We start from the raw sequence: 57,671 nt of genomic DNA, 5'->3' as shown, positions 1-57,671 counted from the left end.
TCGCACGTCGGTGCGATGTCGACGGGTGAGGCGATCCGCATCGCGCAGGACGCGAAGGATGCCGGCGTCGCCGCGGTCTCGATGATCCCGCCGCTGTACTACGGCTATTCGACGGACGACGTCGTGCGGCACTTCCGTGCGGTGATCGATGCGGTCGACGTGCCGTTCCTGCTCTACAACATCCCTCAGTTCACCGGGCGGGACATCTCCGATGGCGGCTTCGACGAGCTGCTCGCTCTGCCGCAGGTGATCGGGGTGAAGCACACCTCGCGCAACCTGTACGGCGCCGAGCGGATCCTGCACCGATACCCCCACCAGACTCTCGTGAACGGCTTCGACGAGTTCTACCTTCCGGCGCTGTCGATCGGAGCGAGCGGAGCGATCGGCACGACGGTGAGCCTGCAGATCGAGCTCTTCCAGTCGCTGCGCCGACGGTTCGAGCGCGGCGACCTCGTCGGCGCGCGAGCCGTGCAGGTGCGCATCAACGACACCGTCGAGTCGATGGTCGAGGTCGGCGTGTTCGCCGCGGCGAAGTACCTGGGAGGCAAGCTGTCGGTGCCGCTGGGTGAATGCCGTGCGCCGCTGCCGGGCCTCGATGAGGCGGGCAGGGTGCGGCTCGACGCGGTGTTCGCCCGCCTGCGGGAGTACGTGGCGCTGACCGCACGCGAAGACGCGGGGGCTGCGTGAACCGGAATCCGGCCGCGGCCGGCGGCTATCGTGTTGAGAAATCGGGCAGCAGGGGGCGTTCATGACCACGATCTACGATGTGGCCGAGCGGGCGGGGGTCTCTCCCGCCACCGTGTCGCGCGTCTTCAACGGCACGAGCGTCTCGGCCGACAAGGTCGCCGCCGTGCGCAAGGCCGCGGCGGAGCTGAACTTCACGCCCAACCGCGCCGCGCGGGCCCTGCGCACCCAGAGCTCCGAGGTGATCGCCCTCATCATCCCCGACATCGAGAACCCGTATTTCACCGAACTGGCACGGGGCGTCGAAGACGTGGCGTCCGAGGCGGGGTACTCCGTCGTGCTCTGCAACTCCGACTCCCAGACCGCGAAGGAGTCGACGTACCTGCAGATCGCGATCGCCGAGAACATGTCGGGCGTCATCATCGCCGCGGCATCCGAGGCGACCGATCTCGACGCCATGATCTCGACGGGCCGCCCGGTCGTCGCGGTCGACCGGGCGACCCGTTACGACCTCGACGGCGTCGTGATCGCCAACAAGGCCGCGGGCACCGCCGCAACCGAGGCGCTGATCGACGCCGGGTACCGCCGCATCGCCTACATCGGCGGGCCGGAGGACATCGACACCGCCGCCGACCGCGCGGCGGGATGGCGTGAGGCGCTCGCCGATCGCGCGTCGTCGGCGGAGCTCGATGCCCTGCAGCGGTTCGCCACCTTCCGCGTAGACGGCGCCAGGGCGGCGATGGAGGAGCTGCTGGCCCTGCCCGAACCGCCCGACGCCGTGGTCGCGGGCAACAACCTCATCGGCGTCGGCGCGATCCAGGTGCTCACCGAGAGAGGGCTCACGCCGCCGAAGTTCGGCGTGGCGGTGGTGGGCTCACTGCCCTTCACCACGCTCTCGCCGACGACGGTCACGATGGTGCGCCTGCCGGCTCGGCACATGGGCGTCACCGCGGCCCGGATGCTGCTCGAGCGGATCAACGGCGACCTGCAGCCAGCGCGCACGGTGGTGCTGCGCGGCGAGCTCCAGGCGGCAAGCGCCGTGCTGTCCTGAGCGGCCGCGACCGGTCGACCGGCACGGCGTCGTCCCATTCTGCACCCATCCCATGAAATCGATTTCGCCCCGAGTGGGCCCTGACCAGGAGGAACCCATGCGCTGCACCCTCGGCGTCGACGTGGGAACGTCGAGCACGAAGGGCGTGCTCGTCGACGACGGCGGACGCATCCTCGCCACTGAGACACGGTCGCACGAGGTCTCCCGGCCGCGCACCGGATGGGTCGAGATGGACGGCGACGTGTGGTGGCACGAGTTCGTCGAGATCGCGGCCGCGCTCGTGGCCGCACGGCCCGACGCCGAGATCGCCGCCGTCGGAGTGAGCGGCATGGGCCCATGCGTGCTGCTCGCCGATGGCGACGACCGCCCGGTGCGCCCCGCGATCCTCTACGGCGTCGACACGCGCGCCACGGCCCAGATCCAGCGCATGACGGCTGAGCTGGGCCTCGACGAGATCACGCGCGTCGGCGGCTCGGTGCTCACCTCGCAGGCCGGCGGCCCGAAGATCGCCTGGGTCGCCGACGAGGAACCCGGGGCCTTCGCCGGCGCGCGGCGCCTGTTCATGCCGGCCTCGTGGCTGGCGCGGCGCCTGACCGGGGCGTACGTGCTCGACCACCAGTCGGCCAGCCAGGTCTCGCCCTTGTACGACATCGACCGCGAGCGCTGGCACGATCCGTTCTGGCAGCGGTACGCGGCGGCGCTCGAACAGCCGACCCTGCTCTGGGCGGGTGACGTCGCGGGTCGCGTCACGGCGGCCGCGGCATCCGCCACCGGCATCCCCGAGGGCACGCCCGTGATCGCGGGCACGATCGACGCCTGGACCGAGGCGGTGAGCGTCGGCGCCCACGAGCCGGGCGACCTCATGCTCATGTACGGCACCACGATGTTCATGGTCTTCACGAACGATGTCGCCGCCGGCGGCGAGGCCCTGCGCACGCCGTCGATGTGGACGACCGCCGGCGCCTTCCCCGGCACCCGCAACCTCGCGGGCGGCCTGTCGACGTCGGGCGCGCTGACCGCCTGGCTCCGCGACCTGACGGATGCCGACTACCCGCAGCTGCTCGCCGATGCCGAGGCGTCTGGTCCCGGCGCGAAGGGCCTGCTCATGCTGCCGTACTTCGCCGGCGAGCGCACCCCGATCCAGGACCCCGACGCCCGCGGCGTCATCGCCGGCCTCACGCTGCAGCACACGCGCGGCGACCTCTACCGCGCCGCGCTCGAGGCCACGGCGCTCGGGGTGCGCCACAACGTCGAGACCATGCGTGACGCGGGGGCCGACATCCGCCGCATCGTCGCGGTCGGCGGCGGCACGCAGGGCCGGCTCTGGCTGCAGACCGTGTCCGACGTGACGGGGCTCGTGCAGGAGGTGCCGGCCACGACGATCGGCGCGAGCTACGGCGCGGCCTTCCTCGCCGCCGTGGCGGTCGCCGACGCCGGCTCGGCGCCGCGCATCGCCGACTGGAACCCCGTGACCGAGACGATCACCCCCGACCCCGCGCTGCGCGCGACCTACGACGCCCTCTTCGACCGGTACGTGCGGCTGTACGCCGGCACGAAAGACGTCGTCCACGAACTCGCCGCCGACCAGCGCGGCGCCGCCCACCCCACCACCGCATCGGAGGAAGCATGACCTACACCCTGCCGGCACCGGCATCCCGTCCGGCATCCGCGCCCAAGACCGCCTACCTGATCACCTCGGGCGACCTGCGCGAGTCCGCCAACGTCGCGGGCTGGCCCGTGCAGGCCGAGACCGAGGCAGCGGTCACCCGCGCCTTCGAAGAGCTCGGCTGGAGCGTCATCCGCCCCTTCGGCGTCGACCCGGTCACCGGTCACGGCTACATCTCCAGCCAGCGCATGGGCATGGAGGTCTTCAAGAACATCCCCGTCGACGCCCCGCTCATCGTCGCCACCGCGAACTGGCAGTACTCGCACCACGTGCTCGCCGGGCTCCGCACCCACCGGGGCCCGATCCTCACCACCGCGAACTTCGCCCCCGACTGGCCTGGCCTCGTCGGCCTGCTCGGGCTGAACGCGGGCCTGACGAAGATGCGCAAGCCGTACTCGACGATCTGGTCGGTGGACTTCACCGACCAGTGGTTCCGCGACGGCATCCGCGAGTGGATCGAGACCGGGACCATCACGCACGACCTCTCGCACGTGCGCCCGCTCCCCGAGCTCCCCGCGTCGCCCGAGAGGCAGCTCGGCGAGGCGCTCGCCGCTCAGCTGCTAGCAGACAAGGCCATCATCGGCGTGTTCGACGAGGGCTGCATGGGCATGTACAACGCCATCTTCGACGACGAGCTGCTCAACGCGACCGGCATCTACAAGGAGCGCCTCTCGCAGTCGGCCCTGTACGCAGAGATGCTCACCGTGACGGATGCCGAGGCGGATGCCGCCTACGACTGGCTCATCGACCACGGCATGACGTTCCGGTTCGGCGAGGACGCGGCCACCGAGCTCACCCGCGAGCAGGTGCAGTGGCAGCTGAAGATGTACATCGCGGCCCTCCGCATCGCCGACGACTTCGGGCTCGACGCGGTCGGCATCCAGTACCAGCAGGGGCTGAAGGATCTCGTGCCTGCGTCCGACCTCGCCGAAGGGCTGCTCAACACCACGGAGCGCCCGCCGGTCACCAGCCGCGACGGGTCTCGCGTGCTGCACGAGGGCCGCGCGTTCCCGCACTTCAACGAGGCCGACGAGGGGGTCGCGGTCGACGCGCTCGTCACCGACCGCGTGTGGCGCTCGATGGGCCTCGTGCCCGACAACACGCTGCACGACGTGCGCTGGGGCGAGGAGTACGACGGACAGTTCGTGTGGGTGTACGAGATCTCCGGCTCCGTGCCCGCCTCGCACCTCGGCGGATGGCAGAACGCCGAGGGATGGCGGCAGGGCCATGTGTTCTTCCCCGCGGGCGGCGCGACCATCAACGGCGTCTCGAAGCCCGGCGAGGTGGTGCTGAGCCGCGTGTTCATCGCCGACGGCATCCTGCAGGCCGACCTGTTCCGCGGGTCCGTCATCGAGCTGCCCGAAGAGGAGACGCGCCGCCGCAAGGAGGCGACCAACCCCGAGTGGCCCATCGCCCACGTCGTGCTCCACGGTCAGAGCCGCGATCAGTTCATGGCGCGCCACAAGGCCAACCACGCGCAGCTCGCATACGCGCCGGATGCCGAGACCGCCGACCGGGCGCTCGTGGCGAAGGCGGCCATGTTCGCGGGCATGGGCATCAAGGTCAACCTCACGGGCGACGTGAAGATCTGACGCGGCTGAAGACCTGGCGCGCGGCGGTCCGACGGGAGAACCGGGGCCGAGCAGCCCGAAGTCATCCACAGATCCGAGGAGCGGTACCCGCGGGGCACTCCGGCAGGGCATGCTGAGGATCAGGGGAAGAACGAGGGAGTGCTGTGTGATGGCGAGTCGGCGGGCGGAACGCTTGCGCCTCTTCGATTCGAAGGTGATGCACCGTGCGGACTTCGAGCTGCGCGACGGGAACGTCTGGATGCGCAACGAGGAGCTGGCGTCGTTCCTGCGGTTCTCGAACCTCCAGGTGGTCTCGGTCGACCCCGCACGTCCTCTGCGCGCCCGCTTCGCGCTGTTCCCGCATGAGTCGTTCGGGCACGTCTCGGCGCCGCGGACGACGGCGCTGTGGCCGCGCGACGAGAACTCCGTCGATCGCGTCCTGGCGCTGATCACGCGAGCCGGGTCGCTGGAGATCGAGACCGAGGGCGTCGTGTACCGCAGGCCCGGCGTGGCGCTGGTGTGCCCGGGAGACTCGTCCGTGACCATGTCGCTGACCGGCGACGACAACGAGGTGCTCTACATCAGCGCGTCGCCGGCTCTGCTCGACGGCGTCGTGCTGCCCTCGGCATCCGGATGGAACCCCGAACCTCCCCAGCCCGAGCTGCTCATGCCCTCGGTGCTCTTCATGGCGGGCCTCTGCCGCATCTCCACGAACACCCCGCACGACGCCGCGCCGCTGCGCATGGCGGCGCGCGAGGTCGCGCGATCGGTGGTGATGCAGATCGTCGGCGATGCCAGCGAGCACCACGGCCTGTTCTCGCGTGCCATGCAGGTGATCGTCGCCGACCACGCCGACCCCGAGCTCGCCGTGAAGACACTGGCCGCGCGGATGGGCGTCTCCACGCGTACGCTGCAACTGGCCTTCAGCAACGAGGGGACGACCGCGGGAGCGCAGCTGCGCGACGTGCGAGCCCGAGCGGCCCTGCGACTGCGGTCGAACAACCCCGCCATGACGCACTCGGCCGTCGCGCGAGCCGTCGGATTCGGCTCGGTCTCGGCGATGCACCGGGCCCTCGCGCGGGTCGACGAGACCGGGGTCTAGATGTAGCGCCCCGCGTGCGTGCCGTCCGGGGATCCGGGGTCTAGCGCGCTGGCGTCCGTGCCGTCCGGGGGTCCAGCGCGCCCCGCGTGCGTGCCGTCCGGGGATCCGGGGTCTAGCGCGCTGGCGTCCGTGCCGTCCGGGGATTCGCCGCACCGCCGAGAAGCACAGGTGCGACGGTGTGCGCAAGCCCCGAGACGAGCGGGATCGTGCGCCGTAGCCTCGGCCCATGTTCTGTTGGTCTGCGCGCGCCCTGCGCCGGAGGAGGCGGTTGCGGGGGGATGAAGCCGAGCCGCATGGTCACAGCCGTGTGGTGACGATCCACACTTCGACGGGAGACGCGTGATGAAAGAGACACGACACCCGACCCGATCGCCGATGCGGAAGCGGCCATGAGCGCGATCTCGACGCCTCCGGCCCCCGCGGCCCCAGCGGCCGCCACGGACACGGCGACGAAGACGCCGCGCCGTCGACGCGCTCGCCGCGCGAGGGACCACTACAACAGGCGCGAGGCGCTCGCCGGCTACCTCTTCATCACGCCGTGGATCATCGGCTTCCTCGTCTTCACCGCGGGCGCCATGATCTACAGCCTGTACATCTCGTTCAGCAGCTACAACCTCGCCACGAACACGGCACGGCCGATCGGCTTCGACAACTACGCGAACCTCTTCGACGACCCGCGAGTGGCCGTGTCGCTCGGCAACACGCTGTTCTACGCCGTGCTGGCCGTGCCGCTGGAGATCATCGTCGCGCTGGTGCTCGCCATGCTCCTCAACCGCGTCGGCCGCGGCGCCGGCGTGTTCCGCACGCTGTATTACCTGCCGAAGATGACGCCCGCTGTCGCCACGGCCTCGATGTTCTTCCTCCTGCTCAACGGCAACAACGGCGCCGTCAACCAGTTCCTCCGTCTCTTCGGCATCCAGGGTCCGCAGTGGCTGGTCGATCCGGCGTGGGTCAAGCCCAGCATCGTCATCATGACCCTGTGGACCGTCGCCGGGACCATGGTGATCTTCCTCGCTGCTCTCAAGAACGTGCCCGTCGAGCTGTACGAGGTCGCATCGCTCGACGGCGCCGGACCCGTGCGCAAGTTCTTCGCGATCACGCTGCCGATGATCTCGGGCGCGATGTTCTTCAACGTGATCGTGCTCTCGATCGCCGCGTTCCAGGTCTTCGACCAGGCCTACGTGCTGTTCTGGCGCGACCAGAGCAACTCCTCGCCCGAGGCCTCGCTGTTCTATGCGATCTACCTGTTCCAGCAGGCGTTCCGGCAATTCAACTTCGGGTTCGCGGCCGCGATGGCCTGGCTGCTCTTCGTCATCATCCTGATCATCACGGCGATCCAGGTGAAGTTCGGCAACAGGTTCGTCTACTACGAGGGGGATCACTGATGTCGGCGTCGCTGCAGCAGCTGCCCCGCCCGTCGCGCGTGGGGCGCGAGCTCGAGACCGAGGCCATCACGGTCCCGCGGCGCTCGCGCTGGCGCCGCAACGTCGCACAGCCGAAGAGCTTCGCGGCGCGCGTCGTGCTCGCGATCGTGCTCGTGGCGTTCGGACTCCTCTTCCTCTACCCGTTCGCGTGGCTGCTGGCGGCCAGCCTCAAGCCCCGCGGCGAGGTGTTCGACAACGCCCTCATCCCGAAGACCTTCGTTCCGGAGAACTACGCGGAGGTCTGGAACCAGCTGCCGCTGCTCAGCTGGATGGGCAACAGCATCGGCATCGCGCTCCTGGCCGCGACCGCCGTGGCCGTCTCCAGCTCGATCGTGGCGTTCGGCTTCGCGTACTTCCGGTTCCCCGGCCGCGGCCTGCTCTTCGGGCTCGTGCTGGCGACCATGATGCTTCCGGGAGCCGTCACGATGATCCCCATCTACCTGATCTGGAAGCAGACCGGGATGCTGGGCACCTGGGTTCCGCTGTGGGGCATGAACCTCTTCGGCTCGGCCTTCTACATCTTCCTCCAGCGCCAGTTCTACCTCGGCCTCCCGAAGGAACTGTTCGAGGCCGCGCGGCTCGACGGAGCGAGCTACTGGGGACTCTTCTGGCGCATCGCCATGCCGCTGTCGATCCCGTCGTTCGTCATCGTGTTCCTCTTCGAGTTCCAGGCGAGCTGGAACAACCTGCAGGCCGCGCTGATCTACCTGAACGCCGGTTCGGTCGACGACTTCACGGCGCCGCTCGGCATCGCCTACGCGATGACCAAGTACAGCCCCACGGCCGGCGGGCACGGCGACTACCAGTACGTCATGGTGGCGTCGCTCATCGTCACGCTGCCCATGCTCATCCTCTTCGCCTTCGGTCAGCGGTACTTCATCGAGGGGGTGGCGACGCAGGGCCGGAAGGGCTGATGCGCCGACGCAGGCGTCACCGGTTCGCACAGCACGATCACACAACAGGAATGAGGAACGAGATGCGCACACGCATTCTGGGAATGGCCGCGGTCGTCGCGGCATCCGCCGTCGTGCTCGCCGGGTGCGGCACGGGCGGCGGCGACGATCCGGCGGCCGGTGTCGACTTCGACGCGAAGCCGACCGGCACGCTCAAGGCGTGGGGATTCGAGAACGCCGACGACGTCGGGCAGTCGCGCCTCGACTACGCGGCGGAGCAGCTGAAGGACGTGAAGATCGACCTCGACGCGACGGCGTTCGACGCGCAGAAATTCACCACGCGCCTCGCCGGCGGCGACGTGCCGGACGTCGTGCAGATGGACCGCCGGTACGTCACCACCTATGCGGCGCAGAACCTCATCCTGCCGCTCGACCAGTGCTTCGACGCGCAGAGCGTGACGCCGCGTGACCACTGGTACCCGTTCGTGGTCGACGACGTGACCTACGACAAGGAGATCTGGGCGGTGCCGCAGTTCTACCAGCCGCCGGCCATCCTCGTGAACAAGAAGGTCCTCGCCGAGGCGGGGGTCAGCTCGGCCGACATCGACACCTCGAAGCCCGACGTGCTGCTCGCGGCGATCGCCAAGATGTACCAGGAGTCGGGCGGGGTGCCCACGCGGCTCGGGTTCGACCCCGTGGCGACGGGCCAGGGCGGGCTGTGGATCCTCGGCATGGGCGGTCAGCTGAACGACGACAAGGGCGCGCCGACTCTCGACGACCCGAAGAACGTCGCCGGCATCGAGCTGCTCAAGAAGATCACCGACGCGCAGGGGGGCTTCGCGGCGGTGAAGAGCTTCACCGACTCGTTCGACACCTTCGGAGACAACAACCAGTACGTCGCCGGTCAGGTGGGCGCCCAGGTCAACGCCCAGTGGTACCCCAACGTGCTGTCGCCCTATGTCGACCAGCTCCAGCTCGAAGCCGTGCCGTTCCGCAACGCCGACGGCGAGCCGTTCTCCGTCGCGTCCGGGACGGCCTTCGTGATCCCGGTCGGAGCCAAGAACCCCGCGGCCGCCTGCGCCTGGATGGTCGAGCTGACCAGCGACGAGGCGTGGAACGCGGCGGGTGAGGCCCGCGGCGAGACGCGCGCCAAGGAGGGCGGCATCAACACGGGCCTGTTCACCGGCTCGCCGTCGGCCGACAAGGCCATCCGCGACGAGTGGGTCAAGCCCAGCGGCAACGACGACTTCGACCAGGTCATCTCGACCTACTACGACGTCGTCGACTACGGGCAGTCGTTCGGCTCGTCGCCGGCGGGCCAGGAGATCCAGAACGAGCTGAACAACGCCATCACGGCGGCCCTGCTCGGCGACAAGACGCCGGAGCAGGCGCTCGCCGACGCGCAGAAGGCCGCGATGCGGGCCTACGAGAACGCCACGGCGGGCTGACACGCGGGAGGGCGGGGCGGGCACGGCTCCGCCTCGCCCCCCTGGCCCGCGCACCCACGTCGGTCTCGGAACGATCGCTACAGTGGTCGAGTGTCCAAAGCGAAGCGCGTGACCATCACGGACATCGCACGCCTTGCGGGCGTGTCTCCGGGTGCGGTGTCGTTCGCGCTCAACGGACGTCCGGGCGTGAGCGCCGAGACGCGGCAGCGCATCCTCGACATCGCCGAGCAGCATCAGTGGGAGCCGAGTTCGGCGGCGAGAGCGCTCGTCGGCGCGAGGGCCGGCGTGGTCGGCTTCGCCGTCAACCGCCCCGCCGACACCCTGGGGGCCGAGGCGTTCTTCACCGACCTCATCGCGGGGGCGCAGTCCGAGCTGTCGCGCCACCGCATCGCGATGCAGATGGTGCTCGTGTCGTCGATCGACGAGGAGGTCGCCACCTACCGGCGCTGGCGCAGCGCCAATCAGGTCGACGGCGTCATCGTGATCGACCCGCGCGACGACGACCCGCGGCTGACGCTGCTTCCCGAGCTCGGCCTCCCCGCCGTCGTGATCGGCAGCGGCGCATCGCAGGCCGGTCAGCCCGCCGCCATCTGGCTCGACGACGGCCAGGTCGCGCACTCCCTCTTCGACTACCTCTCGGCCCTCGGGCACCGCTCCATCACGTACGTCTCCGGTCCCGCCGAGTTCCAGCACACGCGACTGCGCACCGAGGTGCTCGCCTCCCTCTCCGAGCGGGGCGTGCACGGAGAGGTCGTCACCACCGACTACTCGCCCGCCGCGGCATCCGCCGCCATGCGGACGCTGCTCAGCCGGGCCGGCCGGCCGACCGCTGTCGTCTTCGACAACGACGTCATGGCCATCGCGGGTCTGCGCGTCGCCCAGGAGATGGGGCTGGCGGCACCGGCCGACGTCTCCCTCGCCTCGTTCGACGACTCGGTCGTCGCCGGCCTCGTGCACCCCTCGATCACCTGCATCACGCGCGACACGTTCGGTCTGGGGGCGGATGCCGCGGGCTTCCTGCTCGAGCAGATCGAGGCGCCGGAGGTGCTGGCCGACCGCGTGGGCTCGCTGCCGCAGCTCACCGTGCGCGAGAGCACAGGGGTGCCGGCGCGGCGCTGAGCACCCACGGCGCTGAGCCCCGTGCCGGTGCGGAATGCCGAAGCCGTCCGCGCCGCAGTGGTCGGCGCGGCGCGCGATCAGACGACGGTGTTCTGCGAGGAGTACGTCACGTGGTCGAGCTCGGGGCGCACGAGCTCGGTGATGCCGCGCGCCGCGAGCACCTCGGGCTTCGCGGCATCCGCCGAGGTGACGAACGCGGGATCGACGCCGGCCTCGCACGCGTCGACCCATGCCTGGAAGATCGCGCCGCCCGGGCTCATGGCATCGCGGCTCACCGGCGTCTCCTCGCCGTCGACCTCCACGACGATCCCCAGCGTGCGCGGCGGAGCCGCACGGCGCTCCCGCAGCTCGGGGATCAGCTCGGCGAACCGCCGCCCGATGGGCTTGGCGAGGCCGTCCTGGTCGACGAGCCCCAGCGTGTACTCCAGTTCGGGGAAGTCGGCCAGCGACCGGCTCACGTCGTGCGAGCACCACCACGTCACGCCCCACAGATCCTGCGTGCGCGCCACGGATCGCAGCGTCGCCTCGAGGAAGTCGGGCGTCTGCTCCGGTGTGAGGCAGTTCGAGGGCGCGCCGACCTCCTGCAGCCAGATCTGCCGCGCGGGGTCGGTCGCGAAGGCCCTCGCCAGCTCGATCAGGTACTCGGCGTGACGGTCGGATGCCGTCGAGCGCCCGCCGTACTTCTGCGCCGTGCCGTTGAAGATCCAGGAGTGCACGGTGGTGAGGTCGCCGAGGCGCGACGCGAGACGCGGCGTGAAGCCGTGCCCGTCCATGTACCACGCCGCGTCGTACTCGCTGTGCACGTGCGGAACGCCGGGTGCGGCCTCGCGCGCGGCGTCGAGCAGCGTCGTGATCCAGGTCGCGGCCTCCGCCTCGGTCACCGGCCACGGCGACGGGTGGTTGCGTGCCGAGAACTGGTTGGTCTCGTTGCCGAGCGTGAAGCCGAGGAAGTTCGGCTCGTCCCGCAGCGCCTCGCCCAGGCGGCGGACGAGCTCCGCCTGCCCGCTCAGGGCGTCGGGGTGGGTGAACATGTTCTTGTCGTGCCACGTGAACAGCCACGACGGCACGAAGTCGAAGCTCGACAGGTGACCCTGGATCACGTCGACACCGGCGTCGAGGCCGAGCTCGCCGGCCGCCTCCACCACGGAGCGCACGTCGTCGACCGCTTCGGCGCGGATGAGGGTGCGGTTGGGCTGCAGCACCGTCCACAGCGGGAAGATGCGCACGTGGTCGAGGCCGAGCTCGGCGAGCGCCTCGAAGTCGCGGCGCACCTCGTCGAGGTCGAGCGACATCCACGCGTGCATCCACTGGGAGCGGGGCGTGTAGTTGGCGCCGAAGCGCAGGGGGGCGATGGTGGGGCGCATCGCTGTCCTTTCGAGAATCGACGCTGACTCGAAGCATCCGCGGGGTGGACCCTTCGCACGACGATGTGGCATGCTATGGTCACTATACCGTTTTAGTTGAGGTCGCGACAGCGCCTCGCCCGAGACGCACCAGCCTCGTCACTTCGAAGGAGAAGTCCATGAAGCACCGTTCCACAGCAGTCGCAGGCATCGCGGTCGCGGCATCCCTCGTCCTCGCCGGCTGCACCGGCGGCGGAGGCGCTGCGGCAGGCGGCGGGGGAAACGGGGAGGTCTCCGGCGAGATCACGTTCCAGACCTGGTCGCTGAAGAACGAGAAGTTCACCCCCTACTTCGAGGACGTCATCGCGGCGTTCGAGAAGGAGCATCCAGGCGCGACCGTGAAATGGATCGACCAGCCGGCCGACGGTTACGAGGACAAGATCCTCCAGCAGGCCGAGTCGGGCGAGCTGCCCGACGTCGTCAACCTGCCGCCCGAGTACGCGTACTCCCTCGCCTCGGCCGATCAGCTGCTCGACCTCGGCGGCGCGTCCGACGTGATCGACGAGTACGTCCCCGGCGGTGTCGCCGCCTACGAGTACGACGGGCTCGACGGCTCGTTCGCGTTCCCCTGGTACCTCGGCACCGAGCTGAACTACTGGAACAAGGCGCTGCTCGCGAAGGGCGGCATCGCCGAACCGCCGAAGACCTTCGACGAGACGCTCGACGCGGCCGAGAAGCTCGCGGCCGCCGGCGTGCCGATGTTCTCGTCGGTGCCCAGCCCGAAGACGCTGCAGATCGTCGGGGCGGCGCCCGAGATCTACAAGGACGGCGAGTTCGTCTTCAACACCCCGGAGGCCGCCGCCATCATCGACCGGTACGCCGAGCTGTACAAGGCCGGGGCGATCACCGCCGAGGCGCTGCAGGGTGCAGGCACGGCCAACTCGAACATCAACATCTTCAACACGGGCGGCGTCGCGTGGACGACCGCCGGGCCGAACTACATCGACAAGGACGTCGCGGTCAACGCGCCGAACCTGCTGCCCGACGTCGATGTGACGAACGGCTTCGGCAACCCGCCGCTCTTCGTGCAGGGCATCAGCGTGTCGAAGAACTCGAAGAACTCCGCCACAGCCCTCGCCTTCGCCGAGTTCCTGACGAACACCGAGAACCAGATCGCCTTCGTCACCCTCGCGACCGGATTCTTCCCCGGCACGGTCGAGGCGAACGCCGATCCGTCCGCGTTCTCCGAGGCGCCCGTCAACGAGCTGCAGGCGACCGCGACGTCGCTGGCCGCCGAGCAGATGGCCGACGCGAAGCAGGCCGGTGCGCCGCAGTACACCGAGGACATGGAGACCTACGCCAAGCAGCAGATCGCGCTCGCGGTCACCGGAGAGATCACCGGGCAGGAGGCGCTGGACAAGGCCGTCGAGTACGCGCAGCAGAACGTGGTCGACTGACCACCCGCCGGGCGGAGAGAGGTGAGACCGTGAAGAGACAGAGCTGGTACACGCCGTACCTGCTGGTGCTGCCCGCCGTCGTCTGGGTGTTCGTGTTCGCCCTCTGGCCCTTCCTGAACACCGTGGTGCTCGCGTTCACGGATGCCCGCCCTCTCCGCCCCGCCGAGTTCGTCGGCCTGGCGAACTTCGCCAAGCTGTTCGAAGACGAGCGCTTCGGCTACGCGCTCACCACCTCGCTCGTGTACGTGGTGGTGTGCGTGCCGCTGCTCACCTTCCTCCCGTTGCTGCTCGCGCTGCTCGTGCACACCAAGATCCCGGCGATCGGCTTCTTCCGCACGACGTTCTACTTCCCCGTCATCGCCTCGGCGGTCGTCGTCGCCATCGTGTGGGAGTTCCTCTTCTCGGGCAGCGGCACCATCAACTCCGCGCTGAAGTTCTTCGGCGTCGTCGACCGGCCCATCGAGTTCCTGTCCGACCGCTGGCTGCTCATCGGCTGTGCGATCGGCCTGACCGTGTGGAAGGGCCTCGGCTACTACATGGTCGTGTACCTCGCCGCCCTCGGCAACGTCGGACGCGAGCTGCACGAGGCCGCTGCCATGGACGGCGCCGGCAGGCTTCGCCGTTTCTGGTCGGTCACGGTGCCCGGAGTCCGCGGGCCGATGATGCTCGTATCCGTGCTCGTGTGCGTCGGCGCGATGCGGGTGTTCACCGAGCTCTACGTGCTCTCCAACGGCTCGGGAGGACCCGGCGGCCGCGCCATGAGCATGGTCATGCTGATCCAGTCCATGGGCAAGGGTCTCAACGGCCAGGTGGGCTACGCATCCGCCATCTCGCTCGTGCTCTTCCTGCTCACGCTCGTGCCGCTCGCCGTCGTCGGCGTGATCAACAACAGCGACACCCTCAAGGACGCGCTGGCGGCCCGTCGCACCGCACGCGCAGCGCGCCTCGCCCGCCGAGCGCAGGGAGCGACCCGATGACGTCCGTGCAGACACCGGAGCAGACCCGTCGGCGGGCTCCTCGGCCCGAGCGCGCGTACCGGGCCAAGGGCTCGCAGACCCGTCGGCAGGCTCCTCGCCGTGAGCGTCCGTACCGGGCCCAGGGCTCGTCCGACATCATGAAGCCCTCGCTGGGCGGCCTCATCGGGCGCTACGCGCTGCTGCTGATCGTGCTCGCGATCATGGTGTTCCCCTTCCTCTGGCAGATGTCGACGTCGTTCAAGGGGGCGACCGAGAACATCTACGACTTCCCGCCGCAGCTGATCCCGCAGGCGCCGACCCTCGACAACTACGCGGAGGTCTTCCGCACCATCCCGGTGCTCGACTACGCATGGCACTCGCTGCTCGTCGGGGTGGGCACGGTCGTCACGAACGTCGTGTTCGCGACGATCGGCGGCTACGCGCTGGGCACCATGAAGTTCCGCGGCAAGTGGGTGGTGCTCGCCATCATCTTCTCGACCCTGCTGCTCCCCGGAGAGGTCACGCTCACGAGCCAATACCTCACCGTGAAGTCGCTCGGGCTCGCCAACACCCTGTGGGGCGTCTTCCTCCCCGGCGCGATCGCGGCGATCAACGTGCTGCTCATGATGGCCGCGTGCCGGATGATCCCGCCGGACACCCTCGATGCGGCGACCATCGACGGCGCCAACACGATGCAGCGCCTGCGGCACATCGTGTGGCCCAACGTCCGCGGCATGGTGTCGGTGGTCGCGCTGTTCGCGTTCATCGGCGCGTGGGACGACTTCCTGTGGCCACTCGTCGTGCTCTCCGACCCCGCCAACTACACCCTCACGGTCGGCATGCAGTACCTGAGCTCGAACTTCTCGGCGAACCCCCGCGTCATCGCGGCGGGCACCATGATCGCGCTCGTCCCGATCATCGTGCTCTTCGCCGCGCTGCAGCGTCAGTTCTTCAAGGGCGTCGAGGAGGGAAGCGTCAAGGGATGACGGCAGCGGGCGGATGCGGGACGGCGCGGGATGCAGAGCGTCGCGCGGCATCCTCCCTCTGAACCGGTTTAGTAAATTAGCCTGAGTAAACCTCGCCCTCCCCGTGGACCGGAGACATCCCCCTCATGCATGACGACACGTCCCTCACCGTCGGCCGCGTCACGCGGGTGCTCGACGAGCGCATCCGCCCCGCCATCCATTCCGCCTCCGTGCCGCTCACGGTCGAGGCCGTGCAGCTCCCCGGCGAGCCGATCCCTCCGGCGGAGGGGCTCGCGCTCGACTTCGCCCCCGTGGCGGTGCCCGCCCCGTGGGGACCGGCGTGGTCGACGACGTGGTTCCGCCTCACCGGTCGAGTCCCGGCCGGCTGGGCCGGCCGCCGCGTCGAGGCCGTGATCGACCTCGGGTTCGATATCAACATGCCGGGGTTCCAGTGCGAGGCCCTCGTCTACCGGCCGGACGGCTCACCGGTGAAGAGCATCAACCCGCGCAACCAGTGGCTGCCGATCGCCGACACGGCCGAGGGTGACGAGCCCGTCGAGCTGTACCTCGAAGCCGCCGCGAATCCCGTGCTGCTCGACTACCACCCCTTCCTCCCGACGCAGGAGGGCGACATCCTCACGTCGTCGCCCGAGCCGCTGTACCGCACGCGGCGCATCGATCTCGCGATCTTCGAGCCGGAGGTCTTCGAACTCTCGCTCGACCTCGAGGTGCTGTCGGAGCTGCAGGCCGAGCTGCCGGCCACGTCACCGCGGCGCATGCGCATCCTGCAGGCGCTCGACGACGCGCTCGACGTGCTCGACCTGCAGCGCATCGCCGAGACCGCGGCAGACGCGCGAGCACAGCTCGCCGACGTGCTGGCGGCCCCTGCCGAGGCGAGCGCGCACCGCATCTCGGCGATCGGGCACGCCCACATCGACTCCGCCTGGCTGTGGCCGGTGCGCGAGACCATCCGCAAGGTCGCCCGCACGACCTCGTCGATGACCGCGCTGCTCGACGAGCATCCGGAGTTCCAGTACGGCATGTCGAGCGCACAGCAGTACGCCTGGCTCAAGGAGCACCGCCCCGAGGTGTACGAGCGCGTCAAGGCGGCGGTCGCAGAAGGGCGCTTCCTCCCGCTCGGCGGCATGTGGGTCGAGTCCGACACGGTCATGCCGAGCGGCGAGTCGATGGTGCGCCAGTTCTCCTACGGACAGCGCTTCTTCGAGCGGGAGTTCGGCATCCGGTCGAAGGGCGTCTGGCTGCCCGACAGCTTCGGCTACTCACCGGCGCTGCCGCAGCTCATGCGCCGAGCGGGGTTCGAGTGGTTCTTCACGCAGAAGATCTCGTGGAACCAGCAGAACGTGTTCCCGCACCACACCTTCCTCTGGGAGGGCATCGACGGATCGCGCGTGTTCACGCACTTCCCGTCGATGGACACGTACAACTCGCAGCTCTCCGGCGCCGAGGTCGCGAAGGCGGCGCGCCAGTTCAAGGAGAACCGGCTGACCTCGCGCTCGATCGCCCCTGTGGGCTGGGGCGACGGCGGCGGAGGGACCACGCGCGAGATGACCGGAAAGGCCGCTCGCCTGCGCGACCTGGAGGGCAGCGCCAGGGTCGAGTGGGAGCATCCCGACGTCTTCTTCGAGGCGGCGAAGGCCGAGCTGCCGCACCCCGCCGTGTGGGTCGGCGAGCTCTACCTCGAGCTGCACCGCGGCACGCTCACGAGCCAGCACGCGACCAAGGCGCTGCACCGGTGGGCGGAGCACGCGCTCGTCGAGGCGGAGCTGTGGGCCGCGACGGATGCCGTGCGCACCGGCGCCGCGCACCCCCGGGCCGAGTTCGACCGGCTGTGGCAGACGCTGCTGCTGCACGAGTTCCACGACATCCTCCCCGGAACGTCGATCGCCTGGGTCCACCGCGAGGCCGTCGAGGTGCTCTCGGGCGTGCTCGACGATGCGCGCGCGCTGTCGGATGCCGCGCGCCGCTCGCTCGCCGGGGACGGCGACCGCGCGCTGGTGTTCGACCCGCTCGCCGGGGACGCGGTGGAGACCCGGTCGCCGGACGGCGACGGTGGCAGCGAGACCGCTGCCGTGTCGCTCACCGAGGAGTCCGGCGGCTACCGGCTGGAGAACGAGCTCGTGTCGGTGCTCATCTCGGCCGACGGGCTGATCACCTCGGCCGTCGACAAGGCCACGGGGCGGGAGGCCGTCGCCGCGGGGCGTGCCGCGAACCTCTTCCAGCTGCACCAGGACTTCCCCAACATGTGGGATGCGTGGGACATCGACCGCTACTACCGCAACAGCGTCACCGACCTCACCGACGCGGCCGAGGTCACGGCATCCGTCGAGGCGGGAACGGCCGTCGTGAGGGTCGTGCGTCGCTTCTCGGAGTCGACGATCGAGCAGACGATCGTGCTGCGCCCGGGATCGCGCACCGTGCTGCTGCGCAACGACGTCGACTGGCACGAGACCGAGAAGCTGCTCAAGCTCGCCTTCCCGCTCGACGTGCAGGCCACGCACACCGAGGCGGAGACGCAGTTCGGGTACCAGTCGCGCGTGACGCACACGAACACGAGCTGGGAGGCCGCGAAGTTCGAGACCTCGATGCACCGGTTCGTGCTCGTGCGCGAGCAGGACTTCGGCGTGGCCCTCGTGAACGACTCGATCTACGGCTACGACACCACACGCGACGCGGACGACGACGGGGTCACGACCACCGTGCGGCTGTCGCTGCTGCGCGCCCCGCGGTTCCCCGACCCCGACACCGACCACGGCCACCACGAGATCGAGGTCGGCTTCGTAATCGGCGCGGATGCCGCGATCGCGACAGCCGAGGGGCGGCGGCTGAACGCGCCGGCGACGGTCGTGCGAGGCGGACGCGAGGTCGAGCCGCTCGTGTCGGTCGACGGCGAGGGCATCGTCGTGTCGGCAGTGAAGCTCGCCGACGACGACTCCGGTGACGTGATCGTGCGCGTGTACGAGGCGCTCGGACGCCGCGCGGCCGGCGTGCTCGAGATCGGGTTCGAGCACCGCGAGGTGCGCGAGGTGAGCCTCATCGAAGACGAGCTGGAGTCCCCGCGACGCGGCGGCGAGCTGCAGCTGCGCCCGTTCGAGGTCCGCACGCTCCGCATCGCACGCTGAACGCGGCCCGGCGGGCGCGGGGTGCGCACGCGGGGGGTGCGCGCGCCCCGGTGCCGCCCACGCCCCGCCCCCGCGCGCGTCCCGTGTGCGCCCCGTGCCCCCGCGCGCGTCCCGGTGCCGCCCACGCCCCGCCCCCGCGCGCGTCCCGTGTGCGCCCCGTGCCCGCCTGCGTCCCATGCCCGCCCGAAAAGTCGGATTCGTGGGGCGGCGCGCCGTGCAGCGCGGGGTCCGGGCGGCGTGTCGCCACGGAACTCCGACTTTTCGCACGCCCTCGAGCCCGCACCAGCACCCGCGCGGAAGGGGAGTGGCGCCGGGTCAGCGCCAGACGGCGGCGTCGGGGTCGATGCCGTGGGCGCGCGCCGAGGCGTCGATGATCTGCCGGAACCACGAGGCGAGACCCGGGCGGATGCCGTCGTAGTACGCCGCGAACCCGGCATCCGCCTCGAACATCCGCCCGAGGCACACCTGCATCTCCCGGCTCAGCGGGAAGAAGTGCGAGAACACCTCGCGATGCCGCTCGACGAGCTCGTTCGCCTCGTCGCTCCCGGCCGCGACGCCGCGGGACAGCGCGTCGGCCAGACCGCTCTGCACGGCCGACATCGCGTCATGCAGAGCGCGCCACTCCTCGCGCCCGCGCGTGGCTGAGCGCTCGGCGAACTGGGCCCACTGCAGCGAGCCGCCCCATGCGATGCGCGCCTGCGACGTCTGCGACGGATCCCAGTCGGGGCCGAAGAGCTCGGCCTGCTCGGCCTCGTCGAGCAGGATGCCGCGCTCATGCGCCTGCATGAGGCGTTCCAGGCGCTGATCCAGACGCTCCAGCTCGCGCATGCGTTCGGCGAGCTGCGCCCGCTGCGCCCGCAGGGTCTCGCCGATCTCGGCCGTGGTGTCGTCGACGACCTCTCTGATCGCCTCGAGGCCGAGCCCGGCCGCGCGGTACGCGACGATGCGCTGCACACGGTGCAGATCGTCGTCGGTGTAGCTGCGATAGCCGGCGGGACTGCGCAACGACGGGCGGGCGAGCCCGATCTCGTCCCAGTGGTGCAGGGTGCGCACGGTGACCCCGGTCAGCTCGGCGGCGCGACCGACCGTCACACCGGTCCGCACCTCGCGATCAGCCACGATGACCATTGTCGCCCTCCTCGTCCGTGCCTGGTACCGGGATGCCCGCCGCGGCGAGGCTCTGCGCCTCGGCGCTCGACGGGTCGAACTCGCGCGGCGCCGTGCAGATCACCCGTGCGCCCTCCGGCGTGATGACCTCGACGTCGCGCGTGAGCCACGGCGTGTCCCGCGGCCCGGTCGTGCTGCCTGGCCTCAGTTCGGCGCAGGCCTCGGCGACGCCGTCGAGCTCGCTGAGCACGTACGAGAAGCTCACGCTCATCGCCGGAGGATGCTCGGGTCCGTCGGGCTCGCCTGGCACGAGCAGCACGTCCTGGAACGCCCACCGCCGCAGATGCACCACGCCCGGCATCCGGAACAGCTCGATGAAGCCGAGGCCGCGCAGCCAGAAGTCGACCGACGCGTCGAGGTCGTCGGTGGGGATCGTCACGAAAGCGGGCATCGCGTAGATGCCGCGGAAGATCTCCGGGGCGACGGCGCGCGCGCCGCGCTCGGAGGTCGGACCCATCTCGAAAGCAGGAAAGAAATCGTTCATGCGAGCGATGCTCCCCCCTGACGTTACGTGAGGGTCAAGCGGGCATCACGCCGGAGGCAGGCGCAGCACCTCGGGCGACTCACCGCCCGTGATCTCGTCGGCCACCCGGATGCTGCGCGCGAGGTCGTCGAGCGCGCCGATGACCGTGCCGAAGCGCTCGCGGTCGCTGCAGATCGCCGTGAGGGTGACGAGGTGCGTGCCGGTGTCCCACGTGTACGTCGCGAAGGGCGGCGCCGTCGGCGACTCCGGGATCGGCACGACGAGCTTCTCGCCGGCGCCGAGCCACCGGCTCGAGAACGACTCGGTGTCGTCGTAGTCCATCGGCATCGAGGCCCTGGCGATCCGCACCTCGGGGGTCAGCGCCTGCGCCGTCACCATGGCGACGACGAGCTCGGGGTCGGCCTTCCACGTCCACACCAGCACGCGTCCGTCCGCGCGCTTCATCAGCAGCGGTGCGGCCTGGCTCATCGCCCACGCGCCGAATCGTGACCCGGGCCGGGGAGTCGCCCCGAGGGCGGAGGTCGCCTGGCTCAGCAGCATCCTGATCGCGGCCTTGCGGTGCCGCCGTCCGCGGAATCCGAAGGAGTCGGTCACCGGGATCCAGAGCCGGGGGTCGGCATCCGCTGCGAGTCTCATGACTCCACGGTAGGGGCATGACGGCGAGAATCAGCCGAGAGTCCGCGTCAACGGATGCCGGTATGCCTGGGCGGACCGCGCAGTGCCCTCGGGTAGAGTGGCCTGCGCCCGACCAGGGCATTTCCGTGGCCGTTGTACCTTAAGGCAGCATCCGTGACCTCGACCGACGACCCGACCGAACCGTCGCGCACCCCCGACGCCGACTCCGCCGCCGCGGAGCCCGCGACAGGTCAGCGACCCCTGCGCATCCTCCTCGGATGCGACACGTTCTCTCCTGACATCAACGGCGCCGCACGCTTCGCCGAGCGCCTCGCCGCCGGCCTCGTGCAGCGCGGCCACGACGTGCACGTCACGGCGCCGAACACGGCCTACCGCCGCACGGCGCCGCGCACCGAGGTCATCGAGGGTGAGCCCATGACGCTGCACCGGCTGCCGTCGGTGCGCTGGGCCCCGCACGACTGGCTGCGCTTCGTATGGCCGTGGCGGTCGAAGCACTACGCGCGCAAGGTCCTCGACGCCGTGCAGCCCGACGTCGTGCACATCCAGTCGCACATCGTCATCGGCCGTGGACTGGCCCGCATCGCCCGCCAGCGCGGCATCCCGGTCATCGCGACCAACCATGTGATGGCCGAGAACATCCTCGACCACACCACCATGCCGAAGTTCATCGACGACCTCGTCCTGAAGTTCGCGTGGGCCGACGCGCGGCGCACCTTCGCGCTCACGCGCGCCATCACCACCCCGACGCGCCGCGCCGCGGACTTCCTGGAGCGCACGGTCGACGTGTCCGGCGTCATCCCGGTCAGCTGCGGCATCGACCGCAGCCAGTACACCCCGGTGATCGGTCCGCGCGAGAAGAACCGGATCGTCTTCGTCGGCCGGCTCACCGCCGAGAAGCAGGTGGAGGTCATCCTCAAGGCGATGACGAAGCTCGACCCGGGTCTGGACGCCTCGTTCGACATCGTCGGCGGGGGAGACCAGCGCAAGCAGCTCGAGCATCTCGCGGCGCAGCTGGGCCTCGCCGACCGCGTCACCTTCCACGGGCGCACGACCGACGAGGAGCTGCGCGCGCTGCTGTCGCGGGCATCCGTCTTCGCGATCGCCTCGATCGCCGAGCTGCAGTCCATCGCCACGATGGAGGCCATGGCGTCGGCTCTGCCGATCGTCGCCGCGGATGCCGTCGCGCTCCCGCACCTCGTGCACGACGGCGAGAACGGCTACCTGTTCGAGCCGGGCAACGCCGACGAGCTGGCCGCGCGCCTGACCGACGTGCTGACGGCGGAACCAGCCGAGTACGAGCGGATGCAGCGGGCGTCGCTCGACGGCGTCGTGATCCACGACATCAACCGCACGCTCGACACCTTCGAGGCGCTGTACCGCGACGAGCCGCTGCCCGAGTGACGATGCACGTCGTCTTCTTCGGCGATCAGCACCTCGACTCCCTCGGCGGCGCGCAGGTCTCGATGCGCCTGCAGCGCGCGTTCCTGGAACGCGCAGGGCACACCGTGACGGTCGTCGCGCCGCGCATGCACGGGCCGAGAGCCGCGACCGTGCCCGATCCGGCGAACGTCGACCTGCCGTCGGTCCCTCTCACCGTCGACCGCGAGTACTCGATGAGCTGGCCGGGCCGCGCGACCGACCGCCACCTCGACGAGGCCATGACGCGCCGGCTGCCCGTCGACCTCGTGCACGTGCAGGCGGACTTCTGGGGCGCCTTCATCGGACACCGCTTCGCGGCGAGGCACGGCATCCCCGTCGTGCACACGATGCACAACAGGGTGGACGTCGGCATCGCCGCCGTGACGCCGCTGCACCGCCCGGCGCTGGCGTTCCTCAACGCGTGGCGGCGCCGGGCGCTTCGCGGCATCGGCGAACCCGTCGCGGGCCGCGATGGATGGTCGTATCTGCGCGGACTCGCGGCCGGCGCATCGGCCGTCACGGCGCCGTCGACGCATTTCGCCCGACGGCTCGAGCAGAACGACGTGTTCCGTCCGGTCGACGTGGTGTGGAACGGCATCGATGACGACCTCCGCGACGCGACGCTCGCCGCGGCACCGGAGGAACGGATGCCGGGGCGGCCCCGCTTCGTCTGGCTGGGGAGGATGAGTCCGGAGAAGAGGCTGCTGCCTTTCCTCGAGGCCTTCGTCGCCGCGGGGATGGACGCGGAGCTGGAGATCATCGGCGGAGGGGCACAGCGCGCCGCGGCGGAGAGGATCGTGACTGGCATGCCGCACGTGCGCTTCGCCGGACGGCTCGACTACGCCGAGACGCTCGCACGCATCGCCGCCGCCGACGCGCTGGTGCAGACCTCGATCGGCTTCGAGACGCAGGGCATGACCCCGTTCGAGGCCGCGACCCTTGGCACTCCGTCGGTGATCAGCGACCCAGACATCGCCGCGGAGCTCGGCGGCGGCCTCTGGGCCGTGCCCGATCCGTCGGAGCCGGGGCAGAGCGCGCGGGAGCGCGAGGCGCGCAGGATCGCCGCGCTCGCCGAGACGCTTCGGACCGCGGCATCCGACATCGCATCCGGCCGGGCTCCCGTGCCGCTGCCGTCGGTCGCCGAGGCGTTCCGTCAATCGTCGCGCACGGCGGCGATGATCGAGATCTACGAGCGCGTCTTGGCCGGGTGACCCCAGGTCGGCGTCACGGTGCGGCCGGGGCGCGTGGGGCGCGCGGCGTGGGGCGCGCGGCGTGGGGCGCGTGGCGTGGGGCGCGTGGCGTGGCGCGTGGGGCGCGTTCCTCAGAACACGTACCAGAGCAGCGTCGAAGCCCAGCCGAGCAAGCGGATCACCACGCCCGCACCCGCGATGCCCACCGCGATGGCCGCGAGCAGTCGCGGCTCGGGCCGGCGGAGCGCGATGAGCCCAAGGACCAGAGCGGCGACCTCGCCCAGCAGAACGAGGATGTTGACCACCGTCGAGAGCGAGTCGGCCACGTCGTAGTTGCCGCTGGCGAACAGGAACGGCGTGATGAGGTTGACCAGCGCCCCGAGGGCGAACGCGATCACCGCGATGAGGAAGGCCACGCGGCCGAGCGGGTTGCCCGGCTGAGGCGCGGGAGCCGGGCTGCCGTAGGGCGAGGTGCCGGAGGGCTGAGGGTAGCCGGGTGCGTCCTGCCCGGGGGCGCCGGAGGGCTGAGGGTAGCCGGGGGTGCCCTGCCCGGGGGTGCCGGAGGGCTGAGCCGGAGGGAAGTGCGGTTCGCTCATGATGACTCCGTCGGTCAGAGGAGGGTGTGCAGGAGACTGGCGATCCAGGACAGCACGGTCCCGGCGATCTCCGATGCGGCGATGCCGATCGCGATGCCGGCCAGCACGCGCGGACCGGGACGCCGGATGGCGATGAGCCCCACGATGAGTGCGACGACCGAGATGGCGAGCGTGAGGAATCCGACGACTCCGGTCACGACCCCGATGAGCCCGAACGACGAGATGCCGTAGCCGCCGTAGAGCAGCGGCAGCGAGAACGTGCTGAGCGCGCTGATCACCAGCCCCACGATCGCGATGATGAAGGCGATGCGGCCGAGCGAACCGGCGGATGCCGCGGGCCGCGGACCCGCCGGGTACGGCTGCCCTGGGTAACCGCTCGCAGCGGGGTAGGGCTGGCCCTGCGGTGGTGCTCCGTAGGGCTGGCCCTGGGGCGGTGCTCCGTAGGGCTGGGCCTGGGGTGGGGTTCCGTAGGGCTGGCTCGGGTAACCGCCCGCTGCCGGGTGGGGTTGCGCCTGGGGTGGGGTTCCGTAGGGCTGGCCTGGCTGACCGGGCTGGCCTGGTTGACCGGGCTGGCCTGGTTGACCGGGCTGACCGGGTTGACCGGCCTGACCGGGCTGACCGGGCTGGCCTGGTTGACCGGGCTGGCCTGGTTGACCTGTCGGCGGAACGGGGGGCTGCTGAGGCTCGCTCATGAGACGAGCGTAGTGCGCGGACTCGCCGGAACGGGGGTGCTCAGCGGTGGATGCGCCCGATCTCGGCCGAGTCCAGCGCCTCACGCCCATGACGTTCGGCCGGCGCGACGCGCGTCCAATCGGTCGGGACGGCGCGGTATCCGTCGCGGCGCACCTCGATGATCGTGGCGACGATCGCCCACCCTGCCAGGACGAGGAGTGCGATGATGAGTATCATGGCAGAAACGCTACGTTCATCGTCGTTCCGCCACGAGTGGCAGGCATGACGCCGAACGTAGGAAAACTGCCAACATCGAATGCGCATGACGAAGTGGGAGTGCGCATGACGAAGCGGGAGTATGCATGAAGACGGTCGCCTGCATCATCCAAGACGGATTCGCCCCGTTCGAGTTCGGCGTGGCCTGCGAAGCCTTCGGGCTCGACCGCTCTGACGACGGCGTCCCGAACTTCGACTTCCGCGTCGTGGCGCCGCGTCCGGGAGTCGTGCAGTCCAAGATGGGCTTCTCGGTCAACGTCGAGAACGACCTCTCCTTCGCCTACGAGGCCGACCTCGTGGTGTTCTGCCCGATCCCGCGGCAGTACTGGGACAGCATCGATCCGCTGCTCCTCGACGTCGCGCGGCACGCGGTCGACCGCGGCGCCTGGGTCATCAGCGTCTGCAGCGGGTCGTTCATCCTCGCCGCAGCCGGAGTGCTCGACGGGCGCCGAGCCACGACCCACTGGATGTACGCGCACGACATGGCCGCCATGCATCCGTCGATCGACGTCGACCCCGACGTGCTGTTCGTGCAGGACGGACGCATCATCACGAGCGCGGGCACCGCTGCCGGGATCGACGCGTGCCTGCACCTGCTGCGCCAGGAGGTCGGCGCGGAGCTCACCAACCGCATCGCCCGCCGCATGGTCGTGCCTCCGCAGCGCGACGGGGGTCAGGCGCAGTTCATCGACCGCCCCATCCCCGTCGTGCCCAGCGACTCGCTCGCAGCCGTCGCGGATTGGGCCGTCGAACACCTCAGGGACGATCTCGGGGTCGATCAGCTGGCAGCCAAGGCCCTCATGTCGCCGCGCACCTTCGCCCGGCGGTTCAAGGCCGAGTATGGAGCGACGCCCGCGGCCTGGCTGGCGCGGCAGCGCATCATCCACGCACAGCGGATGCTGGAGCGCACCGACCTCCCGCTCGACCACATCGCCGAGGAGTGCGGATTCGGCTCGGCCGCGGTGCTGCGTCAGAACTTCTCGCGCGTGCTCGGCACCACGCCGACCGCGTATCGCGCGCGGTTCTCCTGCGCCGACGACGAGGCGCCGGCGGCGTAGGCGCGGATCGGCTCACGCGTGCGGGCGTGACGGCGCGGGCGCGGGGAGCGGGCGGATCTGTTCACGCGTGCGGGCGCGGGGAGCGCGCGGATCGGCTCACGCGTGCCAGCGCGCGGGTGCGGGGAGCGCGTGATAGTCGACGCTCACGCCGTCGGGCGCCACCGATGCCGTGCAGTAGAGCAGCGACTGCGTCGGGTAGCCGTGCGGCCGGTTGTCGCGGATGATGGCGCGGTCGTCCTCGGGGGAGAGGCGGGCGGATGCCGCGAGCAGCGCCGTCCATTCCTCCGCCCACTGCGGGCTGTCGGCTGTCGGCCCCAGCGCGCGGAACTCCGGGAGCCACGCGGCGATGCGCGGGGTCGCCTCATCGTCGAGGTCGTCGTGCGCGATCATGTGCGTGCCGGGGGTGATCGGCGCCTCCCGCAGCTCCGCGCCGTCCCAGCTCAGCACGCGGGCTCCCGTGGGGCCCACCTCGAGCAGGTTGAAGCCGTGCATGCGCAGCGGCGGCTGCGGCGAGCGACCCGAGACCGACTCGAGCACGAGAGAGCCGCGCGACATCGCGAGCTCGGTGGAGAGGTCGACGACATCGGCGCGGTTGAGCAGCACGGCAAGCCGGTGCTCGACCGGATCGACCGCGAGCCACGCGCCGCCCGCGCGGCGATCGCGGATGCCCGACACCCCGGGGTACTGCTCCGGCCACCAGGCGCCGAACTCGTCCCACTCCCGCAGCGGATCCTCATCCCGCACCGCCAGCAGCCGTGCCGTCTCGGCATCCGTCACATCGATCACGACCGTGCACACGCGCCCCAGTCTAGGCAGCCGGAATCGGTGCCGGCCCGGGTTTCGAGTCGCATGAATTGACCGCATTTCGCCGCGGAGGGGGCAATTCATGCGACTCGAAGGCGCCCTCGGTGGCCAGGGCGGGCAGAATCGGGAGGGTGAACATCGTCGTCGGAGTGTCGGGCGGCATCGCCGCATACAAGTCCGTGCAGCTGGTGCGCCTGCTCGTCAAGGCCGGTCACGACGTCACGGTCGTCCCCACCGACGACGCCCTGCGCTTCGTCGGCGCCCCGACCTGGGAGGCGATCAGCCGCAACCCGGTGACGACGAGCGTGCACGACGACGTCGCCCGCGTGCGTCACGTCGCCCTCGGTCAGGGCGCCGATCTCATCGTGGTCGCCCCGGCGACCGCCAACACCATCGCCCGCATGGCCGCCGGCATCGCCGACAACCTGCTCGGCACCACGCTGCTGGCGTCGGTCGCCCCCGTGCTGATCGCTCCGGCGATGCACACCGAGATGTGGCGGCATCCGGCGACCCAGGCGAACGTCGCGACGCTCCGGCAGCGCGGAGTGCACGTCATCGGCCCGGGCGAGGGGGAGCTGGCGGGCGGCGACAGCGGACCGGGACGGATGCTCGAACCCGAGGAGATCGCGGACGCCGCGCTGGCGCTGCTCGCTCCGCGTGACCTCGAAGGGCTCCGCGTCGTCGTGTCGGCCGGAGGGACGAGAGAGCCGCTCGACCCCGTGCGCTACCTCGGCAACCGTTCCAGCGGGCGGCAGGGCGTCGCCGTCGCCGCCGAGGCCGCGCTCCGCGGCGCCGACGTGACCCTGGTCGCCGCGAACGTCGCCGGCGACGTGCTGCAGGCCGCACGGCATCCGTCGCTGCGCGTGGTGCATGCGGGGTCTGCGGCGGAACTGGGCGCCGTGATGCGCACCGAGGCGCAGGGCGCCGACGTCGTGGTGATGGCCGCCGCCGTCGCCGATTACCGTCCGGCCACGGTGTCCGACCGCAAGCTGACCAAGGAGTCCGGGGGCGTCACCGCGATCGAGCTCGTCGAGAACGAGGACATCGTGGCGGGGCTCGCCCGGGACCGGGCACCGGGAACCACCGTGGTGGCCTTCGCCGCGGAGACGCCGCGCAGCGACGAGGAGCTCCTCGAGCGAGCGCGCCGCAAGCAGCAGCGCAAGGGCGTCGACCTGCTCGTCGTGAACGAGGTCGGCTGGGAGCGCGGCTTCGAGAGCGCGGAGAACGCCGTGCGGATCCTCGGCCGGGACGGTGCCGTCGTGGCGTCCGTCGACGGGTCGAAGCGCGCCGTCGCCGCGGCGTTGTGGGATGCGGTGGCGGATGCCGTCACGGCGGACGCTGAACACGACGCGCACTGAGTTCGCTGAGCGCACTGAGCGCACTGAGTCCACGGACCTCGTTCGTCGTCTGCGCTGATCGGCGGAGCCGTCGTCTGCGCTGATCGGCAGGAGTCGCTGGCGCGCGCGTGCCACCGGAGTATCTTTTTCGTAACGTAAAAATCAGATTCCACGAAACGGAAAGAACGATGAACGCTCCTCTGCCGCCCCGAACCTCGCGCGAGATCGCGCCGGAGCTCGCCCGCTCGTGGCTCCTTGTTGCGGCGACCCGTCCGGAGACCTTCGACGACGCAGCCGCATCGCCGGCCGACGCCGTCGTGCTCGACGTCGAGGACGCGGTCGACGCCAGCCGCAAGGACGAGGCGCGCCAGAGCGTGGTCGACTGGCTCAGCACCGGCGGCAGCGCGTGGGTGCGCATCAACGACGCGGCGAGCGAGCACTGGGCCGTCGACATCGAGGCCTTGCGCTCGGCACCGGGACTGCGCGGAGTCATGCTCGCGAAGACCGAGTCCGGCGGCCAGGTCATGGACACGTTCAACAGACTCGGCGCCACGGTCCCCGTCGTCGCGCTCGTGGAGTCGGCGATCGGCCTGGACAACGCCACGGAGATCGCGCGGGCCAAGGGCGCCTTCCGCCTCGCGTTCGGCAGCGGCGACTTCCGTCGGGACACAGGGATGTCGGCCGACCGCGAGGCGATGGCCTAACCTCGTGCTCGTCTGGTCATCTCCAGCCGGGCCGCCGGGCTCCCCGGACCGATCGACGGACCCACCGTCGGGACGAGCCACCCGGTGCTCCGCGAGCAGTCGGCGATCACCGTGTCGATGGGCATGACGGGCAAGCTCTCTGCGCTGCTCGCCGCGACCAACCCCGCCGTCGTCACCTACGACCCCGCCTACGGCTACGAGATCGGCCACATCATGCGCGCGGGACTCGAGCGCATGTACGGACCCGACTCCGACGACCGCGACGTGATCTACAACCTCATGGTCTACAACGAGCCGATCATGCAGCCCGCGGAGCCCGAGGGCGTCGACGTCGACGGGATCCTGGGCGGCATCCATCGCCTCTCGGCCGTCGACGGTCCGCAGACGCACCTGCTCGCGTCGGGCATCGGCGTGACCTGGGCGCTCGAAGCGCAGCAGCTGCTGCGCGACGACTGGGGCGTCGCCGCGGACGTGTGGTCGGTGACCTCGTGGACCGAGCTGCGGCGGGATGCCGTCGCCGCCGAGGATGCCGAGTTCCTCGGGCGCGGGGCGAGGACGCCGTTCCTCGTCTCGCAGCTCGCGGGGTCGACGGGCCCGATCGTCGCGGTGAGCGACTACGCCAAGGGCCTCCCAGACCAGGTGCGGCAGTTCGTGCCGAACGACTGGGCCACGCTCGGCGCCGACGGCTTCGGCTTCTCGGACACGCGCGCCGCTGCCCGGCGCTTCTTCAAGATCGACGGTCCGTCGATCACGGTGCGTGCGCTGCAGCTGCTCGCCCGGCGGGGGCAGATCGACGCCGCCGTGTCCGCGCAGGCTGCGGAGAGGTACCGGCTGCTCGACGTCAACGCCGGCACGAGCGGTTCCGACGCGGAGTAGCCCGAAGCGCCCGGCCCGTGAGCGTCGCCCGCTCGCGGGCCGGGCGCGGGCCTGGGGCACAGGGGTCCGCGCGCAGGGGTGGGGGCATAGGCGCATGCCTGGGGAACAGGGGCCCGGTCACAGGGCTCCGCGCAGGCGCAGAGTCAGCGGGGAGAGTCAGGGTGTCCGGTCGCTGAGCGAGGAGCGCAGCGACGAGACGAAGCGCGAACCGATCAGGAGGCGAGCTCGGCCGAGATCGCCTCAGCGGCGCGACGCAGCAGCGGGACGGCGCGCTCGCCGAACTGCTCGTCGACGCGCGAGACCGGCCCCGAGACCGACACGGCCGTCGGAGTCGGAGCACCCGGGATGGCCATCGAGAAGCAGCGCACGCCGATCTCCTGCTCCTGATCGTCGATCGCGTAGCCGCGCTCCCGGATGACCTCGAGCTCGGCGAGCAGCGCATGGACCGTCCCGATGCTGAACTCCGTGGGGGTCGGCATCCCGGCCCTGCTCACGATGCCGCGCACAGTCTCGTCCGGCAGCTGCGCGAGGATGGCCTTGCCGACGCCCGTGTCGTGCAGGTGCGCCCGACGCCCCACTTCGGTGAACATGCGCATGGAGTGCTGGGACGGCACCTGGGCGACGTAGACGACCATGTCCCCGTCGAGCACGGCCATGTTGGCGCTCTCGCCCAGCGCATCGACGAGGCCCTTGAGCTGCGGACGCGCGAGTGCGCCGAACTGCCGCGACGCGCCTTCGCCGATGCGGATGAGCCGCGGTCCGAGCGCGTACCTGCGGTTGGGCAGCTGCCGCGCATAGCCGAGCGACACGAGCGTGCGCAGCAGGCGGTGGATCGTGGGGAGGGGCAGGTCGGTGGATGCCGCGAGCTCGCTGAGGGTGACGTCGCCTCCGGCATCCGTCACCAGCTCCAAGAGCTCGAAGACGCGCTCGACGGATTGCACGCCGGAGCCGGCGCTCTTCGGGGTCCTGCTCTCAGCCATTGAAATCCTCCACGGTCGCGATCATTCCATCATGCGAGAGTCGGCTGTCGGAAATCGAGAGCGGGCTGTCGAAATTCTCAGCGCTCTCTCTCGGCTCTTGCGCCAAGTTTCCATAAAGTAGATAATAGACTCTACGATACGAAACATCGCCTGGCACGGAGATCGTCGGCCTCACTCCCGACTTCGGCGCAGAATCCTGCGAGGGCAACGTCGAGAGCTATCTCGCCGCGATCGCCGTGATGGACAAGGTCGTGCGCTACGAGGGCGAGTACGACGCCGTGATCCAGGCGGGCTACGGCGAGCACGGGCGGGAGGGGCTGCAGGAGCTGCTGGCGGTGCCGGTGATCGACATCACCGAGGCGGCGGCGTCGACCGCGATGTACCTCGGGCGGTCGTACTCGGTGGTCACCACGCTCGACCGCACGGTGCCGCTCATCGAAGACCGGCTGATCCTCGCCGGGCTGCACGACCGCTGCGCCTCCGTGCGGTCGTCGGGACTCGGCGTGCTCGAGCTCGAATCCGACCCCGAACGCGCGGTCGAGGCCATCGCCGCCGAAGCACAGCGCGCCGTCGAGGTCGACAGGGCGGAGGTCATCGTCCTCGGCTGCGGCGGCATGGCGGAGCTCAAGGACCGCGTGGTCGAGCTGTGCGGGGTTCCCGTCGTCGACGAGTTCCCTCCGCTCGACGCCGACGAGCTCGAGGAGGACATGCGCGAGCTCGCATCGTTCGACTCGGTCATGATCGTGCACGCGGAGGATTCCCGCGCGATCGACCGCGCCCCGCAGCCCGAGGGTGATGACTACGGCAAGTTCCTCGCATCGCGCCCCCGCGGTGCCGAGAACCTCGCGATCGCCGAGGTCATCGAGCGGGCGCGCTGGACCGGCGCCCGCGCGCACATCCTGCACCTGTCGTCGTCGGACGCACTGCCCATGCTGCGCACCGCCAAGCAGGACGGACTCAAGCTCACCGTCGAGACGTGCCCGCACTACCTCACGCTCACGGCCGAGGAGATCCCCCATGGCGCCACGCAGTTCAAGTGCTGCCCTCCCATCCGCGAGGCGGGCAACCGCGAGCTGTTGTGGCAGGGGCTCGAAGACGGAACGATCGACTTCATCGTCTCGGACCACTCGCCGTCGACGCTCGACCTCAAGGACCTCGAGAACGGCGACTTCGCGGTGGCGTGGGGCGGCGTGGCGTCGCTGCAGCTCGGCCTTTCGCTCATCTGGACCGAGGCGCGACAGCGCGGACTCTCGCTCGAGACGGTGGTCGGATGGATGAGCGAGCGGCCGGCGCAGTTCGCCGGGCTCACCGGCAAGGGGCGCATCGCACCGGGCTACGACGCCGACTTCTCGGTGTTCGCGGCCGACGACGCCTACGTGGTCGACGTCGCCAAGCTGCACCACAAGAACCCGCTCACGCCGTATCACGGCAAGGCGCTCGCCGGGGTGGTCCGGAAGACCTGGCTGCACGGCGAGGTCGTCGACTTCGAGACTCCGCGGGGCCGGCTGCTGCGCCGGGGGATGACGGAGTAGGAGCACGCCGCAGCAGTCGCGGTATCCGTTCTCGGGGCGGGTCGGGCATCGCGCCGGCCCGCCCTTCGCGTGCCGCCGGAAGGGGGGTGCCTTCGCGTGCCCGCGGGAACGGGCCTGCGTTGACGGCGGAAGCGTGTCCGGAGTAAACTTGAGTCAAGACCACTCAAGTTTTACCCCGGTCGCTCTCGGCGGCCGGCATCCGGCCAGAAGGAGTCTCCTCAGGAGGACGCATGACGACCCCACAGACCAGTCCGCAGAGCGAAGAACAGCAGTCCGCGCTCGAGCAGTTCGGGATCAACCTCACCGACCGTGCCCGCCAGGGCAAGCTCGACCCCGTGATCGGGCGGGACAGCGAGATCCGGCGCGTGAGCCAGGTGCTCACCCGCCGCACGAAGAACAACCCCGTGCTCATCGGTGAGCCCGGCGTCGGCAAGACGGCCGTCGTCGAGGGCCTCGCGCAGCGCATCGTCGCGGGCGACGTGGCCGAGTCGCTCAAGGACAAGGAACTGGTCTCGCTCGACATCTCGGCACTCGTCGCCGGCGCCATGTACCGCGGCCAGTTCGAGGAGCGGCTGAAGAGCGTGCTCAAGGAGATCACCGAGTCCGACGGGCGCATCATCACGTTCATCGACGAGCTGCACGTGCTGATGGGCGCTGGCGGCGGCGAGGGATCGGTCGCGGCATCCAACATGCTCAAGCCGATGCTCGCGCGCGGTGAGCTGCGCCTCATCGGCGCGACCACGCTCAACGAGTACCGCGAGTTCATCGAGAAGGATGCCGCGCTCGAGCGCCGCTTCCAGCAGGTCTACGTCGGCGAGCCCTCGGTGGAGGACACGATCGCGATCCTTCGCGGGCTCAAGGGCCGCTACGAGGCGCACCACGGTGTCACGATCTCCGACAGCGCGCTCGTCGCCGCGGCCGCGCTCTCGAACCGGTACCTTCCGGCGCGTCAGCTGCCCGACAAGGCGATCGACCTCGTCGATGAATCGATGTCGCGGTTGAAGATGGAGATCGACTCGTCTCCCGTCGAGATCGACCAGCTCAAGCGCCAGGTCGACCGCATGAAGCTCGAGGAGCTCGCGCTCAAGAAGGAGAAGGACGACGCGTCGAAGGAGCGCCTCAGCACCCTGCGCGAACAGCTCGTCGTGCAGGAGAAGGAGCTCGCCGAGCTCGAAGCGCGCTGGGCGAGAGAGCGTCAGGGGCTCAACCGGGTCGGTGAGCTGAAGAAGCAGCTCGACGACGCCATCACGCAGCGCGACCTCGCCATGCGCAACGCCGACTACACGACTGCGTCGAAGCTCGAGTACGAGACCATCAAACGCCTGGAGCGCGACATCGCCGAGGCGGAGCAGGCCGAGGCTGCCGCCTCGACGGAAGGGCGCATGGTCAACGAGCAGGTCACCGAGGAGGACATCGCCGCAGTGATCGCGGCGTGGACCGGCATCCCGGTCGGCCGTCTGCTGCAGGGCGAGAGCGAGAAGCTGCTGCATCTCGAGAGCGAGCTCGGCAAGCGCCTGATCGGTCAGAAGGAGGCCGTGAAGGCGGTGTCGGATGCCGTGCGGCGCTCGCGCGCCGGCATCAGCGACCCCGGGCGCCCGACCGGATCGTTCCTGTTCCTCGGCCCGACCGGTGTCGGGAAGACCGAGCTGGCGAAGGCGCTTGCCGAGTTCCTCTTCGACGACGAGCGCGCCATGGTGCGCATCGACATGTCGGAGTACGGCGAGAAGCACTCCGTCTCGCGGCTCGTCGGTGCCCCTCCGGGGTACATCGGCTACGAGCAGGGCGGGCAGCTCACCGAGGCCGTGCGGCGTCGCCCCTACAGCGTCGTGCTGCTCGACGAGGTCGAGAAGGCGCACCCCGAGGTGTTCGACGTCCTGCTGCAGGTGCTCGACGACGGGCGACTCACCGACGGGCAGGGGCGCACGGTCGACTTCTCGAACGTCATCCTGGTGCTCACCTCGAACATCGGCTCGCCGATCCTCATCGACCCGGTGCTGTCGCCCGACGAGAAGCGCGAGCAGGTCATGGCGCTCGTGCGTCAGGCGTTCCGGCCGGAGTTCTTGAACCGTCTCGACGACATCGTGATGTTCCAGGCGCTCAGCGAAGACGACCTCGCGCAGATCGTGGAGCTGTCGATCGATCAGCTGCAGAAGCGGCTGCACGAGCGCCGGCTCACGCTCGGTGTGACCCCGGATGCTCGGTCGTGGCTCGCCGAGCGCGGCTACGATCCGGTGTTCGGTGCTCGCCCGCTGCGTCGGCTCATCCAGACCGAGGTGCAGAACCGCCTCGCCACGGCGCTGCTGTCGGGCGGGGTGCGCGACGGCGACACCGTGCGCGTCGACGTGGCAGCAGACGGCACCGGCCTCGTGCTCACCAGCGAGGGGCCGGCCCCGCAGCTCGACGACGACGTGATCGAGGCCGAGCTCCTCGACGACTGATCCCGGTGCGCTCGCGCGCGGGGGCGGATGCTGCACGGCATCCGCCCCCCGCGCCTGTCTTGCGCTGATCCTGTGTCCTGTCTTGCGCTGGGTCTTGCGCTGATTCTGTGTCCTGTCTTGCGCTGATCCCGCGCTCCCCGCTTGCGCTCCGTCCTGCGCTGACCCTGTGTCCTACCGTCGACCCGGTACCCGATGCGCGCGGTTTGGACACCGGGTGGATGCGAGCATACCGGGTTGGTGCGAGCGCGGCAGGAGCACGGGCGGGGGGACGTGAGTGCACCGGGTTGGTGCGAGTGCACCGGGTTGGTGCGAGCGTGGGCGGAAGCACGGGCAGGAGTGCACAGGGTGGGCAGGAGCACACCGGGCGGGCGGGAGCGCACAGGGTGCACGGGCGAAGCGCTGCCGGAGCGGCGGCGGCAACGGCGGCGGCAACGGCGGCGGCGTGGTGGCGGGATCAGGGGGCGGTCAACCACGCGGCGAGCCTGGCTCTCAGGCCCTGGCGTGGACGTGCCGCGACGCTGCGCTTCACCTCGTCCTTCCACCACGTGAAGAGGCGAGCAGCCTGCTCGTCGATGGCGGTCTTCCCACGGTTGGTCGCGTATGCCGAGATGACGCGATAAGGCCAGAGGCGCGTCGTGATGCGCGGCAGCAACAGGACCACGGCCGTGAGGAGACCCAGGATGATGAACGCGAAACCTGCCGGCGGGATCGCGAGCAGCGGGAGACCGAACAGCACACCGATCGCGCCCCCGATCAGCACGATGAACCCGCCGAGTCGGCGATACGCGGTGCTCTGAGTCCTATCTGCACGGATGAGCCATCCGAGATGGGCCACGTACCCGGAGTAGGAGAGCAGGAGCATGGCCGGCTGCAGCGGCCAGAGCGATCCCAGCATGAGCGCGACGAGCCCGCAAGCGGCGTAGGTGACGACGACGGGGATGACGCAGATCGCGACGACCGCGAGGACGAGTTCCGGCCTCGTCGGCGCCGCGGGCAGAGGGTCCCGCTCGAGCAGACGCAGAGCTCGAACGTGCCTCGCCCGCGCGAAGATCATGCGTCGCCGCAGCGGTGCGATCTCGGAGACGCCGAGCCCGAACAGCATCACCGCCCAGCAGCACATCCACAGCAGCACCGCGGTGGATGCCGTCGCCGGGGAGTGGACCACAGCGAGCGGTGTCAGAGCTCCCATCGCGCCGATGGTGACGGTGCACACGCCGGCAAGGGGACGGATGAAGCGCCGTGCTCGCGGAGGTACGGACTGCCAGTCTCCGGCGAGGCCGGTGAACGCGGCAACAGCCACGAGAACCATGCCGACGGTCTGAATGGCGCTGAACCCATTCGTGAACGCGGGGGACAGCCACCCTCCGAGCCCTGCGACGGTGGACCAGTAATCGGAGATCACCGGCTGACGCCCCGTGCTGAGAACCAGCACGACAACGAACGGGAGGCTGCCGAACGTGAGTGTCAGGACCGGCCATAGCATCCAGACGGAAACCATGGCGGGAACGGACGCATACCGTGGGGATCGAGTGATTGTGCTCACCGGACGACGGTACGACCCGTGCGAAGAGGTCGAACGTCTCGACGAACGAGCGGTAGTGGCCGCATACCGGAATGACGCTTTCCCCGCCTGAACGCGGGCGTCCGCGGTCAGTTCGACGTCGGCCACGAGGCCGGGCCCAGGGACCCGGCCGCGTATTCCTCCAGCGGCACCTCGCCCTTCGCCCACGCATCCCGCACCGGCTGGATGATGCGCCAGCATTCCTCCGCCTCATCGGCGCGCACCGACAGTGCGACCTCGCCATCGAGCAGCTCGTCGAGCGCCTCCTCGTAGGAGCGGCGCTGGCCCTCGCCGAGGTCCGCCGTGAGGTCTTCGTCGCGCAGCGCGAACGGATCGTCGCCGCCCGTCACGTGCAGCCCGAGCACCATGGTGTCCGGCCCGAGCGAGAACGTGAGGCGACCGCCGTCGGCCGGCTGGCCCGCGAGGCCACGGGGCAGATGCCGCACCTGACGGAAGGTCACCACGACCTCCGAGTGCTTCGCCCGCAGGGCCTTGCCCGAGCGGAGCACGAACGGCACGCCCTCCCACCGGTCGTTCGACACCTCGAAGGTCACCTCCGCCAGGGTCTCCGTGTTCCGCGCGGCGTCGACGCCCTCCTCGTCCACGTACGCAGGGAGCTCGCGATCGCCGACGCGCCCCGCCGTGTACCGCGCACGCCGCGACGACGCGGCGGGATCGTCGCCGCGTACGTGCGTCGCCCGCAGCACGGCCGCCTTGGCATCGCGCAGATCGCGCTCATCGAGGCTCGCCGGCGGATCCATCGCCAGCAGCGCCAGCACCTGCAGCAGGTGGCTCTGGATCATGTCGATCATCGCGCCCGCCTTGTCGTAGTAACGGGCCCTGCCTTCGAGGGCCAGGCTCTCGTCGAACCGGATGAACACCGACTCGATGTGCTCAGCCGACCACACGGGCTCCCAGATGCGGTGCGGGAGCCGCACGCCGAGCAGGTTCAGCAGCGTCGACCTGCCGAGGAAATGGTCCACGCGGAACACCTGCTGCTCCGGCACGAGTGCGAGCAGGCGCTCGTTGAGCTCGCGCGCCGACGCCTCGTCGTCGCCGAACGGCTTCTCCATCGCCAGCAGGGTGCCCTCGGGCAGCGTCAATCCCTGCATCGCCTCGATGGCAGCTCTCGTGACCGCCGGCGGCAGGGCGAAGTACAGCACGGTGCCCGGAGCAAGGGACTCGACCAGCGACGCCACCGCCGTGCGGTCGGTCACGTCGGCCGCCACGTAGTCCTCGATGTGCACCCGATCGAGCGCATCCGGAGCATCCGTGAAGGCGTCGGACACAACCGACCGCCAGGTGCTCGCGTCCCACGCCTCGGTACCTGCCCCGCGCACTGCGATGCGCCGCTGGGGCTGGCGCTGCAGCAGCGCCGCGAGCGACGGCAGCAGCAGCCGAGAGGTGAGGTCGCCCGAGGCGCCGAGGATGAACAGAGTCGTCGGAGTGCTCGTCATGGCCGCGAGGGTACTCGCCGATGCCGTGCGGATGCCAGACCCTGGCGTCGGCGTGCGGGCCATGCCAGACTCCGAGGCGTGGCTGCGCGCATCGAGGACTACGCACTCCTGAGCAACTGCCGCACCGCGGCGCTCGTGTCGACGACAGGGAGCATCGACTGGCTGTGCCTGCCCAGACTCGACTCGCCCTCGGTGTTCGGCGCCCTCCTCGGAGACGAAGCGCACGGGCGCTGGCAGCTGCGGCCAGCCGACCCGGATGCCATCTGCACGCGCCGGTACGACGGAGACACCTTCGTGCTCATCACCCGGTGGGAGAGCGCGGATGCCGTCGCCGAGGTGCACGACTTCATGCCCATCGGGCTCGACCCCGACGTCGCCATCCGCCGCACGGACCTCGTGCGGCGCATCATCGGCGTGCAGGGCGAGATGCGGTTCGCGCAGCGGCTCAGCATCCGCTTCGACTACTCCCGCGGCATGCCATGGGTGCGGCAGACGGGCACGGAGAGCCATCCGTGCCTCGTCGCGATGGGCGGGCCGGATGCCGTCGCCGTGCGCGGCGCGCGGCTCACGGCGGCCGATCACCGCCACGAGGGCGAGCTCACCGTCAGGGCGGGCGAGGTGCGCAACCTGCACCTGACCTGGTTCCCGTCGCACCGGGACGTGCCGCCCGAACTCGACACCGACGACGAGCTCGAGCAGACGAAGAGCTGGTGGCAGGAGTGGGCCGACCGCATCTCGCACGACGGCCCCCGCCGCGGCGACGTCGTGCGCTCGCTGCTCATCCTGCGCGCCCTCACGAACCACGAGACGGGCGGCATCGCTGCCGCGGCCACCATGGCGCTCCCCGAGGAGATCGGCGGAGAGCGCAACTGGGACTACCGCTACGTCTGGCTGCGCGACGCGGCCCTCACGCTGGAGGCGCTGCTCGACCACGGGTTCCTCGTCGTCGCCGACCGCTGGCGCGAGTGGCTGCTGCGCGCGGTCGCGGGCGATCCGGGAGACCTGCAGATCATGTACGGGTTGGCGGGCGAACGCGATCTCCTCGAGCGGGAGCTGCCGGCCTTCCCCGGGTATGAGGGATCGAGGCCCGTGCGCATCGGCAACGGAGCCGCCGCCCAGTACCAAGCGGATGTCGTGGGGGAGGTGCTCGTCACGCTCTCGGCTGCGCGGTCGGCGGGGCTCGACGAGTCGGAGTTCTCGTGGCCGCTGGAGCGGCAGCTCGTGCGCTTCGCCTCGGAGCAGATCGAGCGGCCCGATCAGGGGCTGTGGGAGATCCGCGGCGAGCCGCACCACTTCACGCACTCGCGGGTGATGATGTGGGCGGCGTTCGACAGGGCGGTGCGGGGCGTCGAGGAGTTCGGCCTCGAGGGGCCCGTCGATCGCTGGCGGGGTCTGCGTGATCGGATGCGGGAGGAGATCGACACCCGCGGCGTCGTCGACGGGCACTTCGTGCAGTACTACGGCACGAACGAGGTCGACGCCTCACTGCTGCTGCTCCCGCAGGTGGGGTACTGCGAGCCAGGGGATCCGCGGATGCTCGCGACGGTCGACCGCATCGAGCAGACCCTCATGCGCGACGGGCTCGTCCGGCGGTACCGCACCGGAACAGGGGTCGACGGGCTCTCCGGAACCGAGGGCGCGTTCCTCGCGTGTTCGTTCTGGCTCGTGGAGCAGTACGCCCTGACCGGGCGCCGCGAGGAGGCGCACGCGCTCATGGACCGGCTCTGCGGTCTCGCGAACGACGTGGGGATGCTGTCGGAGGAGTACGACACGGTCGCTGGGCGGCAGCTGGGCAACACGCCGCAGGCGTTCTCGCATCTCGCGCTCGTGCGCGCGGCCGACGCGTTGACCCGCACGGCACATCGGCCTCGCTGACCTGGACCCCGCTCGGCTACGAGAAAACCCCCTGTGAATCACGGGGATCACAGGGGGTTCCGGCGGCCGGCACGGGTCTCAGCGCGAGCGGCCGGGTTTCGGCGGCCGGCACGGGTCTCAGCGCGAGTGGCCGGGGACTCGACGAGATCCGGCGCAGGGTCAGGCGCTGAGGATCACGGTCTCCGAGATCGGGCGGCGCACGCGCGGGGCGACCTCGCGCTCCTTGAGCACATCGGGCAGCGCCTCGACATCGCCGAAGTCGCCGACGGCGATCACGGTCACGGCGGAGAAGCGGGGGTCGAGGTCGGCGAACTCGCGGACGACCTCGGGGTCGAAGCCGCTCATCTGGTGCACGTACAGTCCGTCGTTGTGCGCCTGCACCGAGAAGTGCGCGACCGCCTGGCCGAGGTCGTAGACGGCGTGCGTGAGGGGCGTGCCGTCCTCCGTCGCGGTCTCGGCGACGGCGACGACCAGGGCAGCCGCGTTGCCGGCCCACTGCTGGTTGAAGCCCATGAGCGACTCGACGATCTGCGCGTGCAGGGCGGTGCCGCGGCGCGCGACGATGAAACGCCACGGCTGCGTGTTGTTGGCGGACGGCGTCCAGCGGGCCGCCTCGAGGGCAGCGGCGAGCTTGGCCTCGTCGATGGGGGTCTCGGCGTCGAAGGCGCGCGGGCTCCAGCGTCCGGCGAGGACGTCGAGGACGGGATGCTCGGTCGGCGCAGTGCGGTCGATGACGGGAGTGCTCACAGGAGTGTCCTTTCAGAAGGAGCGGGCGGGTCGGACTCCTTCGTCCGGGTACACGAGGCCGAACGCATGTATGTGCATGCATATTCCCGGATGCCGGATGCCGGATGCCGGATGCCGGATGCCGGATGCCGGATGCCGGATTCCGGATGCCGGATTCCGGATGCCGGATGCCGGATGCCGGATGGCTCAGGGGACTTCGGGCGGTTTCCCGAGGCTTCCTGCAGGAACGGAACCGGCAGGGGACGCGGCATCCGCGAGCGCCCGCCGCACCGCCCTGATCGCCGGAGACGCCGCCGACACCCGCCGCGCGGCCGAGAAGATCTCGCGCCGCGGCGCGCCGGGGAGGGGCACGAGGTCGAGGGTCGGCGCGTCGCCGGCCCAGACGAGTCCTGGCAGCAGGCCGACCGCGAGCCCTGCACGGATCAGGCGGATGTGCGTCGTGAGGTCGGCCACCTCGAAGTGTACGTCGGGCTCGAATCCCGCGGACCGGCACAGCTGCTCGGCCCAGGCACGCGACGCCGTGCCCTGAGGCTCGAGCACCCACGGCTCGTCGCTCGTGGATCTCAGCGCGGCGAGCGGATCGACCTCGCGCGGCACCCCGGGCGGCAGGGCGAGCGCGATCGCGTCGTGCGCGAGCATCACCCGGTCGAGGTCGGGGGTGATCGGACGGGAGTGGCCGGGATACTGCTCCGCCAGCATGAGGTCGAAGTCGCGCCCGGCGACGCCGACGAGACCCGTCTCCGGATCGCACTCGGTCACGTCGACGCGGAGCGACGGATGCTGCGCCTGCAGCGCGAGCAGCGCCGGAGGAAGCAGCGCGTGCGCTGCGGTCTGGAACACGGCGACGCGCACGGTGCCGGTGACCTCGGCGAGCGACTCGGCGACGGCCACGCGGGCGTGCTCGAGCCGGTCGAGAACTCCGACGGCCTCGGCGACGAGCACATCGCCCTGGGGGGTGAGCTGCACCCCGCGGCCGACGCGGCGCAGCAGCGGCACGCCCACCTCCCGCTCGAGCGCCGCGAGCTGCTGCGACACGGTCGCCTTGCTGTACGACAGGGCGTCGGCGACCGCGGAGAGCGTGCCGCGTCGCGACAGCTCGACGAGCATCCGCAGGCGGTTCACGTCGAGCATCCGGGCTCCGATCGTTCACTCTGACTGAACAGAAACGGCGAAAATCGATTGATAGACGTAGCCTACCGGCGGGCTTCACAATGATCGTGCGCACACGACCCGGATGTGCGATCGCCTGGAAGGTCCCCCGCCAATGACTGTCGTCGACGCCGCATCCGACGCCGCCCGCCGCCCCCGCACCGACGAGGTCGCAGCCCTCGTGCAGCGCTGGCTCGCCGAGAGCGAGACGCACCCCGTCGAGCCCGCGGCGCAGCGCCTCTCCGAGGTCCTGAAGGACCCGAACGGCCTCGCGTTCACCGTCGGCTTCGTCGACGGCGTGATGCGCCCCGAAGATCTCAAGGTCGCCGCGCGCAAGCTCGCCGACCTGTCGGACATCACCCCCGCACTGCTGCCCGGTTACCTGCGCCTCGCCATCAAGGCGGGCGGTTTCTGGGCACCGGTGCTGCCCGGCGTCGTCGTGCCGATCGCCCGCCGCGTGCTGCGCGCGATGGTCGGACACCTCGTGCTCGACGCCACCCCCTCCAAGCTCGGTCCGGCCATCGCGAAACTGCGCAAGAGCGGCAACCGCCTCAACCTCAATCTGCTCGGCGAGGCCGTGCTCGGCGAGCGCGAAGCCGGGCGCCGCCTGAAGGGCACCTACGACTTCCTCGCCCGCGACGACGTCGACTACGTCTCGATCAAGGTGTCGAGCGTGGTCAGCCAGTTGTCGATGTGGTCGTTCGACGAGGCCGTCGCAGACGTCGTCGAGAAGCTCACGCCGCTCTACGAGCTCGCCGCCGCCGCCGAGGCGAAGGGCAAGGCCAAGTTCATCAACCTCGACATGGAGGAGTACCGCGACCTCGACCTCACGATCGCGGCGTTCACCAGCATCCTCGATCAGCCGGCCCTGAAGGACCTCGAGGCCGGCATCGTGCTGCAGGCCTACCTGCCCGACGCCCTCGGCGCCATGCAGCGCCTGCAGGAGTGGGCTGCGGCCCGCCGCGCCAAGGGCGGGGCGCCCATCAAGGTGCGCGTCGTCAAGGGCGCGAACCTCGCCATGGAAGAGGTCGACGCGAAGATCCACGGCTGGCCGCTCGCCACTTACGGCACGAAGCAGGACTCCGACACGAACTACAAGCGCGTGCTCGACTGGGCCATGACGCCCGAGCGCCTGCATGCCGTGCGCATCGGCGTCGCCGGCCACAACCTCTTCGACATCGCGTACACCTGGCTGCTCGCGAAGGCGCGCGGCGTGACGGATGCCGTGGAGTTCGAGATGCTGCTCGGCATGGCGACAGGGCAAGCGGAGGCCGTGCGCAAGGACGTCGGCAACCTGCTCCTCTACACGCCGGTCGTGAACCCCGCCGAGTTCGACGTCGCGATCGCCTACCTCGTGCGCCGCCTCGAGGAGAACGCGAGCCCGGAGAACTTCATGTCGGCGGTGTTCGAGCTGTCGTCGAACCCCGAGCTGCTGCAGCGCGAGCGTCAGCGCTTCGAGCGATCGCTCGCCGCGCTGGAGGCGGAGGTCGTGGCGCCCGCCCCGAATCGCACGCAGGACCGGAGCACCCTTCGGCTCGCCGCGGACGCCAAGGAGCAGGGTAACGCGAAGCGGACCTTGAACGAGGAGCGCGGCCACGAGACGACGGATGCCATGACCGGATTCGCGAACGAGCCGGACACCGACCCCGCACTCGCCGCGAACCGCGCGTGGGGCCGCGACATCCTCCGGCGCTCGACGTCGTCGACGCTGGGTCAGGGGGCCATCGCCGCCGCCCGCATCGAGACGGCGGAGCAGCTCGACGCGGTGTTCTCCGCGGCATCCGCGGCGGCGGAGAAGTGGGCGGCACTGCCGGCATCCGATCGTGCCGCCGTGCTGCACCGTGCGGGGCGCGAGCTCGCAGCGCGCCGCGGCGAGCTCATCGAGATCATGGCGCACGAAGCCGGCAAGACCATCGCCGAAGCCGACCCGGAGGTCTCCGAGGCGATCGACTTCGCGCACTACTACGCCGAGCGCGCGCTCGACCTCGAGCGCATCGAGGGCGCGGAGTTCGTGCCATCGCGCATCACGGTCGTCACGCCGCCGTGGAACTTCCCCGTGGCGATCCCCGCAGGCGGCGTGCTCGCGGCGCTCGCGTCCGGATCGAGCGCGGTCATCAAGCCGGCGAAGCTCACGCAGCGCTGCGGCGCCGTGATGGTCGAGGCCCTGTGGGCCGCCGGCGTGCCGCGCGACCTGCTCGCCCTCGTCGACCTCGGCTCGCGCGAACTGGGGACCCGTCTCGTCTCGAGCCCCGAGGTCGACCGGGTCATCCTCACCGGCGCCTACGAGACCGCGAAGCTGTTCCGCTCGTTCCGCTCCGACCTGCCCCTGCTCGGCGAGACCAGCGGCAAGAACGCCATCATCGTCACACCGTCGGCCGACCTCGACCTCGCCGCCGCCGACGTCGCCCGCAGCGCGTTCGGCCACGCGGGCCAGAAGTGCTCGGCCGCGTCGCTCGCGATCCTCGTCGGCTCGGTCGCCGACTCGAAGAGGTTCGAGCGTCAACTCGTCGACGCCGTGCGGTCGATGCGCGTCGGGCTGCCCGACGACCCGGCCACGCAGATGGGCCCGATCATCGAGCCGGCGAACGGCAAGCTGCTGAAGGCGCTCACCACCCTCGACCGCGGGGAGCGGTGGCTCGTCGAGCCGCGCAAGCTGGATGCCGAGGGCAAGCAGTGGACCCCCGGCGTCAAGATCGGCGTCGCCCCCGGCTCGACCACGCACCTCACCGAGTTCTTCGGCCCGGTGCTGGGCATCATGCGCGCCAAGGACCTCGACGAGGCCATCCGCCTGCAGAACGCCGTCGACTACGGCCTCACCGCCGGCCTGCACTCGCTGAACTCCGAGGAGGTCGCGACCTGGCTCGAGCGGGTCGAGGCGGGCAACCTCTACGTGAACCGCGGCATCACCGGCGCCATCGTGCAGCGTCAGCCCTTCGGCGGCTGGAAGCGCTCCGCCGTGGGCGCGGGTGCGAAAGCCGGTGGCCCGAACTACCTCTTCGGGCTCGGCGAGTGGAAGCCCGCAGAGCTGCCGGCGACGGCCTCCGACGCCGCGGTCACCTCGGATGTGGCGGCGCTGCTCGCCGCGGCATCCGATCTCGACGCGACAGAGCGCGAATGGCTGCAGCGGGCAGCGGCATCCGACGAACGGGCGTGGACGACCGAGTTCGGCATCGTCACCGACAAGTCGGGCCTGGGAGTCGAGCGCAACCTGTTCCGCTACCGCCCGGTCGCGGTCGACGTGCGCATCGCCGAGGACGCGCCGCTCGTCGACGGCATCCGGGTGATCGCCGCCGCGCTGCGCAGCGGCAGCCCGTTCACGGTGTCGGCGCCCGCCCTTCCGGCGAAGGTCGAGAAGGCGCTGCGCTCGCGCGGCGTGACGGTGGAGCACGAGAAGGATGCCGCCTGGGTACGGCGCTTCGCGAAGTCCGTCGCCAAGGGCGAGAACAGCTGGCAGCGCGTGCGGCTCGTCGGCGGTGAGGCGTCGACGCTCTTCGCCGCGATCGACGGTCTGCCGGATGTCGCGGTGTGGTCGCACGCCGTGACCGGCGCCGGACGCGTGGAGCTGCTGCCCTTCCTGCACGAGCAGGCCGTGTCGATCACGAACCACCGGTTCGGCAACCCCACCGCGCTGTCCGACGGCGTGATCTGAGCGAGGGATCGTCCCGCCCTGTGCGGGCGCCCCGCTCTGTGCGGCGATCGCCCCGCCCTGTGCGGCGATCGCCCCGCCCTGTGCGGGCGCCCCGCCCCCGTGTGCAGGGCGGGGCGGGCGGCTCAGCCGCGCAGCGCCTCCGCGAGCTTGAGCTTCTTGCCCATGCGCAGCAGCGAGTTCTCGTAGATCTTCGCGCCCACCGCGATCGCCCCGACGCACGAGGCGAGCAGGATCACGAGAGAGACGAGCGGCTCCCACCACTGCGCCTCTCCCACGAACAGCCGCATCGGCATCCCCACCGGCGCCGAGAACGGCACGTACGACATGATCGTCAGCACCAGCGGGTTGTCGTTGAAGATGATCACGAGGATGTACGGCGCCATCACGAGCATCATGATCGGGGTGGTCGTCGAGCCGATGTCCTCCATGCGCGACACCATCGACGCCGCGGCGGCGTAGAGAGCGGCCAGCAGAACGAATCCGAACAGGAAGAACACGGCGAACCAGATGATCGGCGCGCCGAGGCCGGCGAGCACCTCCCTCTGACCGGTGACGATCAGCCCGATGGTGGCGATCGCGGCGAGCGCGAGGATCTGCGCCATCGCGAGGACGGTGTTGCCGATGACCTTGCCGGCCAGGAGGGTGCGCGCCGGGATCGCCGACAGCAGCACCTCGACCACGCGGGTCTGCTTCTCCTCCACGACGCTCTGCGCGATCGTCGCGCCGAACGTCGACGCGGCCATGAAGAACACGAGCCCGAAGCCGATCGCGATGAAGTACCGCAGCAGGGGGTTCGTCGTCGCCGGTTCCAGTATCTCGACCGCCGGCGACACGGAGAGCCCCGACACGATCGACCCCGGTGCGTCCTTCAGCGCCACGACCGTGTAGCCGAGCTCGTCGTCGCTGGGCAGCACGGCAGCCTCGACGTCCTCCGCGCGCAGGAGCTTCTCGGCCTCGGCGCGGTCGGCGACCTCGGTGACCTTCACGTTCGGCAGGGCCTCGACGACGGATGCCGTCTCGCCCGTCACGGCGACGGAGGTCGCCTCGGGGTTCTTGCTCGTGAACCCGCCGATGAGGATGCCGGCGAGCGCGATGAGCAGCAGGATGCCGGTCGAGATGAGGAACGTCTTGCTGCGCAGCTTCGAGGTGATCTCGCGCTCCGCGACGAGCCAGGTGAGCGAGGTCTGAGGGGCGGGGGCGTTCACTGGATGACCTCCTTGAAGATCTGGGCGAGAGACGGATGCGCGGGTTGGAAGCTCGCCACGTCTCCGCGCGCGACCGCCTCGCGCAGCACCCGCTGAGCGGTCTCCGGCCCGTCGGCGTCGAACAGCGCGTAGCCGCCCTCGAAGTCGAGCACGGTCACGCCTGGTTCGGCACGCAGCCATCCCGCATCGCCGGCGGAGACGAGCTCGTACCGGTTGCCCGCATGCTCGGCGCGCAGGGCGTCGCGCGAGCCGGCGGCGCGGATGGTGCCTCCCGCGAGGATCACGAGGTCGTCGCACAGGCGCTCCACCACGTCGAGCTGGTGCGAGGAGAACAGGATCGACGCGCCCTTGAGAGCGCTCGCCTGCAGCACGCCGGCGACGACGTCGACCGCAAGCGGGTCGAGCCCGGAGAACGGCTCGTCGAGGATGAGCACCTCGGGGTCGTGCACGAGCGCCGCCGCGACCTGCGCGCGCTGCTGGTTGCCCAGCGACAGCGACTCGATCGTGTCGTTCAGGCGCTCCTCGAGCCCGAGCTCGCCGAGCAGCGCGGTGGCGCGGGCCTCGGCATCCGCCTTTCCGAACCCGTGCAGCCGGGCGAGGTAGACGATCTGCTCGAGCACCTTCATCTTGGGGTACAGCCCGCGCTCCTCCGGCATGTAGCCGAAGCGGCGGCGGTCTGCCGTGGTGACTTCACGGCCGTCGAGCGTGACCTGGCCGCCGTCGGCGGAGAGGAGTCCGAGCACGATGCGCATGGTGGTGGTCTTGCCGGCGCCGTTGCCGCCGACGAAGCCGGTGAGGCGTCCTGGGGCGACGTCGAAGGAGACGTCGTCGAGCACGCGGCGATCGCCGTACCTCTTGGTGATGCCGCTCAGGTGGAGCTGTCCTGTGGTCATGGCTCCACGCTAGGGAGCGGTGCGTCGGCGGGGCATCCCCCGCGCGGCGGATAGCGGACGATCAGCCGTGGGGATGACGGCCGACGGCGCACGGGTGAGGCGTCTGACCGCCTCAACGCCCCGCGTGCAACGCCGTGCGCACGACGAGCCCGCCGACGAGAGCCCAGAACGCGGCGCTGACGCCCAGCAGCGAGATGCCGGATGCCGCGATGAGGAACGTCACGACGGCGGGGATGCGTTCGCCCGGGTCGTCGATCGCCTGCTGCACCGACGAGCCGAAAGCCGCGAGAAGGGCGAGGCCGGCGACGGCGGGGATCACGGCATCCGGTGCGAGGAGGACGAGCGCGGCGAACGCGGCGGAGAACCCGCCGAGCAGGAGATACGACGCACCCGTCGACACCCCGGCGATCCAGCGCCGCCGCTGGTCGGGGTCGGCGTCGGGCGAGGCCGCGAGGGCGGCGCTGATGGCGGCGAGGTTGATGGCGTGACCGCCGGCCGGCGCTCCGATGGCGGTGCCCAGTCCGGTCACGAGCATCGCCGGACGCCACGGCACCTCGTAGCCGAAGCTGCGCATGATCGCGACGCCCGGCACGTTCTGCGACGCCATGGTCACGATGAAGAGCGGCAGGGCGATGCCGACCGCGGCGCCGAGCGTGAACGTCGGCACGGTCAGCTCGACGCGGGGGAGCAGCAGGGCAGGATCGATCGCGTCGCCGGCCGTCACCAGCGACACCGCCACGACGACGGATGCCGCGACGAACGCGAGCGGCACCGCCCATCGGGGTGCGAGACGTGCGAACACGAGCCACGTGAGCACGACGGGGACCACGCCCCACGGGTTCGCGACGATGCCGGTGATCGGCGCGAGGCACAGCGGCAGGAGCACGCCGGCGAGCATCGCCTGGGCGATCGACGGCGGGATGCGGGCGATCAGGGAGCCCAGTGCGGGCCACAGCGCCGTGAGCAGGATGAGCGCCGCCGTCAGCAGGAACGCGCCGACGGCTGCGGACCATCCGCCGTCGACCGCGCCGGTCGCTGCGAGGAGGGCGGCTCCCGGCGTCGACCAGGCGACGGTGATCGGCATCCGGTAGCGCCAGGCGAGGAGGATGCATGCGATGCCCATCGTGAGGCTCACTGCGAGCAGGCCGCTGGCCGCCTGTGCGGCGTCGGCGCCGACGGCGGAGAGGCCGGTCAGCACGACGGCGAACGAGCTGGTGAACCCGACGAGCGCCGTGACGACGCCCGCCATGATCGGGCGGCTGAGCGGTGCGGCCTCGGGCATGACTCCGAGGCTATCGCGAGGTGACGGCCGGACGTCGTGCGGAGGCAGGGGTGGGCGGACAGCGGCAGGTCTGGCCGGGGGAGGGGAGGGTGGGGTCAGGTCCTGCCGGACAGCACAGGTCAGGTCAGCCCGGGGCACGGGCACCTCTGGCCGGGGGAGGGGAGGGTGGGGTCAGGTCCTGCCGGACAGCACAGGTCAGGTCAGCCCGGGGCACGGGCACCTCTGGCCGGGGGGAGGGGAGGGCAGGGTCAGGTCCGGCCGGACAGCACAGGTCAGGTCAGCCCGGGGCACGGGCACCTCTGGCCGGGGGGAGGGGAGGTCAGGGTCCGGTCCTGCCGGACAGCGCAGGTCACGTCAGCCCGGGGCACGGGCACGTCTGGCCGGGGGAGGTCAGGTCAGGCCCATCCTGTGCGCGAGAACCACCGCGTGAACGCGGTCGCGCGCGCCGAGCTTCTGGAGGATCCGCGACACGTGCGTCTTGACCGTCGCCTCGCCGATGAAGAGGGCCGCGGCGATCTCGGCGTTGCTCCGCGCATCGGCCAGCAGGGTCAGCACCTCGGCCTCGCGGTCGGTGAGCGGTTCGGCGAGCACCGCGGTCTGCGCGCGAACGGGTGTGCCCTGTGTCCCGGAATCCCGGTGCACTCCGGGTGTCGTCGTGAGCTGTGCTCGGGGATCCCGGGCGGCTCCGGGTGTCGTCGCGCCCTGTGTTCCGGGTCGCACCGTGTCGTTTGCTCCCGGTGCCGCCGCGCCCTGACCTCCGGGCGCCGCGAACCGCGCGAGCACGCGGCGGGTGACCTCGGGCGACAGCATCCCGTCGCCGGCGGCGAGAGCTCGTACGGCCGCGATGAGGTCTTCGGGTCCGGCGTTCTTCAACAGGAACCCGCTCGCCCCCGCCTCGAGCGCCTGGTAAAGGTAGTCATCTCGATCGAAGGTCGTCACGATCGCGATCGCCGCGCCGACGGCGGGGTCGGCGACGATGCGCCGCGTCGCCTCGATGCCGTCCATGTCGGGCATCTGCACGTCCATCGTGATGACGTCGGGGCGCAGGGCGGATGCCTGTGCCACGGCATCCGCACCGGTCGCGGCCTCGCCGACCACGGTGATGTCGGGCTGGCTGTCGAGAATCGTCCGGAACCCCGCGCGGAGCATCGCGTGGTCGTCGACGAGGAGCACGCGGATCACGACGCGACCCCCGCCGAGGCACGGGACGGCGCGGTGGCCGACAGCGGGACGCGTGCCCGCACGCGGAGTCCGCCGCCGCTCCGCGGCGTCACCTCGAGCGTGCCGCCGGACGCCGCAGCCCTCTCCCGCATCCCCAGCTGGCCGAGGCCCGGTCGCAGCTGCGACACGGTGCGCCCGGTGTTGACGATCTCGACCTCGACGCCGTCGTCGTCGTACCGCACCCGCACGTCGGCCGTGGCGCCTGCGCCGGCGTGACGGCGGGCATTGGTCAGCGACTCCTGGGCGATGCGGTACAGGTTCACGGCCACGAGCGACGGCACCGGCACCGGTTCGCCGACCACCGTGTAATCCGTCGGCAGACCCGCCTCATCGGACGCCTCGGCCAGCTCGCGGATGTCGTCGAGCGTCACGGTGGACGCGGCATCGGTCGTCTCCCCGCCGGGCGTGCGCAGCGTCTCGAGCAGCTGGCGCAGCTCGCTGATCGCGTCGCGCGCCGACGCCTCGATGCCGGACAGGATCTGCGCGGACTGCGCGGGGTCGCTGTCGAGCACGAGCCGTGCGGCACCCGCCTGCACGCCCATGACCGACACGTGATGCGCGACGACGTCGTGCAGTTCGCGTGCGATGCGCACCCTGTCGAGCGCGACGGCCTGGGCGGCCGTCACCTCGCGCTCGCGCTCCAGCTCGGCCGTGCGCTCCTCGAGCACGGCGCGCTGCGACGCGGCCAGCCATGAGCGCTCGCCGAAGTAGTAGGCGCCGCCGAAATAGAGCGCGTTGAGCAGGAGCTGGATGAGCATGAGCGCCACATAGGGCGAGAAGAGGCCCGCCGCGATATCGGCCTTGTCGGCCTCGGTGATCGCGTCGCGGTACATCGTGATGATCAGCCAGACGAACATGCCGACGATGATCGAGACCCGCACGATGAGCGCTTTGCGCCGGTCGTTCATCCATGCGCCCACCGTGTACAGGGCGACGAACATCGCGATGTTGCCCACGTAGATCTCGGGGATCCGCAGCGTCACCGCGGTGAAGTATGCGAGCGCGACGACGACCGCGACCACGCCGGGCAGGCGGCGGCGCACGGCGAGCGGTGCCGAGACGACCACGGCGTAGACGAGGGCGGTCCACAGCTCCTGCGCTTCGTCGCCGTACACCTCGGCGATGGACGACAGGGCGGCGCTCAGCACCGCGCCGACGAACAGGACGGCGGCGAGCACCACGTCTCCGCGCAGCTCGCGCTCGGTGGGGGTGCGGGTGAAGGGCATCCCTCCACGGTACGGCGGAGCGGGACGCCGCAGCATCCCCCTCACGGCGGATGGATGTCGCGACCCGCGCGGCACGACGGTCGCATGGTACGGCAGCCGTGCGGGTCGCGGTGCGGCGGTGGTGTGGGACGCCGACGGCGCGGCGGTGGCGGGGATCGGGCCCCCGACCAGACGCCGAACCGGATGCGCTCGAACGGCCCCCTCAGGCCGCGATGTCGTAGCGCGCCCGGCCGCCGAGCCGAGGTGTCCGGGTGGGGTCGACCGCCGGCGGCGGGATGAACCACACCCGACCGCGCGTGCCCGTTCCGTCGATCCGGATCTCCCAGCCGTTGTCATGGATTCGATGGTGACAGCTCTCGCACAGCAGCACGCCGTTCGTGAGATCGGTCGGCCCCGAATCTCGAAGCCACCACCGCAGGTGATGCGCCTTCGTCATCTGCGGCGGGAGGCCGCACATCGCGCATCCGCCGTCGCGTTCGACGAGCGCGAGCCGCTGTGCCCGGGTGAAGAGGCGCTTCTCGCGCCCCCAATCGAGGATCTCGCTCTCGGACCCGAGCACCGCCGGAATCACTGCGCCTCCCGCGGCCATCCGGCGGCAGGTCGCGACGCTGACGGGAGTGTCGACGCCGTCGATCTCCGCCAGGCCGGTGCCCTTGTCGAGGTCGTCGAGAGACACGCGCACGACCACGGTCGCACCGGTCGCGGGCAGCCCACCGTTGTCGCACCCGATGGCGTGCTCGCAGATGTTCGCGAGAGCGTCGGCCTGGATCATCGCGACCGTGCGGTGGTCGGCATCCGGAGCATCACGGTCGGGCGCACCTGCTCGAGCCTGGAAGCTCGCGGTCACGAACGACTGGATCGCCGCGCGGATGGGTGCGCCTGACGCGGCGTCGGTCTGCAGATTCAGGTGGAACGAACCGTCTCGTTCGAACATCGTCAACGAGCGGCGGCTGCGGGAGTCTTCTTCGCGCGCCGCGACCGCCTCGGGAACGAGCCAGCCCTCGGCGCGTGCGATGAGCTTGCGCACTTCGTCGAGCGACAGCCCCTCCGCGCGCTCGACGAGGAGCCGTTCCGCCTGAGCGATGCGGTCTGCTGGGGCGCGCAGGCGCGTGCGGTCGAGCAGTGCGACGATGTGCGCCGCCGCGGCCGCGCCCAGAGAACCCTGAGAGAGCGCGGCCTGCACGAACGGGTACTTCGCCGGGAGCGGCTCGCCGAGCAGGTTCGCGCGCGGCGCCGTGGCTTCGCCCACCGTGACCAGCCGGGCGGCGTCTCCGGTCGATGCGCCCGTGGTCGCGGCGATCATCACCGCGGGGCTGCGGAACCCCTGCTCTTTCGCGAGGCTGCCGGCGCCGAGCTCGGGCCGGGACTCGTGGGCGATGCCAGCGGCGACCTCAGCGTGGACGCCGTCGAGGCGGCGGCGCAGGACTCCTACGGCTGCGTTGACCTCGAGGAGTTGAGGACGCGTCAAGTGGGCGGCCGACTCCGCATCGCCCCACGCGCGCTCAAGGGAGGCCATGGCCTCACGGAGCGGGGCGAGATGTGGGTTCGTCATGGCTCAAGTTTAGAAACTATGTTCGAATGTGGGCCAGTGCTCCGCAGGAGGTGACAGCCGGGTGCGGGAAGCGGTGAACCGGCTACCAACCCGCCCAGAAACCACCCGCCCCCCGAAGCCACCTGCCGCCCCCGAAGCCACCCGCCCCCGAAAACACCCGCCGCCCCCGAAAACACCCGCCGCCCCGAAACCACCCGCCCCCTGAAACCACCCCGCGCACCATCCCCGTCGGCTGAGAGAATCGAGCGTGACCCCAACCTCGGATCCCGCCCCCGCCCGGACTCCCACCGGAGCCCCGCGCCTCGCCCCGCTGTATCTCGCCGGCTTCACCACGGCCTTCGGTGCGCACGGCATCGCGGCGGCGCTGGGCGCCGAGACCGAGGACATCGGGTGGACGCTGTGGGTCTTCGGTCTCACGCTCGCGCTCTACGATCTCGCCGAGGTGCTTTTGAAGCCGCTTTTCGGCGCGCTCAGCGACCGCATCGGCGTGCGACCCGTCATCATCGGAGGCCTGTTGGCCTTCGCGGCGTTCTCGGTCGTTGGTGCGGCGGGTTCCGGCATGGCGGCGCTCGTGATCGCTCGATTCGGGCAGGGTGCCGCGGCATCCGCGTTCTCGCCCGCATCCAGCGCGGCCGTCGCCCGCCTCGCCGACGACTCGACGCGCGGGACGTACTTCGGTCGCTACGGCTCGTGGAAGAGCCTCGGCTACGCTCTCGGCCCCCTGCTCGGGGCCCTGCTCGTGGTGTGGGGAGGGATGCCGGCGCTGTTCTGGTCGCTCGCGGCGCTCGGGGTCGTCGCGGCCGCGTGGGTCGCGGTCGCCGTTACCGCTGTTCCCGTGCTCCCGCGCACACGGGTGACGGTGGCCGACCTGGCCAGGGAGCTCTCGGCGCCGGGGTTCCTCGTGCCGACGCTCGTCCTGGCCGCCACGACCGGCGCTCTTGCCGTGGCGGTGGGATTCCTGCCGCTGCTCGGGCGACTGTCCGGCCTCGGCACGGTGGGCAGCATGGCGATCGTCACGGTGCTCGCCGTCGCGTCGAGCGTCGTCCAGCCCGTGGTCGGCGCCGCGCACGACCGCGGTCGGATCTCGGTGCCCTTGGGCGCAGGCGGTGGTCTCGCGCTGATCGCGGCAGGGCTCGGTGCGGTCGCGGCCTCCGCGCACCCCGCGGTGCTCGTGGCGGCGGCGGTCCTGGTCGGCGCGGGCGTCGGTGTCGCGACACCCGTCGCGTTCGCCCACCTCGCCGCATCGACACCGGCTGATCGCATGGGGCCGGACGATGGGGAGCGCGGAGCTCGGGCGCGAGCTCGGGGATGCCGGAGGCCCTCTGGTCGCGGGAGCCGTGGCGACGGGATCCGTTCCGGGAATCAGCATCGGGGCGGTGGCCGCGCTCACGCTCGGCGCCGGCGCTCTCGCACTGGTGGGGCTGCGGCGCTCGACTGCCGCGCCCTGATCGATCCCGGCATCCGACTGCCGCCTTCCGCAGAACTCATGCCGTCATATCACTTGCTATTGACAAGCGTGCTTGCTTTTAAAAGCCGTGTTCATGAGGCCGGCACCCGCCGATCAGCATCCGCCGACCAGAACAGACACATCCAGAACAGACACGTCACGACCGACAGAGGAGTCATCATGACCAAGGTGTTCGTCAACCTGCCCACGTCCGACCTCGAGCGCAGCAAGGCCTTCTACACGGCCATCGGCTGCGAGATCAATCCGCTCTTCACCGACGAGAACGCCGCGTGCGTCGTGTGGAGCGACGACATCTACTTCATGGTGCTGAAGACCGAGTTCTTCGCGACCTTCACCGACAAGCCCATCGCCGATCCGAACGCGGTCTGCCAGGTGTCGGTGTCGTTCGCGCAGGACTCCCGCGAGGACGTGGATGCGATCGTCGAGAAGGCCCTCGCGGCCGGCGGCACAGAGCCGAAGCCGGCGCAGGACTACGGATTCATGTACTCCCGTGACATCGACGACCCCGACGGCAACTCCCTCGGCTTCCTCTACATGACCCCCGAGGTCGTGGAGAACGGTCCGGAGCACGTCGCCGAAGCGCACTGACGTGGGGGCGCGCAGCTACGGCCAGTACTGCGGTGTCACGACGGCCGTCGAGCTGATCGGGGAACGGTGGGCCCTGCTCATCGTGCGCGATCTGCTCGTCGGGCCGCGCCGGTACACCGACCTCAAGCAGGGCCTGCCGCGCATCCCCACCAACATCCTCTCCGCCAGGCTCAAGGAGCTGCAGGAGGGCGGCGTCGTGAGACGCGTACCGCTGCACAACTGCGGACTCGTGTACGAGCTCACGCCGTATGGTCGCGCGCTCGAGCCCATCATGCTCGCCCTCGGTCGCCGGGGGTTCCAGACGATGGGCGAACCGTCGCCCGACGACGTCGTCACCCCCGACTCGCTCACCATGGCCCTGCGCACGGCATTCCAGGCGGATGCCGCCACGGATGCCGAGTACGAGCTGCACGTCCGCGACGTGGCGCTGCGGGCGTCCGTGCGCGCCGGCACGCTGACGGTCGCTCGGCTGGCCCCAGAGTCGTCGCTTCCCGAGCGAGGCCCGGTTCCTGAGCGAGGCCCGGTTCCTGAGCGAGGCCCGGTTCCCGAGCGAGGCCCGGTTCCTGAGCGAGACACGCTTCCTGAGCGAGACCCGCTTCCTGAGCGAGGAGCGAAGCGACGAGACGAAGGGCCCGATCGGGAACCGGACGCCGTGATCGTGGCGGGTCGCGGCATCCGACGGCTCATCGCGGGAGAGCTGACGCCCGCCGAGGCGCTCGCACAGGACGTACTGGCCGTGGTGCGCGGCGACGAGACGTTCCTCGACTCGTTCGCGCGCACGTTCCACATCGCACCACTCACGGAGCTCACGAAGGAGTCGGCATCATGACCGGACGCATCATCATCGATCTGTTCACCACGCTCGACGGCGTCGCCCAGGCGCCGGGCGGACCGGAGGAGGACACCAGAGACGGCTTCCCCTACGGCGGCTGGCAGGCGGGATATCCGAGCGAGGCCGTCATGCGCAGCGTGACGGCGGGCATGGAGACGCTCGATGCGCTGCTGCTCGGACGCCGCACCTATGACATCTTCGCGGGGTACTGGCCGCAGCACACCGAGGGTCCCGAAGGGTTCATCGGGCAGCTCTTCAACCGTGTGCCGAAGTATGTGGCTTCACGGGATGCCGGGATTCAGCTCGACTGGGAAGGCAGCTCTCGCATCGGCGACGACCTCGCCTCCGAGATCGCCGAACTGCGGGAGAAGCACCAGGACGTGCACGTGATCGGCAGCGTCGACTTCGTGCAGACCCTGCTCGCCGAGCGGCTCTACGACGAGCTGCAGCTGTGGGTGTACCCCGTGGTGCTGGGTCAGGGGCGCAAGGTCTTCCCCGACGGAACCGCTCCGGCGAGCATGGAGCTGCTCCACGTGGAGTCCGGCGACGGCGGAACGCTGCTGCTGCGCTACGCCCCGGTCTCCGGCGAGGTCCGCACCGGCACGATGTGACCGGCGCGGCGGCCCCCGGGGCATCCGTTCGACGCTAGCTGAGCAGCCGCTCGATGACCCGCGCCACCCCGTCGTCGTCGTTCGATTCCGCGACATCGTCTGCGGCCTCCCGCACCACCTCGTCGGCTCCCGCCATCGCGACACCGTGGCCTGCCCAGCGCAGCATCTCGACGTCGTTGAGGGCATCGCCGAACGCCACCACGTCGGCGCGGTCGATGCCGAGGTGCTCGCAGAGGCGGGCGAGTCCTGTGGCCTTCGTGACGCCCGCGGCCATGACCTCCACGAAGGGGGCACCCGAGAGGGTCGCCTCGAAGCCGGTGAGCCCGAGGTCGCGCAGCGTGTCGAACAGCACCGAGGGCGCGAGCTCGGGATGCCGGATCACGAGCTTGAGGCTCGGCGCCGCGAGCACCTGGTCGAGCGGCACGCCGCCCATCGTGTGCGGGTGGCGCTTGTGGTCGGCGTAGTCGGCGAGCTCGGCGTAGCCGTGCTGCGCGACGAACGTCTCGCCGCCCTCGCGCACACTCGCGAACAGCAGCCCTGGCACGCTCGCCCGCAGCGCCTCGGCCAGCGTCCGGATCGTGTCGGGAGGCAGCTCCTCGGCGAACAGCATCCGTCCGTCGGCGAGATTGGTCGCATAGGCGCCGTTGCCGCACAGCGCCCAGTCCGCGAAGCCCGCATCGGCCGCGATCGCCCGCAGGCCGATCGGCTGGCGGGCGGTCACCGGCACGACGTGGATGCCGCGGGCGCGTGCCGCGTCGAGCGCGGCCCGCGTGCGCGGCGTCACCGCGGCCGTCGAGTCGAGCAGGGTGCCGTCGAGATCGGTCGCGATGAGGCGGAGGGGCATGACGCCGCGCTCAGGAGAAGATCATCGGCAGGTCGTCGTCGCCGGCCGAGCCGAAGTCGAGGTCGACGACCACGGGCACGTGGTCGCTCGGCTGCTCACCCTTGCGCTCGTTGCGGTGGATGGACGCGCCGGTCACGGCATCGGCGAACGTCCGCGAGCCGAGGATGAAGTCGATGCGGATGCCCTCGTTGCGGGGGAACTTCAGCCGCTGGTAATCCCAGTAGGTGTAACCCTCGGGGATCAGCGGACGGACGACGTCGGTCACGCCGGCATCCTGCAACGCGAAGAACGCCGCGCGCTCCTGCGGCGACACGTGCGTCGACCGGCCGACGACGATGTCAGGATCGCCGTTGTCCTCGTCGAACGGGATGATGTTGAAGTCGCCCACGAGGGCCAGCGGCAGCTCCGGGTTCGCCGACAGCTCTGCCGCCGTCGCCTTCTTCAGCTCCTCCAGCCAGTGCAGCTTGTACGCCAGGTGCGGGTCGTCGAGCGAACGGCCGTTCGGCACGTACAGGCTCCAGAC

At 70.5% G+C, this 57,671-nt stretch carries 44 protein-coding genes and 4 pseudogenes (2 of these 48 cut by a window edge); 27 read left to right on the top strand and 21 right to left on the bottom strand.

Going from position 1 to position 57,671, the window contains the following annotated elements:
* From AB663_RS02985 to AB663_RS02945, 9 genes are all read left to right on the top strand, one after another.
* Nucleotides 1-687, top strand: partial view of a dihydrodipicolinate synthase family protein gene (locus tag AB663_RS02985; protein WP_157540848.1) — the 3' portion only. The gene continues 237 nt to the left of window position 1, outside the view; the window shows 687 of its 924 coding nt (coding positions 238-924); the start codon falls outside the window, past its left edge; the stop codon is at nt 685-687.
* 61 nt (nt 688-748) lie between these two features.
* Nucleotides 749-1,735: a LacI family DNA-binding transcriptional regulator gene (locus AB663_RS02980; protein ID WP_067195725.1), complete on the top strand. Its 987-nt coding sequence runs from the start codon at nt 749-751 to the stop codon at nt 1,733-1,735.
* 97 nt (nt 1,736-1,832) lie between these two features.
* On the top strand, nt 1,833-3,365 hold the full coding sequence (locus AB663_RS02975; RefSeq protein WP_067195723.1) for an FGGY-family carbohydrate kinase: 1,533 nt from the start codon (nt 1,833-1,835) through the stop codon (nt 3,363-3,365).
* Nucleotides 3,362-4,993, top strand: a complete 1,632-nt coding sequence (locus AB663_RS02970; RefSeq protein ID WP_067195721.1) for a fucose isomerase — start codon at nt 3,362-3,364, stop codon at nt 4,991-4,993. The genes AB663_RS02975 and AB663_RS02970 overlap by 4 nt, the downstream gene beginning before the upstream one ends.
* A 196-nt stretch (nt 4,994-5,189) precedes the next feature.
* Entirely contained in the window at nt 5,190-6,074 is an 885-nt protein-coding gene (locus AB663_RS02965) for a helix-turn-helix domain-containing protein (protein WP_232304672.1), read from the top strand.
* 389 nt (nt 6,075-6,463) lie between these two features.
* Nucleotides 6,464-7,459 carry a carbohydrate ABC transporter permease gene (locus AB663_RS02960; protein ID WP_067195717.1) on the top strand — a complete coding sequence of 332 codons (996 nt, stop codon included), beginning with the start codon at nt 6,464-6,466 and terminating at the stop codon, nt 7,457-7,459.
* Nucleotides 7,459-8,412 carry a carbohydrate ABC transporter permease gene (locus AB663_RS02955; RefSeq protein WP_083511070.1) on the top strand — a complete coding sequence of 318 codons (954 nt, stop codon included), beginning with the start codon at nt 7,459-7,461 and terminating at the stop codon, nt 8,410-8,412. The genes AB663_RS02960 and AB663_RS02955 overlap by 1 nt, the downstream gene beginning before the upstream one ends.
* A gap of 62 nt (nt 8,413-8,474) precedes the next feature.
* The gene (locus tag AB663_RS02950) at nt 8,475-9,839 is read left to right on the top strand and encodes an extracellular solute-binding protein (RefSeq protein ID WP_067195715.1); all 1,365 of its coding nucleotides are present in this window, start codon (nt 8,475-8,477) and stop codon (nt 9,837-9,839) included.
* A 90-nt stretch (nt 9,840-9,929) separates the two neighbouring features.
* Nucleotides 9,930-10,958, top strand: a complete 1,029-nt coding sequence (locus AB663_RS02945; protein ID WP_067195713.1) for a LacI family DNA-binding transcriptional regulator — start codon at nt 9,930-9,932, stop codon at nt 10,956-10,958.
* 77 nt (nt 10,959-11,035) lie between these two features.
* Here AB663_RS02945 and AB663_RS02940 read toward each other — a convergent pair whose 3' ends face one another.
* On the bottom strand, nt 11,036-12,322 hold the full coding sequence (locus tag AB663_RS02940) for a glycoside hydrolase 5 family protein (RefSeq protein ID WP_067195711.1): 1,287 nt from the start codon (nt 12,320-12,322) through the stop codon (nt 11,036-11,038).
* Between the two features lie 158 nt (nt 12,323-12,480).
* On the opposite strand from AB663_RS02940, the gene AB663_RS02935 reads away from it, so the two are divergent.
* The 4 genes from AB663_RS02935 to AB663_RS02920 all read left to right on the top strand — a co-directional run bounded on the left by AB663_RS02935 (nt 12,481) and on the right by AB663_RS02920 (nt 18,819).
* Nucleotides 12,481-13,758 carry an extracellular solute-binding protein gene (locus AB663_RS02935; protein WP_067195710.1) on the top strand — a complete coding sequence of 426 codons (1,278 nt, stop codon included), beginning with the start codon at nt 12,481-12,483 and terminating at the stop codon, nt 13,756-13,758.
* Nucleotides 13,759-13,787: 29 nt separating this feature from the next.
* The gene (locus AB663_RS02930; RefSeq protein WP_067195708.1) at nt 13,788-14,735 is read left to right on the top strand and encodes a carbohydrate ABC transporter permease; all 948 of its coding nucleotides are present in this window, start codon (nt 13,788-13,790) and stop codon (nt 14,733-14,735) included.
* Nucleotides 14,732-15,700: a carbohydrate ABC transporter permease gene (locus AB663_RS02925; RefSeq protein WP_232304616.1), complete on the top strand. Its 969-nt coding sequence runs from the start codon at nt 14,732-14,734 to the stop codon at nt 15,698-15,700. Before AB663_RS02930 ends, AB663_RS02925 begins: the two co-directional genes overlap by 4 nt.
* 125 nt (nt 15,701-15,825) lie before the next feature.
* On the top strand, nt 15,826-18,819 hold the full coding sequence (locus AB663_RS02920; RefSeq protein WP_067195706.1) for an alpha-mannosidase: 2,994 nt from the start codon (nt 15,826-15,828) through the stop codon (nt 18,817-18,819).
* A gap of 315 nt (nt 18,820-19,134) precedes the next feature.
* Here AB663_RS02920 and AB663_RS02915 read toward each other — a convergent pair whose 3' ends face one another.
* From AB663_RS02915 to AB663_RS02905, 3 genes are read right to left on the bottom strand one after another with little or no spacing between them, the layout of a single operon-like run.
* Nucleotides 19,135-19,938, bottom strand: a complete 804-nt coding sequence (locus AB663_RS02915; RefSeq protein ID WP_442922660.1) for a MerR family transcriptional regulator — start codon at nt 19,936-19,938, stop codon at nt 19,135-19,137.
* Nucleotides 19,931-20,470 (bottom strand): VOC family protein, encoded by a 540-nt coding sequence (locus AB663_RS02910; protein ID WP_067195699.1) that lies wholly within the window; start codon nt 20,468-20,470, stop codon nt 19,931-19,933. The genes AB663_RS02915 and AB663_RS02910 overlap by 8 nt, the downstream gene beginning before the upstream one ends.
* Nucleotides 20,471-20,515: 45 nt before the next feature.
* On the bottom strand, nt 20,516-21,106 hold the full coding sequence (locus AB663_RS02905) for a hypothetical protein (RefSeq protein WP_067195696.1): 591 nt from the start codon (nt 21,104-21,106) through the stop codon (nt 20,516-20,518).
* A 153-nt stretch (nt 21,107-21,259) separates the two neighbouring features.
* On the opposite strand from AB663_RS02905, the gene AB663_RS02900 reads away from it, so the two are divergent.
* Both AB663_RS02900 and AB663_RS02895 read left to right on the top strand, forming a co-directional pair.
* Nucleotides 21,260-22,507, top strand: coding sequence for a glycosyltransferase (locus tag AB663_RS02900; protein ID WP_232304615.1), 1,248 nt, complete (start codon nt 21,260-21,262; stop codon nt 22,505-22,507).
* Between the two features lie 2 nt (nt 22,508-22,509).
* Nucleotides 22,510-23,736 carry a glycosyltransferase gene (locus AB663_RS02895; protein WP_067202035.1) on the top strand — a complete coding sequence of 409 codons (1,227 nt, stop codon included), beginning with the start codon at nt 22,510-22,512 and terminating at the stop codon, nt 23,734-23,736.
* A 110-nt stretch (nt 23,737-23,846) separates the two neighbouring features.
* Here the strand turns inward: AB663_RS02895 and AB663_RS02890 are convergent, their stop codons facing one another.
* Genes AB663_RS02890 through AB663_RS17080 form a run of 3 tightly spaced genes read right to left on the bottom strand, consistent with a single transcriptional unit; the run spans nt 23,847 to nt 25,220 of the window.
* On the bottom strand, nt 23,847-24,311 hold the full coding sequence (locus AB663_RS02890; RefSeq protein WP_067195690.1) for a hypothetical protein: 465 nt from the start codon (nt 24,309-24,311) through the stop codon (nt 23,847-23,849).
* A gap of 14 nt (nt 24,312-24,325) precedes the next feature.
* Nucleotides 24,326-25,003, bottom strand: coding sequence for a hypothetical protein (locus tag AB663_RS17310; protein ID WP_198147912.1), 678 nt, complete (start codon nt 25,001-25,003; stop codon nt 24,326-24,328).
* Between the two features lie 40 nt (nt 25,004-25,043).
* Nucleotides 25,044-25,220: a hypothetical protein gene (locus AB663_RS17080; protein ID WP_157540844.1), complete on the bottom strand. Its 177-nt coding sequence runs from the start codon at nt 25,218-25,220 to the stop codon at nt 25,044-25,046.
* A gap of 125 nt (nt 25,221-25,345) precedes the next feature.
* Between AB663_RS17080 and AB663_RS02880 the strand changes: the two genes are divergently transcribed.
* The gene (locus AB663_RS02880) at nt 25,346-26,317 is read left to right on the top strand and encodes a GlxA family transcriptional regulator (RefSeq protein WP_067195684.1); all 972 of its coding nucleotides are present in this window, start codon (nt 25,346-25,348) and stop codon (nt 26,315-26,317) included.
* Between the two features lie 96 nt (nt 26,318-26,413).
* Here AB663_RS02880 and AB663_RS02875 read toward each other — a convergent pair whose 3' ends face one another.
* Complete coding sequence (locus AB663_RS02875) at nt 26,414-27,115, bottom strand: NRDE family protein (RefSeq protein WP_067195681.1); 702 nt, start codon at nt 27,113-27,115, stop codon at nt 26,414-26,416.
* A 137-nt stretch (nt 27,116-27,252) separates the two neighbouring features.
* On the opposite strand from AB663_RS02875, the gene coaBC reads away from it, so the two are divergent.
* From coaBC to AB663_RS17495, 3 genes and pseudogenes are all read left to right on the top strand, one after another.
* Nucleotides 27,253-28,479: a bifunctional phosphopantothenoylcysteine decarboxylase/phosphopantothenate--cysteine ligase CoaBC gene (gene coaBC / locus AB663_RS02870; protein ID WP_067195677.1), complete on the top strand. Its 1,227-nt coding sequence runs from the start codon at nt 27,253-27,255 to the stop codon at nt 28,477-28,479.
* A 167-nt stretch (nt 28,480-28,646) separates the two neighbouring features.
* Nucleotides 28,647-29,321: pseudogene (locus tag AB663_RS17500) on the top strand (HpcH/HpaI aldolase/citrate lyase family protein); the annotation flags it as partial.
* Nucleotides 29,301-30,038: pseudogene (locus tag AB663_RS17495) on the top strand (transketolase-like TK C-terminal-containing protein); the annotation flags it as partial. The pseudogenes AB663_RS17500 and AB663_RS17495, both read left to right, overlap by 21 nt.
* 212 nt (nt 30,039-30,250) lie before the next feature.
* Here AB663_RS17495 and AB663_RS02855 read toward each other — a convergent pair.
* Nucleotides 30,251-31,018 carry an IclR family transcriptional regulator gene (locus AB663_RS02855; RefSeq protein WP_067195666.1) on the bottom strand — a complete coding sequence of 256 codons (768 nt, stop codon included), beginning with the start codon at nt 31,016-31,018 and terminating at the stop codon, nt 30,251-30,253.
* 155 nt (nt 31,019-31,173) lie between these two features.
* On the opposite strand from AB663_RS02855, the pseudogene AB663_RS17730 reads away from it, so the two are divergent.
* Nucleotides 31,174-32,550 (top strand): annotated as a pseudogene (locus AB663_RS17730) (aspartate/glutamate racemase family protein); the annotation flags it as partial.
* Nucleotides 32,551-32,780: 230 nt separating this feature from the next.
* Nucleotides 32,781-34,988: an ATP-dependent Clp protease ATP-binding subunit gene (locus tag AB663_RS02845; RefSeq protein WP_083511068.1), complete on the top strand. Its 2,208-nt coding sequence runs from the start codon at nt 32,781-32,783 to the stop codon at nt 34,986-34,988.
* 454 nt (nt 34,989-35,442) lie between these two features.
* Here the strand turns inward: AB663_RS02845 and AB663_RS02840 are convergent, their stop codons facing one another.
* Complete coding sequence (locus AB663_RS02840; RefSeq protein WP_232304614.1) at nt 35,443-36,420, bottom strand: hypothetical protein; 978 nt, start codon at nt 36,418-36,420, stop codon at nt 35,443-35,445.
* A gap of 218 nt (nt 36,421-36,638) precedes the next feature.
* Nucleotides 36,639-38,006, bottom strand: a complete 1,368-nt coding sequence (locus tag AB663_RS02835; protein ID WP_067202030.1) for a glucose-6-phosphate dehydrogenase — start codon at nt 38,004-38,006, stop codon at nt 36,639-36,641.
* A gap of 78 nt (nt 38,007-38,084) precedes the next feature.
* Between AB663_RS02835 and AB663_RS02830 the strand changes: the two genes are divergently transcribed.
* Entirely contained in the window at nt 38,085-39,881 is a 1,797-nt protein-coding gene (locus tag AB663_RS02830) for a glycoside hydrolase family 15 protein (protein WP_067195659.1), read from the top strand.
* 159 nt (nt 39,882-40,040) lie between these two features.
* Here the strand turns inward: AB663_RS02830 and AB663_RS02825 are convergent, their stop codons facing one another.
* Both AB663_RS02825 and AB663_RS02820 read right to left on the bottom strand, forming a co-directional pair.
* Nucleotides 40,041-40,628 carry a nitroreductase family protein gene (locus AB663_RS02825; RefSeq protein WP_067195655.1) on the bottom strand — a complete coding sequence of 196 codons (588 nt, stop codon included), beginning with the start codon at nt 40,626-40,628 and terminating at the stop codon, nt 40,041-40,043.
* 186 nt (nt 40,629-40,814) lie between these two features.
* Entirely contained in the window at nt 40,815-41,759 is a 945-nt protein-coding gene (locus AB663_RS02820; protein WP_067195651.1) for a LysR family transcriptional regulator, read from the bottom strand.
* 133 nt (nt 41,760-41,892) lie between these two features.
* Here AB663_RS02820 and AB663_RS02815 point away from each other — a divergent pair, with 133 nt between their 5' ends.
* A complete protein-coding gene (locus AB663_RS02815; RefSeq protein ID WP_067195648.1) occupies nt 41,893-45,426 on the top strand; it encodes a proline dehydrogenase family protein in 3,534 nt (1,177 codons plus the stop codon).
* 122 nt (nt 45,427-45,548) lie between these two features.
* On the opposite strand, the gene AB663_RS02810 is transcribed toward AB663_RS02815, so the two are convergent.
* The 6 genes from AB663_RS02810 to AB663_RS02785 form a co-directional block, all read right to left on the bottom strand.
* Complete coding sequence (locus AB663_RS02810; RefSeq protein WP_067195644.1) at nt 45,549-46,631, bottom strand: ABC transporter permease; 1,083 nt, start codon at nt 46,629-46,631, stop codon at nt 45,549-45,551.
* Nucleotides 46,628-47,524, bottom strand: coding sequence for an ABC transporter ATP-binding protein (locus AB663_RS02805; protein WP_067195641.1), 897 nt, complete (start codon nt 47,522-47,524; stop codon nt 46,628-46,630). The genes AB663_RS02810 and AB663_RS02805 overlap by 4 nt, the downstream gene beginning before the upstream one ends.
* Nucleotides 47,525-47,636: 112 nt before the next feature.
* Entirely contained in the window at nt 47,637-48,806 is a 1,170-nt protein-coding gene (locus AB663_RS02800; protein ID WP_067195638.1) for a benzoate/H(+) symporter BenE family transporter, read from the bottom strand.
* A 390-nt stretch (nt 48,807-49,196) separates the two neighbouring features.
* Nucleotides 49,197-49,955 carry a response regulator transcription factor gene (locus tag AB663_RS02795; protein WP_067202027.1) on the bottom strand — a complete coding sequence of 253 codons (759 nt, stop codon included), beginning with the start codon at nt 49,953-49,955 and terminating at the stop codon, nt 49,197-49,199.
* A 29-nt stretch (nt 49,956-49,984) separates the two neighbouring features.
* On the bottom strand, nt 49,985-51,253 hold the full coding sequence (locus tag AB663_RS02790) for a sensor histidine kinase (protein WP_067195635.1): 1,269 nt from the start codon (nt 51,251-51,253) through the stop codon (nt 49,985-49,987).
* Nucleotides 51,254-51,455: 202 nt separating this feature from the next.
* Entirely contained in the window at nt 51,456-52,805 is a 1,350-nt protein-coding gene (locus AB663_RS02785; protein ID WP_232304613.1) for an HNH endonuclease signature motif containing protein, read from the bottom strand.
* Nucleotides 52,806-53,052: 247 nt separating this feature from the next.
* Here AB663_RS02785 and AB663_RS02780 point away from each other — a divergent pair.
* From AB663_RS02780 to AB663_RS02765, 4 genes and pseudogenes are all read left to right on the top strand, one after another.
* Nucleotides 53,053-54,012, top strand: a pseudogene (locus AB663_RS02780) (MFS transporter); the annotation flags it as partial.
* 420 nt (nt 54,013-54,432) lie between these two features.
* Nucleotides 54,433-54,861, top strand: coding sequence for a VOC family protein (locus AB663_RS02775; RefSeq protein WP_067195629.1), 429 nt, complete (start codon nt 54,433-54,435; stop codon nt 54,859-54,861).
* A 1-nt stretch (nt 54,862) separates the two neighbouring features.
* Complete coding sequence (locus AB663_RS17485; RefSeq protein WP_067195626.1) at nt 54,863-55,690, top strand: winged helix-turn-helix transcriptional regulator; 828 nt, start codon at nt 54,863-54,865, stop codon at nt 55,688-55,690.
* Nucleotides 55,687-56,304: a dihydrofolate reductase family protein gene (locus AB663_RS02765; RefSeq protein ID WP_067195623.1), complete on the top strand. Its 618-nt coding sequence runs from the start codon at nt 55,687-55,689 to the stop codon at nt 56,302-56,304. The genes AB663_RS17485 and AB663_RS02765 overlap by 4 nt, the downstream gene beginning before the upstream one ends.
* Before the next feature lie 34 nt (nt 56,305-56,338).
* On the opposite strand, the gene AB663_RS02760 is transcribed toward AB663_RS02765, so the two are convergent.
* A complete protein-coding gene (locus AB663_RS02760) occupies nt 56,339-57,148 on the bottom strand; it encodes an HAD family hydrolase (RefSeq protein WP_067195619.1) in 810 nt (269 codons plus the stop codon).
* Between the two features lie 10 nt (nt 57,149-57,158).
* On the bottom strand, nt 57,159-57,671 hold the 3' portion of the coding sequence (locus AB663_RS02755; protein WP_067195615.1) for an exodeoxyribonuclease III. It continues 330 nt past the right edge of the window; the window shows 513 of its 843 coding nt (coding positions 331-843); its start codon lies off the right edge, out of view; its stop codon occupies nt 57,159-57,161.

This window comes from Microbacterium sp. XT11 (assembly GCF_001513675.1).
In the GTDB taxonomy this organism is placed as follows: domain Bacteria; phylum Actinomycetota; class Actinomycetes; order Actinomycetales; family Microbacteriaceae; genus Microbacterium.
Note: the sequence above shows the minus strand (reverse complement) of the source record. Positions and strands in the feature narration are given on the sequence as shown.

Coding starts and splice junctions, on each gene's coding strand:
- AB663_RS02980 (WP_067195725.1), top strand. CDS start 749: ATGACCACGATCTACGATGTGGCCGAGCGGGCGGGGGTCTCTCCCGCC.
- AB663_RS02975 (WP_067195723.1), top strand. CDS start 1,833: ATGCGCTGCACCCTCGGCGTCGACGTGGGAACGTCGAGCACGAAGGGC.
- AB663_RS02970 (WP_067195721.1), top strand. CDS start 3,362: ATGACCTACACCCTGCCGGCACCGGCATCCCGTCCGGCATCCGCGCCC.
- AB663_RS02965 (WP_232304672.1), top strand. CDS start 5,190: ATGCACCGTGCGGACTTCGAGCTGCGCGACGGGAACGTCTGGATGCGC.
- AB663_RS02960 (WP_067195717.1), top strand. CDS start 6,464: ATGAGCGCGATCTCGACGCCTCCGGCCCCCGCGGCCCCAGCGGCCGCC.
- AB663_RS02955 (WP_083511070.1), top strand. CDS start 7,459: ATGTCGGCGTCGCTGCAGCAGCTGCCCCGCCCGTCGCGCGTGGGGCGC.
- AB663_RS02950 (WP_067195715.1), top strand. CDS start 8,475: ATGCGCACACGCATTCTGGGAATGGCCGCGGTCGTCGCGGCATCCGCC.
- AB663_RS02940 (WP_067195711.1), bottom strand. CDS start 12,322: ATGCGCCCCACCATCGCCCCCCTGCGCTTCGGCGCCAACTACACGCCC.
- AB663_RS02935 (WP_067195710.1), top strand. CDS start 12,481: ATGAAGCACCGTTCCACAGCAGTCGCAGGCATCGCGGTCGCGGCATCC.
- AB663_RS02925 (WP_232304616.1), top strand. CDS start 14,732: ATGACGTCCGTGCAGACACCGGAGCAGACCCGTCGGCGGGCTCCTCGG.
- AB663_RS02920 (WP_067195706.1), top strand. CDS start 15,826: ATGCATGACGACACGTCCCTCACCGTCGGCCGCGTCACGCGGGTGCTC.
- AB663_RS02910 (WP_067195699.1), bottom strand. CDS start 20,470: ATGAACGATTTCTTTCCTGCTTTCGAGATGGGTCCGACCTCCGAGCGC.
- AB663_RS02905 (WP_067195696.1), bottom strand. CDS start 21,106: ATGAGACTCGCAGCGGATGCCGACCCCCGGCTCTGGATCCCGGTGACC.
- AB663_RS02895 (WP_067202035.1), top strand. CDS start 22,510: ATGCACGTCGTCTTCTTCGGCGATCAGCACCTCGACTCCCTCGGCGGC.
- AB663_RS02890 (WP_067195690.1), bottom strand. CDS start 24,311: ATGAGCGAACCGCACTTCCCTCCGGCTCAGCCCTCCGGCACCCCCGGG.
- AB663_RS17310 (WP_198147912.1), bottom strand. CDS start 25,003: ATGAGCGAGCCTCAGCAGCCCCCCGTTCCGCCGACAGGTCAACCAGGC.
- AB663_RS17080 (WP_157540844.1), bottom strand. CDS start 25,220: ATGATACTCATCATCGCACTCCTCGTCCTGGCAGGGTGGGCGATCGTC.
- AB663_RS02880 (WP_067195684.1), top strand. CDS start 25,346: ATGAAGACGGTCGCCTGCATCATCCAAGACGGATTCGCCCCGTTCGAG.
- AB663_RS02855 (WP_067195666.1), bottom strand. CDS start 31,018: ATGGCTGAGAGCAGGACCCCGAAGAGCGCCGGCTCCGGCGTGCAATCC.
- AB663_RS02845 (WP_083511068.1), top strand. CDS start 32,781: ATGACGACCCCACAGACCAGTCCGCAGAGCGAAGAACAGCAGTCCGCG.
- AB663_RS02835 (WP_067202030.1), bottom strand. CDS start 38,006: ATGACGAGCACTCCGACGACTCTGTTCATCCTCGGCGCCTCGGGCGAC.
- AB663_RS02820 (WP_067195651.1), bottom strand. CDS start 41,759: ATGCTCGACGTGAACCGCCTGCGGATGCTCGTCGAGCTGTCGCGACGC.
- AB663_RS02815 (WP_067195648.1), top strand. CDS start 41,893: ATGACTGTCGTCGACGCCGCATCCGACGCCGCCCGCCGCCCCCGCACC.
- AB663_RS02805 (WP_067195641.1), bottom strand. CDS start 47,524: ATGACCACAGGACAGCTCCACCTGAGCGGCATCACCAAGAGGTACGGC.
- AB663_RS02800 (WP_067195638.1), bottom strand. CDS start 48,806: ATGCCCGAGGCCGCACCGCTCAGCCGCCCGATCATGGCGGGCGTCGTC.
- AB663_RS02795 (WP_067202027.1), bottom strand. CDS start 49,955: ATGCTCCGCGCGGGGTTCCGGACGATTCTCGACAGCCAGCCCGACATC.
- AB663_RS02790 (WP_067195635.1), bottom strand. CDS start 51,253: ATGCCCTTCACCCGCACCCCCACCGAGCGCGAGCTGCGCGGAGACGTG.
- AB663_RS02785 (WP_232304613.1), bottom strand. CDS start 52,805: ATGACGAACCCACATCTCGCCCCGCTCCGTGAGGCCATGGCCTCCCTT.
- AB663_RS02775 (WP_067195629.1), top strand. CDS start 54,433: ATGACCAAGGTGTTCGTCAACCTGCCCACGTCCGACCTCGAGCGCAGC.
- AB663_RS02765 (WP_067195623.1), top strand. CDS start 55,687: ATGACCGGACGCATCATCATCGATCTGTTCACCACGCTCGACGGCGTC.
- AB663_RS02760 (WP_067195619.1), bottom strand. CDS start 57,148: ATGCCCCTCCGCCTCATCGCGACCGATCTCGACGGCACCCTGCTCGAC.